The sequence below is a fragment of the Stenotrophomonas riyadhensis genome, assembly GCF_040256885.1.
In the GTDB taxonomy this organism is placed as follows: domain Bacteria; phylum Pseudomonadota; class Gammaproteobacteria; order Xanthomonadales; family Xanthomonadaceae; genus Stenotrophomonas; species Stenotrophomonas riyadhensis.
Genome location: NZ_CP155568.1, coordinates 2232305 through 2287423 on the forward strand (window position 1 = coordinate 2232305; position 55119 = coordinate 2287423).

Below are 55119 nucleotides of genomic sequence, written 5' to 3' on the forward strand. Positions count from 1 at the left end.
GCGGTACGACACAAGCGGTCGGCGGTGGCGCCGCAGCCTTCCTGGATGTGATCGAACGCCGCATCAAGCCGGAAGTCGAGCGTCGCGCACGCATCGATACGCAGCAGCAAGCGCTGTGGGGTCACTCGCTGGGCGGGTTGTTCGTGCTCAATGCGTTGTACACCCGTCCCGCCGCCTTCCAGTCCTATCTGGCCGCCAGTCCGTCGCTGTGGTGGAGCCAGGGCGCAGCCCTGGGTGATCCGGAGCAGCAGTTCGTGCAGAACGCGCATGGCCAGCCGGCAAAGCTCTGGCTGATGCTGGGCGGCGCCGAGCGTGTCGGTGATCGCGGCAAGCGCGACATGAACAATCCGCGCGTGGTCGCACACCTGCGCCGCATCGGTGGCGCAACCCCGGATGCGGCGATGCAGCTGTCCGAACGGTTGGCCAAGGTGCCGGGCATGCGCGTGCAGTACCGTGAGTTCGACGGCCTCGGCCACGGCCCGATGCTGCCGGCTTCGTTCCATGCCGCGCTGCATGAGCTGTACGGCGTCACTGACCGCAGCGCCAGCGATGGCGCGCCCAACGGTGGTGACAACGGCGCCGAATGAATCCCTTCGCACGCGATGCCGTGCGACCCCACTACCCAGGCGAGGCTGCCGACGTGCAGCGGCCCAGGCAACCGATGAATCCCGCGCCACGTGGCGCGGCCTACGTGTGCAAGGAGCCTTCCATGTCGTTCCGTCCGTCTTTCCGTCTCACTTCCCTCGCCGCCGGCCTGTTGCTGGCGGTGACCGCCACCGCGCAGCCGGTGTTCGATCAGCCGGCCAACGCCACCTTCAGGGGTGAGGTCGTCTCACGCGGTGAGAACGTGGTTCCCGGCAGCACTGCCGACGTGGTCGGTCGCGGTTTCGTGCCGGGCCAGAAAGTCAGCCTGTTGCGTGGCGACAGCGTGCTCAACACGCAGCCGCTGGTGGTCGATGCCGATGGCAACTTCAAGACCCAGCTGAGCATTCCGGCCGACGCGGTGCCGGGCACCCACCCGGTGGTGGTGCGCGCCAGCCAGCCGGCTGCAGCCACCGTGCTGAAGCTGCGCGTCTCGCCGCAACTGCCGCTGTCCGGCCAGGCGCAGTTCGCCACCCAGTCCAACAAGCTGGTGCCGGGCCTGTATCAGTCCGCCTACAGCGCCGCCAGCAACGCGGTATTCGTGACCTCGGCCGTGGGCCGCCCGCCGGTGACCCAGTCGCAGCTGCTGAAGCTGGACCCGAAGTCACTGAAGGTGACCAAGGCGATCACCCCGGCGCAGGTGCCGGGCAGCACCAATGGTGCGGTGTACGCGGTCTACGGCGTGGGCGTGGATGACACCAACGGCAATGTCTGGGTCACCAATACCCGCCAGAACTCCATCGCGGTCTACCGCCAGAAGGACCTGTCGCTGGTCCACCAGTTCCCGGTCGATGCCGTGCCGCACGCGCGCGACGTGGTGGTTGATGGCACCCACGGCAAGGTGTTCGCCTCGGCCACGGGCGAGGACCATCTGTCGGTGTTCGACGCCAAGACCCTCAAGGAGCTGCCGGCGGTGACGCTGGAGTCCGGCGTGGACGACGGCAAGTTCACCCCGATGAGCCTGGTGCTGGACGAGAAAGGCGGCAAGCTGTTCACCGTCAGCATCGGCACCCCGGAAGCGGCAGTGATCGACGTGGCCAGCGGCAAGGTCGAGAAGGTCATCGACCTGGGCAACTCGATCAGTGCCTCGGGCGTGGCCTTCGACGCAGCGCGCAACCGCCTGTACGTGGCCTCGCAAGGCACCGACAACCTGCTGATCGTCGACGTGGCTGCCGGCAAGGTGCTGCACGATGTGCCGGTCGGCGCCGGCGCGCTGAACGTCGCCTTCGATGATGCTTCCGGCCTGGCCTACGTCAGCAACCGTGGCGCTGGCACGGTCACCGTGGTGAACGGTGACGGCAAGGTGGTCGCCAACCTCGACGGCGGCACGCTGCCGAACCATGTCCGCGCCGACGGCAAGGGCAACGTGTTCGCGGTGAACAAGTCGCGCGGTGCTGAAGATCCGAAGGGTGACCGCATCACCCGCATCACCCCGAAGCAGTAAGTCACACGGCGGGGCGACGTGCGCGTCGCCCTGCCAGCAAGGAGAACGAGCATGAACATCGCTTCCCGTCTGCGCCTGTGCGCACTTCCGTTGGCTGTCTCGCTGGCACTGGCTGCCTGTGGCGGTTCATCGACGCCCTCGGACACCGGCCAGCCGGCTGGGCCTGCCGCCGCGACCGCGGCTGACGAAGTTGCACTGCCGGCTGGCTGGCAGCGCGTGGCCGGCACCGAGATGCCGGCCGTGCGCGACCAGAAGGCCGTGCTGCCGGCCAAGGTGCATTCCGATGACGGCGCCGACGTCGAGGTGGCCGATACCAGCCGCATCATCGCCGGTGGTGACGACGTGATCGCGGTGATCGAAGCGCTGGGATTGGACAAGCAGGTGTTCGCCGCGCCGACCAACACCACCACCCGGGCCGGCCTGGCCGCGCCGCACCAGTTCCTGTTCAACCGCACCACGGGCGTGGAAGGCGTGCTGAGCCTGAAGGGCTCGCTGTTCCTCGGCAACAGCCTGCGCCGCCATACCGAGCTGGCCAGGAAACTGCGCGAAGTGGGTGAACCGGCCGTGGTCATCGACGACCTGCAGCCAGCGCCGGACAAGGTGCGCAAGGTCGCCGCCGCACTAGGGCTGGCCGAGGCAGGGCAGGCGCTTGCCACGCAGGTGCAGCGTCAGCTCGACGAGGCTGCAACGATTGGCAAGGGCCTGGGCCATGCGCCACGACTGATCCACGTCTCGGCCACCGGCGCCGGTGGCGCACCGACCGTGGCCGGTGCTGACAGTGCGTCGGCGCAGCTGATCGCCCTGGCCGGCGGCGTCAACATCGGTACCGAAGCGGGAGTGAAGAACTACTCGCAGCTGAGCAATGAGGGCGTGGTCGCGGCGGCACCGGAGGTGATCCTGGTGACCGAGCATGACCTGCAGTTGTTCGGCGGCGCCGAGGGCCTGTGGAAGTCCTACCCGACGCTGAAGCAGACCCCGGCTGGGCAGGCCAACCGGGTCTGGGTGATGCCGGATGTGCAGCTGAAGTACACCAGTGTCGGCTCCGGTGCTGGCGCGCTGGCGCTGGCCAAGGCCCTGGCGGCGTTGCCGAAGGCATGAGTCCGGCGGATCGGCGGCGCCGTCGCGGGCGGACGATGTTGCTGGTGGCGTTGCTGGCACTGCTGGGGGCGGTGCTGGCCTCGTTCGCCGTGGGCCCGCTGCGGCTGCCGCCGCTGGAGGTGGTGCAGGCGCTGGGTGTGAAGCTGGGACTGCTTGATCCGCAGGCGGTCAGCAGTCGTGACCTGGCCGTGGTCTGGCAGCTGCGCATTCCGCGCGCCCTGTTGGGCGCAATGGTCGGTGCCTCGCTGGCGATGGCCGGTGCCAGCCTGCAGGGTCTGTTCGGCAACCCGCTGGCCGATCCCGGTATCGTCGGTGTCAGCCAGGGTGCTGCGCTGGGTGCGGTCGCTGCCATTGTTCTCGGCGCCGCGGGCGCTGCCGGCTGGCTGGTGCCGGTGGCGGCGTTCGCTGGCGGCGCGCTGGCAATCGGCCTGACCTACGCATTGGCCCGGCCCGGCAAGGGTACGGGCAACGCCACGCTGCTGCTGGTCGGCATCGCGATGGCCGCGTTCTGCTCAGCGTTGATCGGTTTCCTTACATATATCGCCAGCGAAAGCGAGCTGCAGTCGCTGGTGTTCTGGCAGATGGGCTCGCTGGCGCGCGCCAACTGGGCCGATGTAGCGGCCGTGGTGCCGTTGTTCGCCATCGGTGTGTTCGCGCTGCAGCGATTGGCTACGCCGTTGGATATGCTGGCGCTGGGCGAACGCCAGGCCCAGCACCTCGGGCTGGATGTGACCCGCACGCGTCGCCGCCTGGTGGCATTCAGTGCGCTGCTGGTGGGCGCTGCGGTGGCGTTTGCGGGTTCGATCAGTTTCGTTGGCCTGGTGGTGCCGCACGTGGCGCGCCTGCTGGTCGGCCCTGGTCATCGCTGGCTGCTGCCGTTGTCCGGGCTGCTCGGTGCGCTGCTGATCGTGGTGGCCGACACCGCCGCGCGCACATTGGATCCGCCGGCGGAGATTCCGCTGGGCCTGTTCTCGGCCGCACTGGGCGCACCGTTCTTCCTCTGGCTGGTGCTGCAGCAGCGCCGCAAGGCCGCGCCATGAGCGGGCTGTTGAAGCTGCACGAGGTGGTGGTGCGCCGCCAGCAGCGCGAGATCCTGCATGGCATCTCGCTGGCGTTCGAACCGGGTACGGTCACCGCGCTGGTGGGCCCGAATGGCGCGGGCAAGTCCACGTTGTTGGCGGTCGCCGCCGGTGACCTGCGCGTTGACGCGGGCGAAGTCAGTCTGCTGGGCCGGCCGCTGGCCAGCTACAAGGCCGGGCCGCTGGCGCGCGAGCGTGCGGTGATGCCGCAGGAGCATGGCGTGCGCTTTGCCTTCAGCGTGGAGGAAGTGGTGGCGATGGGGCGGCTGCCGCACCCCCCGGATCCAGCCGTGGACGACGCCCGGGTGGAAGCGGCAATCGATGCCGCTGAACTGCAGGCGCTGCGCCTGCGTGAGGTGCAGCAGCTGTCCGGGGGCGAGTCCGCACGGACCACGTTCGCGCGCGTGCTGGCGCAGGACACGCCGCTGCTGTTGCTCGATGAGCCGACCGCCGCGCTCGATCTGCGCCACCAGGAGCGTACGCTGCGCAGTGTGCGCGCCTGTGCCGAGGCCGGCGCGTGCGTGATCGTGGTGCTGCACGACCTCAATCTGGCCGCCGGTTATGCCGACCGCATCGTGCTGCTGGAGCAGGGCAGGGTGGCGGCCGATGGCACGCCGTTGCAGGTGCTGACCGAAGACAACCTGCAGCGGGTCTACCAGCAGGATGTGGTGGTGCTGGAGCATCCGCGGCGTGGGGTGCCGCTGGTGGTGGTCACGTGACCGTGTGAGGGCGTCGCGCTGGGCGCTTCTGACCGCGGCATCAGGCCCCTCAATGGCGCGGCGGCAGCGGATCCCGTATGCTCCGCCGGAACCAGGGGGCAAGCACGATGAAAGGGATTTCGTGGGTGGTCGCGGCAGCGCTCGCGACGGTGCTGGGTGGGTGCGCGACGCTGAAGGCACGACCGGATGTCCCACTGGCCGCGGACGAGGGCTACGTGGTGATGTCGGTGAACTGTGCCACCAGCAACATCAGGCTGATCACGATCTTTGCCAGCGGCACGCGGTCGACGTCGCCGTTGGCTGACCTGCGCGGTGAATTCGAGTTCGGCTGCAGGGCCGGTCTGGCCGCCGTCCGCGCCAAGGCCGGGCGACACTATGTCGGCTACCTGACCGAACACGGTTATGGATACGTCGGGGCGGTGCCCGAAGACGAAGCGCTGACTTTCGACGTGCGCGCAGGCGAAACGACCTACATCGGTGAAGTTGTGGTGTCTGGACTGTTCGACCGCCTGCACTCAAGGCCGACCTGGATCTCGGTACGCGATCGCGAAGCGGAGTCGTTACGGCTGTTGCAGCAGGCGCAGCCCTGGCTGCTGGAACGCCATCCCTTCCACACCCGGCTGGCGACACCAGCGCCGGGCGCGCCGAGCGCCGAAGTGCTCGCCGAGCAGTTCCGCAGCTGCACACCGGCGTGCGATAGCATCCTGGCCCTGCCGCTGTTCATCCGCTGAGCGGGAGGTTTCCAATGAAGTGGATCTGCATGCGCTGACTGATGGGTCGCGCCATCCGGACGCTGTATCATTCGGCGCCAGTTACATTCAATGGACTGATTCAATGTTGCCCTCCGCTTCAGGTGTTTCGCGGACGCTGCTGTTCGCATCGGCCTTTTTCTCTGCATTTGCCACCAATGCGGCGTCGACATCTCCAGTTTCGCTGACCCACGCGGCCGAGAACGCCTCGCTGATCGAGACCCGGCATTCCAGTAGCGACGGTGCCGCTGTGACGTCGATGAAGACGCAGTACTTCGCCAACGAGGAAATGTCGGTGAGCTGGGACGACCAGCAGGTGCTGGTGCTGTGCAGTGAAGCGGCGTACCTGCAGATTCCTGCCGCCAAGCTCAAGGCCGGAGCGTTGACCTCCGAGCAGCGGCAGATGATCGTCTATCAGGCACTGATGTCAGGCCTTGGGGTTGTCGCGGCCGTCGTCGGGCCGGCAGGCGAGGTGGTGGCCGTGGCTGATGACGGTAGCGAGACCCGCAGCGTTGGCGAAAGCAGGTGGGCGTATGGCGTCGAGCGCTACGACGTCATCACCCAGCGGCTCCCGGATGGTGCGCTTCGGGTACGAACCCGCAAGACGGAAACCGTGAATACCACGCCGCCGGCCGGTCCGGACGACATGTTCAGTACTGAGGACGACCAGGCGGCACGCCTGTCCGAGTTGGCGCCGGTGGGCAGCTGGACCGAGGTGGTTGTCCATGAGGGGCCGCGGCTGCCACATGCGGATCCGGCGATGTCGTTGAAGGGCTGGATCTCGATGGGTGACGACCAGGCTGCGACGGTGGGTGAGGCGCGCAAGCTGCACGAGTGCAAGTGAGCTGAGTCGGGGGTCAGATCCCTTTGCCTGTGGCAAAGGGATCCGACCCCGATGCCCGTCGGCCTCATCGTTCCATTGATGTGCGCAATATTCACTTGCGCGCCAGATTGGCAGGTCTAGAATGCGCCCCATGAACCGGATGCCGCTCCTGAAGTTTTTCACCCTGACCCGCGCAAGCGCGGAACGGGCGTGTCTGCCTGGAGCCCCACGAGGCCGTTGAAGCGGCCATCGCTGGACCTTCGACAGAGCGCCCTCCGGGGCGCTCTTTTCGTTTCCGCAATTCCATTTCCCGTAACCCGATGTACCGCAAGGAGAACGTGCCATGCACCAGATCGCCGAGACCGAACGCTAGCCGCGCACCCTGTCGCCAACCGGGGTGTGCGGCCCCCGAAGTTGGCTTTGCAGGAACCTTCCTCATGAACACCCAAGTCCTTTCCCGCCGTCGCAACCTTGGCATCATTGCCCACATCGACGCCGGCAAGACCACGTTGACCGAACGCCTGCTATGGAGAAGCGGCGAGATCCACCGCGTCGGCGAAGTGCACGATGGCAACGCGACCACTGATTTCTCGGCGATCGAACGCGAACGTGGCATCACCATCGGCGCTGCTGCCGTACAGGCGCAGTGGGCGCCGCGCGACCTGCCGCCGCATCGGCTGACCCTGATCGACACCCCGGGCCACATCGACTTCGCCATTGAAGTCGAGCGTTCGCTGCGCGTGCTTGACGGTGCCGTGGCCGTGTTCTCGGCCGTGGATGGCGTGCAGCCGCAGTCTGAGACGGTGTGGCGCCAGGCGCGCCGTCACCGCGTGCCGCTGATCGCCTTCGTCAACAAGATGGACCGCGTCGGCGCTTCGTTCGAGCGCGTGCTGGAGCAGCTGCAGGACAAGCTGCAGGCGCGGCCGTGGGCGCTGGGCGTGCCGCTGGGCAGCGAAAGCGACTTCGGCGGCTGGGTCGACCTGGTCGATGAGCGCGTACTGCACTGGCAGGACGGTGCTGCGACCGCGATCACGCCCTGGGACAACACGCTGCGCGCAACGTGGCAGTCGCGACGCGATGCGTTGGTCGAGGCCGTGGCCGACCACGACGAACTTCTGGCCGATGCCTGGCTGGAAGGTCGCGCGATCGACGCCGAACAGCTGCGCGCGGCGATCCGACGGGCGACGCTGGCCGGTGCGGGCGTGCCGGTACTGGCCGGTGCGGCCTTCAAGGACAAGGGCATCGAGACGCTGCTGGATGCGGTGGTCGATTACCTGCCGTCGCCGCTGGATCGCCCTGCCGTGACCGCCGAAAGCGAGAGCGGCGAGGTGGTGTTGCCGCCGGATCCGGACGGTCCGCTGGCCGGTCTGCTGTTCAAGATCACCCACCAGCAGCACGGTGCGCTGAGCTTCGTGCGGCTGTACTCGGGCACGTTGAAGGTCGGCGATGCCGTGGCCAGTTCGCAGCATCCGCAGGGGCGGCGTGTCAGCCGCCTGGTGCGGGTGCAGGCCGACCAGACCCACGACATCGAGCAGGCCGTGGCCGGCGATATCGTGGCGGTGCTGGGCTGGAAGGATGCGGTCAGCGGTGAAACGCTGAGTGGGCGTGCGCAGCCGTTGCGCCTGGAGAGCATCCAGGCCCAGATGCCGGTGCTGGCCTGGCGGTTGGAACCGGCGCGTGCGGCCGACCTGATCCGGATGGCGCAGGGTCTGGCCAGCCTGGCCCAGGAAGATCCGTCGTTCCGCGTCGAAACCGATCGCGACACGGCGGAGACCCTGGTCTGGGGCATGGGCGAGCTGCACCTGGAGGTGATGGTCGAGCGCCTGCGCAGCGAATGGAAGGTCGATGTGGGCGTGGGTGCGCCGCGCGTGGCCTACCAGGAGACGCCGATGCGCGCGATGAACGGCGTCGTCGGGCGACTGGTCAAGCAGACCGGTGGCCAGGGCCAGTTCGCGCACGTGGTGCTGGATGTGTCGCCGCGCGAGGACGACCAGGTCGTGTTCAACGACCGCATCGTCGGTGGCGTGGTGCCGCGCAGCTTCATCGCGGCGGTGGAGAAGGGCGTGCGTGCCGCGCTGTCGGAAGGTCCGCAGGGCCATCCGGTGGTCGGCATCGAGGTCAGTCTTGTCGATGGCCAGACCCATGCCAAGGACTCCTCGGAGATGGCGTTCCATCGCGCAGGCGCCGAGGCGATCAAGGCGGCGCTGGCCGAGGGTGGCACGCAGCTGCTGGAGCCGGTGATGGCGGTGACGGTGCATTCGCCGTCTGCGTCGGTGGGTGACGTGGTCGGCGACCTCAATCGACGCCACGGCCGTATTGCCCGCATCGAGGACCAGGACGGTCGTGCCGAGGTCAGTGGTTTCGCTCCGCTGGCGCAGCTGGTGGGTTACACCACCTCGCTGCGTTCGCTCAGCCAGGGGCGGGCCAGCAGTGAGGCGCACCTGCATGGTTACGAGCCGGTACGCGCTGCATGAAGAAGGTGAGGGGGCCCGTTCGCGGGCTCCCTTTTTTGTTGCCTGGAACGCGCATCCACGCAAGGCGTGGATGGATTCTTCGTGGCGTGCGGCTTTTTGCATTGCATCGCAACAAAACTGCAGAAAAAGCTGGATTAAAGTGATGCCTCACGATAAATTGCGCACCCCCCGTTGCTCGCCGCCGCCCGCACCCCTCTCATGCGTGATGACAAAGACCCCGGAACCCTGGAGCTGACCCTGCCGCGAAAGCGCGGTCGTCCGCCCAAATTCGGGTACGCAATGAGTGATGCGCAGCGCGCCGCGCGCTACCGCGCCCGCCGGGCCGGGCAGGCCAACCATGCCGATGTGCGCTCCTGCTCGGACATGGTGCTGCTGGACAAGATCCGCGCGGCGGTGAGCGCGCGCGACACCGAGTTGGCCGGGTTCCTGGTCCACGTCCTCTGGCAGCGCTACCCCCTGCAGTTGAAATAGGCCGTCGGTGGGGTGGCCGTTGTCATCGAGCTTGTTGATAATGCGGGATTCAGGTTGTTCCCGCTGGCGCGCCCGGGATGGCAGGCGCGCATGATCGAACGGTTCCCAAGATGACCACTACCAGCGACACCACCACCGAAGCGGCGCCGAGCAGCGCCCCCTTGTTCTACACCCGTCCGGTGCCGCTGCAGGCCGATGTGCACGCCGATCTGCGCATCCTGCCGGGTAGGCTCGAGTTTGCTGCCGGCAACAACGCCATCCCGCTGGTGCTCGGCGAGTTTTCGTTGGCGCTGCATCACTTCCCGATCCTGTTCGCTGGCCCGACCGCGGTGCCGATGGCTGCCGTGGGCGTGTCCGACCAGAACCTGTTCATCAAGGACGGCCTGTGGGAAGACGAGGCCTATATCCCGGCTTACCTGCGTCGTCACCCCTTCATCTTCATCGACACCGGCGCGGAGAACGACTTCCTGCTGGGCATCGACGAAGAGAGCGCGCGCGTGGTCAAGGGTGGTGACGAAGGCCAGCCGCTGTTCGTCGATGGCAAGGCCACCGACATGGTGCAGCAGGCGTTGGAGTTCTGCGGCCAGTACACCCGCGAGCACGAACAGACCCAGGCCTTCTCCAAGGCCCTGATTGACAACGGCCTGCTGGTCGAGCGCAACGCCACCGTCCGCACTCCGGATGGTCGCGAATTCAACCTCAACGGCTTCCAGGTCGTGGACGTGGAGAAGTTCGTGGCACTGCCGGAAGCGACCGTGATCGAGTGGCACCGCAGCGGCTGGCTGGCCCTGATCCACCAGCACCTGATGTCGCTGGGGCGTTTCAACGACCTGACCCGTCGCCAGGTCGAGCGTCTGGCGGCCTGATCAGTCAGGGGGCATGGCGTCCGCAATGCGGGAGCCATGCCAGTGCTGCAGCAGCTGCAGCAAGCGCCGCACATCGGCCCAGTCGGGTGCGGCGTCGTTTCCCAGCGCCCACAGGTCGGACGCGATTCCGGCCTGATCGGTTGCGCAACAGAATTGCAGCGTACCCTGCAGGCGATGTGCATGATGACGCAGCGCCGTGGCATCGTAGTCCTCTACGGCCTGCTCGATGCCCAGCAGCTCGCCGTTGATGTCGGCCAGGTAGGCCTGATCCAGCGGCACGACGGTGTCGACGGTCGTAGCCCCTGGCGCTGGCGGCAGCTCCAGTGCCTGCAGCAGTTGTCCGATCTGCAGGGGCTTGGCCAGGACTGCATGGAAGCCTGCGTTGCGGCAACGCGTCGCGTGCCTGCGTCCTGTCCGGGCTGACAGTGCAATCAGTCGCGGCGGTTCCCCGGGCTGGCTGCGCAGTTGCTGCGCCAGCGCGTAGCCATCCATGCCCTGCAGGCCGATGTCCACCAGCACGATCCGTCGCGGGGTCTGCGCCTGCTCGGCAAGGGCATCGTCAGCGTCGGCCAGGGCGCGGACCTCGGCCCCAAGGCGGCGCAGTTGTTCGGCGATGATCTGGCGATTCATCGCGTGATCTTCGACCAGCAACAGATCCAGGCCGGCAAGCGGAAGGCCGAGGAGTGTCTGTTCCGCTGGCGGCAAGTCGGATCTAGCAGCCTGCACCGGCAAGCGCAGGGTAAACCGGCTGCCGCGACCCGGCACACTGTGCAGTGTCAGCGTGCCACGCATGGCGTGGGCCAGTTCGCGGGCGATCGCCAGGCCCAATCCGCTGCCGCCGCGCACCTGCCCGTCCTTGCCTTGCTGGAACGGCTGGAACAATCGTGCAGCCTGGCGGGCATCGATGCCGATGCCGCTGTCGATCACATCGAGCAGCAGCTCCTGGGGATCGGCGACTGGCCTCAGTTGTATGCGCAGATCGATCCCGCCGATATCGGTGAACTTCACTGCGTTGGCCAGCAGGTTGTCGACAATCTGGCGCAGTCCCTCGGGGTCGAGAGCGACGGTGGATGCCTGGTCCGGCGTGCCTTCGAAGCGCAGTTCGAGTCCTTTCAGCAGTGCCTGTGGGCGGACTGCGTCCAACGATTGGCGGCAGAGCAGGAACACATCGCAGGCCTGTGCGCGGGGCGTGAATCCTCCTTCGGCCAAGCGCGCGAACTCCAGTGAGCGATTCAACATGCCGCGCAGCGCATGGCCTGCGGCTTTGGCGGCGGCAAGCAGTTCGCGTTGCGCCTTGGGCGCGGGCGATTGACTGAGCAGGTCGATCGAGGCCAGCACCACCTGGGCCGAATTGCGTATCTCGTGGCTGATCACACCCGCTGCGCGTGTCTGCTTGCGCCGCTCACGTCCGTGTTGCTGGTGCAGCGAAAGCCAGAACACGGGAAGGCCGGCCAGCAGTGCCAGCACTGCCAACAGCCAGATCGGGGGCGGCGTGCGCAGCCAGTCCAGCGCCTTTCCCACCGGAGCCGGCAGTATCTGCCAGGCCCAGAGCTGCAGCAGGCCGGCATGCTCTTCCAGTGTGATGTCCTGCAGGGCCTGGTCGATGCGCGCCAGCAGTTGCCGGTCCTCGCGGCGTACCAGCAGGCGCAGGTCGGTGGAGAGCCCGATCTCGAATGGCTGCACCTGCAGCTGGCCGGCGAAGTACTGCCGGATCATCGGTTGCAGAGTGGTCTCCACGCCTATCGCGACATCGGCCATGCCGGCCTCGACCGCGGCCAATGTGGCATGCCGGTCAGGCAGGTACAGCAGTGGAACCTGCGGATGATGGGCGGCCAGCCATCCGGCATAGGGCCCGCCGCTGACCACCGCAACCGTTCGGCCATCCAGTTGCGCGATGTCATGCGGCAAGCGCTCATCCGCGCGGCCGGCCAGCATGGTCCTGCCACCTCGGAAAGGGGCAGAGGCCACCAGATGGGGGCAGGACGGCGGCAGATGCCTGGCCGCCCCGACCACCAGTACCAGGTCGGCGTCGCCACGGCATACGGCGCTCACCGATGTGCCGGTGCTGGGATAGGGGTGCTCCTTGAACTGGAGTCCGGAATGCCGCGCCACGAGATCGGCGTAGCCGTGGGCGAGGGTGGGCAGCGGCGCCGTGCCCGCAAGGTCTGAGGGCAATGGGCGCAGCGAGGGTGCGGTGGCGACGCGGACCTCGCGACCGGGCAGCCATCGTTGTGACTGCGCGTCCTCGGCCGAAGCGGCCGGCAGCAGAAGCAGGGCCAGCAGCAGGAGGAGGGAGCCCTGCCGGCGAGGGTAGTCGCGCCGCGTCACGGGGCGTCCTGTGGGCGCCGCATGGCATAGATTTCGGCATCGTTGCGCAGCCCGAGCTTGCGCAGGACCGCGATCTTCTGCGTGCTGACGGTCTTGACGCTGCGGTGACGGTGCAGCGCGATCTCGGAGACGGTCAGGCCAGCCAGCAGCAGGTTCAGCACTTCGCGCTCGTTGCGGCTGAGCTCGCCGCAGTCTGCCGGAATGGTGCGGTCGGGTGGCAGACGCTCGAGCCCCTGCGACACACGGATGATCGCTTCGGACAGCATGGGCAGTGGCTCGGCCTTGCTGACGACACCGCCGATGCCGGCCTCCAGCAGGTGATGGAGATGGGTGGCGGGGGAGAGGGTGGCGAAGGCAAGCAGTGGCGTGCGTGGGAATGCGCTGCGCAGCAGGGGGATCAGCTCCGCGCTGCTGCGATCGTCGCGGGCCAGTGTCAGATCGATGATCGCGACATCCACCCGCGTCTTCTGCAGGGTCTGGATGAAGGCGTCACTGTGCCCGTGGCTGGCGATGATCCTGAAGCGGGCGTCCTGTGACAGGTGCAGGCCGGTGCCACGGCGGACGACTTCATGGTCGTCCAGGAGTGCCAGGCGCAGTCGGCGCGGTGCGGGATGTCCATTCATGCGCAGGGAGGTGATCGGCGCCGCAGGGGCGTGGCGATCATTCTGGCGCTGACGCCCCGCTGATCATTCAATCTGCAGGGTTTTTGCGATTATTCCTAAGAATCGATCATCAATGAAAATTGAACTGGGCAATATTCATTGATGAGGGCGATGGAAGAGCCGGTCAGGTCGGTGTTCCGCGCGGCTTGTGTGTGGCAGGTGCCATCAGGACGGTCAACAGCATGGTGTCGCCCTGTGTGCCGGCGTCGAGCCCGGTGGCCTCAAGCTCGTCGATCAATGCGTTGATGCGGGCGAGGCGCGCATCGTCGGCGCGGAAGGACAGGTGCCTGACCACGCAGTTGCGGTGCGGTCCTTCAAAGCGGGCGGCGGCATGGGTGGCGGCTGAGGCGAAGGCGCGCAGGGTGGCGGCGACGACGCGTGTCGCCACGCGAACGAGACTGCGCCGGCCGGACGGCGTGCGCACCGCGTCGCGAGAGGACAGCTGTGCCGACGCCGCCGCGTAGACCGCTTCAGGCCGGCGGCCGGTGTCGCGGTGCTCGGTGATGCGTACCAGGCCATGCTTCTCCAGGTGCGCCAGATGGTGGTAGAGCGCTGTGGCCGGGCGGCCCAGGCGCTCGGCAAGCTCGCGGATGCTCGCGGGACCCTCTGCGTCCAGGCGCTGCAGTATCGCCATCCGTGTGGGGGAGGCCATCGCCGCAAGCTGGGTGGGTGTCAGCTTGAGCGCTGCCGGGCTGGGGTGGCTTGCGGCGGGGGAGTTCATAATTCAAACTATAGTTCAAATTTGAATTATATGGGCTCGGAAATGCGCACGGCACGTATCTGGATTGCCCTGGGTGGCCTGCTGTTGGCAATGATGGGCAGCAGCAGGCCCGCTGTTGCCACGGAAGTGATACGTAGCGATGTTTCGGGCAGAGCGAAAGGCACACTGGATGCGGCCGTGATCCAAGGCATCGACAGTGGCGTCGGCCAGGTCATGCGTCGCTTCAATGTTCCCGGTGCGGCGGTGATGGTCCTCCAGGACGGGCGCCTGATCCACGCGAAGGCCTATGGCCAGCGCGATCTGGCGCGGGGGCTGGCGGTGCGTGCCGACACGCCCTTCGAGATCGGCTCGATCACCAAGCAGTTCACCGCCGCTGCGGTCGTGCAGCTGCAGGAGGCCGGCAGGCTCACGCTGGATGATCCACTCGCCAGGTACCTGCCAGACGCCCCGCATGCGCAGGAGGTGACCCTGCGCCAGCTGCTGTCCCATACCAGCGGCCTGCATGACTATTTCGACGGGCCCGAACCGGAGGTCGATGCCCTGGTGACGCAGCCGATTGCGTTTGATCGGCTGATCGCGCGTATCAGCGATCGCCCTCTCGATTTCGCGCCGGGCAGCCGCTGGTCGTACTCCAATACCGGATACATCCTGCTCGGCCGGGTCATCGAGGTGGTATCGGGCGAGCGTTACGTCGACTACGTGCGACGGCACCTGCTGGAGCCGCTGGGCATGCGGCATACCTTCACCCTGGCCGACACGGGGCGACTGCAAGGCATGGCGGTGGGGTATCGGCACGAGGCGGGCGTCCTGCGCCGATCACCTTACTTCCACCCGGACTGGAGCGGTGCTGCCGGCGCCCTGGTCAGTACGCTGGACGACCTCGCGTGCTGGGACCACGGCCTGAGCGAGGGTCGCGTGGTCAGCCAGGCCGGCTACCGTGAAATGATCACGCCGGTCCACACCGGTGAGGGTGGCAGCGCCGACTATGGGCTGGGGTTGTTCGTCAATGCGGTCTACGGCCAGGCCCGGATCGGCCATACCGGTGGTTCGCAGGGGTTCACCACCGCCGACGAATATTTTCCCGATCTTGGGCTGCGCATCATTGCCTTCACCAATCTTGGGGACAAGGCGCCGGAGGCCGGGATCACGCTGACCAATGCGGTCTTCAGTGCGCTTCATCCCGCCATCGTCGCTGCCTGGAGCCGGCCTGCGCCTGGCGAAGAGGCCGCAGTCACCGCGCGTGCGCGTGCGACGTTTGAACAATTGCAGGCCGGGCACGGCTATGCGGATTTCAGCGCGAACCTGCGTGCAAGGCTGGAGGCGGGGATGGGCGCCGGGCTATCGAAGGCGGTCGCGCCCTACGGGAAGCCGGCCACCCTGATCTTCAAAGGTACCCAGGCCAGCGAGAGGGGCACGATGTACCGCTACGTGGCAACCTTTGGGCCGGGCGTCTTCATGCCGTACATGATCCGCCCCGACGAAGAAGGCAAGGTTGCAGGGTTCGCGCTGGATTGACTGCCGGGAGCGGCTGCGTCCAGGGTGCGGGCCATTTCGCTGGTCGGCGCCCAGCCCAGATCGGCGTACAGCGGCCTTCCCTGTTCGGTGGCGTGCAGCACCGCATAGGTGACGCCGCGTTCGGCGAAAGCACGGTCGGCCCATGACATCAGCGTGCGGGCGATCCCACGCCGGCGATAGGCCGGCTCGACGTAGACGTTCAACACATAGCCACGGCTGTCCTGCTCCGGGTGGGCAGGGTGGGGCGGCCAGTCGATCAGCATCAGGCCGATGCCCGCGATGGGGCGCCCCTGGTCCGTGAGGGCAAATCCGAAATAGTCGCCGGAGGCCAGGCGCGGCGCGAGCCAGGCACGGAAAGGGCCGGCCATCTGCTCCAGCACGTCTGCTGGGCGGCCACTCTCGCGGAACATCGCCTCGCGGTGGGCGCAGATCAGATCCAGGTCATCGGTGAGCAGGGCCCGAATCCCAAAGCCATCACTGCCTGGCAGGTCTGTACTGTCGAAGTGCCCGTCCATCGTCCGCCTCATCCGTTTAAACCTTTCTGGCAACCCCTGCATCGTATCTGCATGGAGCATGACGGACGCAGGGGGATGCACCTTCCATGATGGGCTATTACCTGAAGCTGGCGCTGCACAACGCCAGGCGCAACACGATCATTACCGCACTGATGGTGCTGGCGGTTGCCGTGGGGATCGGCGCCAGCATGACCACGCTGACCGTCACCCACCTGCTTTCCGGGGATCCGCTGCCTGGCCGGAGTGATCGGATCTTCTATCCGCAGGTGGACGTCGATCCTGGATCGAAAGGACGCGAACCACACGACGTACTCGACTATCGGACCGCGCACGATCTCTGGTCATCGGGCCAGGCAGACCGGCAGACCATGGTGGTGGTCAATCCGGTGAAGCTCCGTTCGGACCTGGCCGGGACGGCGCCGCTGATGGGATCTTCGATCTCGACCACGGCGGACTTCTTCCCCATGTTCGAGGTGCCCTTCCAGTATGGCCGCGCCTGGACGGCTGACGATGACCAGCGTCGCGGCCGCGTCGCGGTCATCTCGGCCCGGTTGAACCAGCGCCTGTTCGGGGGCCGCGACAGTGTTGGCCAGACCCTTCGGGTCAAGGATACCCATGTGCAGGTGATCGGCGTGCTGGATCACTGGCGGCCCTCTCCCTTGTTCTACAAGATCAGGGGAGGGCGGTTCTCGGGTGGCGAGACGTCAAGTTTCTACGCCGCGGCCGATGACATCTATCTGCCGATGTCGACCAGCCTGGATATCAACGAGGGCGATTTCCAGCCCTTTACCTGCTGGGCAATGCCCGATAAGCCGGGTGTGCTGCAGAACTCGCCCTGCGTGGCGGTCGCGGTCTGGGTGGAGCTGGGCAGCCCGGAGAAGGTGGCCGGCTATCGTCGCTATCTGGCCAACTACGCCGGCGAACAGCAGCGTCTGGGGCGCATCCGGCACGCCGACAATACCCGGCTCCGCTCGTTGATGGCGTGGCTGGACTTCAACCAGGTAGTGCCGAGTGACGTGAAGGTACAGACGGTGCTGTCCTTTGCGTTCCTGATGGTCTGCCTGGCCAATGTGGTCGGGCTGCTGCTGGCGCGCTTCCTGCGCCACGGCGGAGAAATCGGCCTGCGGCGCGCGCTGGGTGCCAGCCGGCGTGCGGTGTTCATGCAATGCATGCTGGAAGCCGGGCTGATCGGTGTCGCCGGAGGGTTGGGCGGGCTGCTGCTGACCTTGCTGGGCCTGTGGGTGATCCGCACCCAGCCGTTTGCCTACGCGGACCTGATCCATCTGGACCCGGCCATGTTCATGGCCACCTTCGGTCTTTCCCTGCTGGCCAGCCTGGTGGCAGGCGCGATTCCCGCCTATCGCGCGAGTTCGATCCAGCCCGTGGCGCAGCTCAAGCTGCTGTAGAGGACACGATCATGCAAACCGGACTGATCATCGCAGCGCTGCGCAAGCACCGGCTGGCCACCCTGTTGATTGCATTGGAGATCGCGCTGGCCTGCGCCGTGCTGTGCAATGCCATCTTCATGCTCACCGAGAAGGGGCGTGCACTGAACCTGGACAGTGGCCTGGCCGAGTCGTCGCTGGGCATTGTGCAGCTCTCCGGATTCGACGCCGCGCAGGCCGCTGACCTCAATGCCCGTGTGACCGGTGCACTGCAGGCGATTCCGGGCGTAACGTCGGTCGGCATCATCAGCGCCGTTCCGTTCGGTGAGCCGGGTGTCCGCGCGGGTGTCCATACCGATGAGAGCGGCAACGTCTTCGGCGGGGTCCTCGATTTCTACCTGGGTGATGCGGTGGCGATCCAGGCGCTGGGCCTGGAGCTGTTGGCCGGGCGCTTGCCGGATGCCGCCGAGTACGCGCCGATCGGGCAGTACGTGCCCGCCAATGCGCCGATCCTGGTGACGCGGCAGCTGGCAGAGCGTTACTGGCCCGGTGAGCCGGCAGTGGGGCGCAGCCTGTGGTCGATGGACAGCCGTTTCACCGTTATCGGCGTGGTCGAGCACCTGGCTGTGTCACAGCCCGGTGGAGGGGAGGCGCTGGGCAATGATTGGTCCGTGCTGATGCCGGCCAAGCCAGGTCCGCAGTTGGCGGGGCGCTACCTGGTGCGGGCCGCGCCCGAAGCACTGCCGCGGGTCATGGCCGACGCACAGCGGGCGGTGGCAGCAGTGGCCCCCGACGTGGTATTCGACCAGGCCGCCAGCCGCACCGTCGCCGAGCTGCGCGCGGACTATTTCCACGGCGCCAGGTTGATGATGGCGCTGCTGGCGGGCGTGATCGTCGCGCTGCTGGGGGCCACCGCGCTGGGCATTGTCGGCCTGGCCAGCTACTGGGTAGAGCAGCGGCGCAGGCAGATCGGCATCCGCCGTGCACTGGGTGCGACCCGCCGCGACATCCTGCGCTACTTCCAGCTGGAGAACTTCCTGGTCGTGAGCCTGGGTGTCGTAGTTGGCGCGTTGCTGGCCTATGCATTCAACCTCGGTCTGATGCGGTTCTACGAACTGCCCCGGCTTCCACTGGCGTACCTGCCGATCAGTGCGCTGGCGCTGTGGCTGCTGGGGCAGGTGGCGGTCCTGGCACCTGCATTGAGGGCGTCCGCGATCATGCCCGTGCAGGCCATCCGGTCTGCCTGATTTCCGGTGCCGCATGCTCAGGGCGCTTGACGTGCCTGCGGGCGCGCCCCGCATGATGGGTGTCTCCCGCAGATGCTGCCGTTCTCCCTATGACTACCGCTTCCCTGCTTGATCCTGCCGCGTTCGATATGCCACGCGATGTGCTGTGGCTTTCCCATTGCAAGGACGGGCCGCTGCCGCGGGCATCCGCGGATGCGGTGCAGGCATTGATGGGGGTGCAGCTGCGGCCGTGGGAGTTGCGCTGGGAGGAGGACTTCCTGGATGTCCAGCGCAGGTTGCGGCATGCCGCTGCGACGCTGCTGGCCGCTGACGCTGCGGACATCAGCCTGATGACCTGCACCTCGTCCGGCCTGGAGGCCGTTGCGTTCGGTTACCCCTGGCAGGCCGGTGACGAGATCCTGATTCCGGCAGGCGAGTTCCCCAGCAACCGCCTGCCGTGGCTGGCGTTGTCCCGACGCGGCGTGCAGTGCCGGGAGATCGACCTGTGGCAGCCAGGCCAGCGCCCGACCGCACGGGATGCGCCGGAAGATCGGCTGATCGAAGCGATCACGCCGCGTACCCGGATGATCGCCGCCTCCTGGGTGCGCTTCCAGGATGGAATCAAACTGGATCTGCAGAAACTGGGAGCGGCGTGTCGCGGCGCGGGTGTCGATCTTGTGGTTGATGCGATCCAGGGTGCCGGCACGACAACGCTCGAACTGACGGGCGTGAGCGCGCTGGCGACCGGGGGCCACAAGGGCCTGCTGGGCCTGCAGGGGCAGGGCTTCCTTTGGACCGAGTCCGGGTTCCGCCAGAAGCTGGTTCCGCTGGGAACCTGGCTCTCCGGGCCCGAGGAGTTCTCGCAGACTTCGGACCCGGCGCCCGCGGCCGACCTCTGGGCCACGGACGGACGGCGGCTGGAAGCGGGCAGTCCTTCGATCCTGTCGTGCGAGGCACTTGCCTCATCACTGCAGCTGCTGCTGGACTGTGGCGGTGTGGCCGCCATCCAGGCGCATGTGGCATCGCTGCAGCGGCAGCTGCTCGAGCAATTGGCGCTGGGTGACGGGACGTGGCGTGCGGAAGCTGCGCGACTGATGGCGCTGCTCGAACAGGATCGTCTGGGCCCGACGCTCTGCTTCGCGCTTCCGGAGGAGCGGTTGGCGCGCCTGCTGGCGACAGCAGAGGCGCAGGGCATCCACAGCAGCGTCCGGTTGGGTTATCTGCGCGTCGCACTCCATTGCTGGCATGACGCCGAGGATGTCAGGCGCTGCGTGGCGTGGCTGCTGGGCACGCTCGACTGATCCGGAGCACGGACGTTCAATGCCCGGTTACGGTGCGATGCACCGCCTGCTGCAGCATGTCGAGATGGAACGGCTTGGCCACGAACGGCGCGCGGCGATGCCGCGCCGGAACGAGCTGGTCATAGACTGCTGAAACGAACAGATAGGGAATGCCGAGGTCGGCCAGGCGGTCGGCAACCGGAAACACCACGCCGTCACGCAGCTCCACATCCAGCACGGCGCCATCGAAGTGCTGGGTGTCGAGCAGTTCCATCGCGTCGAATACGCTGTAGGCGTGTGTCACCTGGCTCCCCCCGTCCTGTAGTGCCTGCTCCATCAAGGCGGCCAGGTCGAACTGATCCTCCACCAGCAACAGGTTGCAGGTGCGCGGATGGGATAAGGGATGCATGCCGGGAGGAGCCTGTCTTGCGGTGGGGTAACGCAGTGTGCGCAGCGGCGCATCAACGCCGTGGATGCACCGCGTCAGGTTGGCGCGAAATGCCGCCTGCGTTCACCGGTTTCCAGCGAAGACGTCATCGCACCGACTGCGGCACGCGCCGCAGCTTGCGGGTGTCATAGCCCATCGCCGCAATGCGCTGCACTGCCTGCTGGTAGTCGCTTTCCGAGACCTGTGGCGTACGTGCCATATACCAGACGTAGTCACGCTTGCTGCGCGCCACGATGGTCTGGCGGTAGTCTTCGTCGAGCCAGGCGATGATGTATTCGGCCTGGATCGGCCAGATGAACTGCATGCCCCAGACGGCGCCGTTTCCTTCCTTCTCCACCCGGCCGATCGGATGCATCGACTTCTGCGGGGCGTCGAAACTGCCCTTGCGATAGGTAAAGGTGGTCTGGATGCGCCCATCCGGTCGCAGCGCGTAACTTTCCACGGCGTCGAAGGCCTCGCGCTCGGGCCGTGAGGGAATGTGTGCGATCACATACCAGTCGCCCATGAAACGCGGCACGTCCACCGCGGATGGACGCGGCAAGGGGCGGGTGTCACTCGCGCTGCAGCCGGACCCGAACAGGCCGACCGCGAGCAGGGGAAGCAGCGAGAACATGCGCATGTGGCACCTCAACGGGGACGGAACAGGTAGTGGGCCACCAGCCACTGCTGGCCATCGTCGTAGCCGAACAGCTCGGCACAGGCCATCCAGAACATGCGCCAGCGCTGCCACCAGATCTTTGCGGCAGCCTGGCCATATGTGGCGACCAGGATGGGCATCACGTCCCCGCGCGCTGCATCCTGGTTGGCCAGCCAGTGATCTGCGGTGCGCTGGTAGTGGGTGCCATCCAGCAACCAGCGCTGCTGCAGCTGCAGGTCGCGCTGGAAGTGCAGCAGGGTGTCGGCAGCGGGCATCAGGCCGCCGGTGAAGAAGTGGCGGCCCATCCAGTTGTCACCGCCGCCGGTCTCGAACGGATACATCAGCGTGCGGTGGGCGAAGATGTGCACGAACAGCGCGCCGTCGGGCTTCAGCCACTGGCTGATCCGCGCCAGCAGGCGTTCGTAGTTGCGCACATGCTCGAACATTTCCACCGACACACAGCGGTCGAACCGTGCCGTCGGCAGTTCAAGTTCGTTGACGTCGCGGGTCAGTACCTCGACATTGCCCAGGCTGCGCGCCTGGCATTGCGCCATGATGTACTGGCGTTGGCTGTGCGAATTGGAAACGGCGGTGATATGCGCCTGCGGATAGCGTTCGGCCATCCACAACGTCAGTGAGCCCCAGCCACAGCCGAGTTCAAGAATCTGTTGGCCGTTTGCCAGGGCGGCACGCTGGCCGTACAGCTCTAGCATGGCTTCCTCGGCCTGGTCCAGGGTTTCCCGGCCGGTGGGGTAGTAGCAGCTGCTGTACTTCAGACGCTTGCCCAGGCAGGCCTGGAAGAAGGCTGCCGGCACTTCATAGTGCTGCCGGTTGGCCGCGTCGACATGCAGCGCCAGCGGGCTGTCGTCCAGCTCGGCGATGCGCTCGCGGAAGCGGGCCGACTGCCCCTCGATGCCGCCTTCGGACTCCTCATGCAGGCGTTGCGCACACAGGCGGCGGATGCCTGCCCGCAGCGCCGCATCGGGAACCAGGCCACGCTCGGCCCAGGCGATCAGCCCGGTCTCGGTCTCCTCAGCCAGGTTCTGTGACGGAATGGCGTTCATGTGGAATGGTCCTTGGAAGGGCGGGGAAACCAGGGGAAGAACATCGGTGTGCTGCGCTGGTAGGCGCGGTAGTCCTCGCCCCGGCTGCGCAGGGCCTGCTTTTCGGTGAACGGGATGCCGCTGAGGTAGCGCAGGAACACGTACATCAACAGCGGTCCGGCCCAGGCCAGCCACCACAGCGGCGAGCCCACCGCGAGCAAGACGTAGCTGAACCAGTGCAGCCATTCGAAGAAGTAGTTGGGGTGGCGGGAGTAGCGCCACAGCCCGTCGCGGCAGGTGCGACCCTTGTTCGCCGGATCCGCGCGGAACCGGGCCAGTTGATGGTCGGCCAGGCTCTCGCCACCGACACTCAGTAGCCAGACGAGTGCGGCGGCCACGACCCAAGGTGTCAGGTCGGCACGGGGATTGGCAGCCGCCGCGACGAAGGGCAGGGCGAACAGGACGATCAGCAGGGCCTGGGCCATGAAGAAGCCGAAGATCTTTCCCTGATGGCCGTGCCAGTGTTCGCGCAGATAGCGGTAGCGTCCGTCCTCGTCTTCGTGACGGACACGGTGCCAGAGATGCACGGCCAGGCGTCTGCCCCACAACCCGCCCAGCAGCCCCAGTGCAAGCCGTGGCATCAGCGCGCCAGCGCCCAGCAGTGCCAGCAGCAGCGCAGATGCGCCCACGCCCTTGGCCCAGAGCACGTCGACCACGCCGATGTTGCGGTGGCGGCGCTGCCAGGCCCAGCCCCAGCTCATCACCAGCACGGCATACAGCAGGACCCACAACAGATTGATCATGACGGTGCTCCGGCCAAGGGCGGCGGAATGGTGCTGGAGCCGCGACGAGCGGCCATGCACAGCAGCGAAAGCGCGATGCTCCAGCCCACACCCAGCACCAGCAGGCCCTGCCACAGTGGCGCAGTGAATCGAACCGCATCGAAACCGCGCGCTGCGGAGAGATACGCCAGCGGGGCCAGCAGCAGGCCGAACAGGGCTGGTAGGGCAGGGTGGCGCAGCAGGAAGCGCATCGAGGTGGTCAGCGTCATCGCAAACGCGGCCCACAACGCCATGATCCAGGGCGGCGGCGCCCAGCCCAGCGGGGCAGCAGCGTAGCGCACGGCGCCGCTGGCGGCGGCACTGGCGTCGACCAGCCACGCGCAGGTCATCGCCAACAGCATCAGCCGAAGATCCAGCCGCGGTTGCGGCGAGGTCAGCAGCTGGCTGCCGATGTAGAGCGATGCTGCCAGCAGCGCCGGCCATTGCAAGCCGCGCCCGGCGCCGGCCACGGCGCACAGCCAGACCAGCTGGTTGCCAAGCAGATTGGCCCAGAACCGGCGCATCTCAGCCGCCTTGACCCGATGCGCCAGCGGGACGATGCCCTGGGCGCGCCAGCAGCAGATGCGAAACGCCGATCGAACGCTCCAGGAAGCCGCCCTCGCAATAGGCCAGGTAGAACTCCCACATCCGGCAGAAGCGCGCGTCAAAGCCCTGCGCCTGCACGGCGGGCAGCTGGGCAAGGAAGCGTTGGCGCCAGGCGTGCAGGGTCAGCGCATAGGAGTGGCCGAAATCCTGCTGGGCGATCAGCTGCAGGTCAGTGGAGCGGGTCTTGGCGGCCATGATCGCGTTGATCGATGGAATGAAACTGCCGGGGAACACGTAGCGTTTGATGTAGTCGACGCTGCGCCGTGCCTGTTCGTAACGGTGATCTTCAATGGTGATCGCCTGCAGCAGGGCCACGCCATCCGGCTTCAGCAGTCGCTGCAGCGTGGCCATGTAGGTGTCCAGGTATTCCGCGCCGATGGCTTCGATCATCTCGATCGAGACCAGCTTGTCGTACTGACCCTGCAGGTCGCGATAGTCCTGCATCAGCAGCGTGACCTTGTCCTGCAGGCCGGCGATGCGGACGCGCTCGGTGGCCAGCGCATGCTGCTCGGCGGAGATGGTGGTGGTGGTGACGTGGCAGCCATAGTGCTGCGCCGCGTGCAGCGCAAAACCGCCCCAACCGGTACCGATCTCCACCACACGGTCGCCCGGCTTGAGTTGCAGTTGCTGGCAGATGCGGTCCAGCTTGCGGTGCGAGGCGGACTCCAGCGACTCGCCGTCTTCGGCGAACAGGGCCGAGGAGTACATCAGATCCGGCGACAGGAACAGGGCGAAGAAATCGTTGCCGAGGTCATAGTGCGCAGCGATGTTGCGGCGGCTGCCTTCACGGCTGTTGCGGCGCAGGCGGTTCCAGCCGCGCAGCAGCCACCCTCCCACGCGCGCCGGGCCGTGTTCCATGCTGTCGAGCAGATCGCGATTGCGTACCAGCAGGCGTATCAGGGCGACGAGGTCATCGCAGTGCCACTCGCCCTGGATATAGCTTTCACCTGCACCGACGCTGCCCTGTGCGGCCACCTTGCGATAGAACGCCGGGTCATCGATGGTGACGGTGACATGCAGTTCGCCGCGGGCATCGCCCAACCACACTTCGCCCAGCGCGTCGCGCACGCACAGGCGGCCGTCGCGCATCGGGGCCAGCTGGGCCAGCAGGCGGCGGCGCAGGAAGGCATCCAATGCGCCCGGGCGCGGCAGCGCGACCGAAGGAGTCATCGAGTTCATCGCGGTTTCTCGGCAAGGGTGGGGTGGTCGTGCACGGGATTGCGTTTCAGCCACAGCCGCAACGCGTGCCAGTGGATGGCGGCCACCACCTGGGTGGTCATCAGTGGATAGCAGGCCAGGACGCGTGCCAGCCCGCGGCCATCCAGGGCGTGCCGTTGCATGATCTGGCTGGCATCAAACTGGCGGACGCCGTCGCGCCAGACCTGCATGTGCACGCGCAGATCCTCATCAGGGCAGTTGAACCGGCAGTCGTAATGGCAATCCATGGGCATGAAGGGCGAGACATGGAAGCACTTGTCGAACCGCCAGCGCAGCGAGGTGCCTTCGTGCGTGGCCGTCGCGACTGGCAGCACGTAGGCATGCCGTTCCTTCCAGGGCGTGTTGGTGATCTCGGCGACGATGCAGTCCAGCGTGCTGCCATCGGCCCGATAGCAGTAGTAGAAGCTGACCGGGTTGAACACATGCCCGGCGAAGCGGAGATGGGTGAGCAGGCGGACGGGGCCGGTGGGCCGGTAGCCGAGGGTGGATGCAGCGTGGTCGCGCACTGCATCGGCCAGGGGTTGCGCGGGATCACCAAAGTAGTCGCTGCGGCGGAACTCGGCCAGGTTGCGGCGATTGATCGACCACAGCCAGCGCCCGGCGAACACGCTGTCGAGTTCATCCAGGTCGAGCAGCAGCTGTGCGATCGGATAGCGGAACGCATGCGGGTGCGGGAGGTGCCGGCGGTGCATCACCTGCCCGAAGTAGAGTGCACTGGCGCTCATGCGGCCACCTCGCCGGGAGCCGCCATGACGCGGTGCGGTTCGCAGGTGCGCAGCGCATCCACCACGCGGCGGGCGCTGAGGATGCCGTCCTCATGGAAGCCCCAGCCCCAATAGGCGCCCGCGAACCAGGTGTGGCGTCGGCCCTGCAGCTCGGCCCAGCGCTGTTGCGCGCGCACTGCGGCATGGTCGTGCACCGGGTGGGCGTAGCGCAGGGTGCGCAGCACCTTGCCGGGGTCGATCGCCGCGCTGCGGTTGAGCGTTACCACCAGGGGCGTGTTGCCGGGCAGGTCCTGCAGCAGGTTCATGCAGTAGCTGACCGTGCACGGCGCGGCAGGATCGCGGGGCACATGGGCGTTCCATGCCGCCCACGCCTTGCGGTTGCGCGGCAGTAATGACGCATCGGTGTGCAGCACCGCTTCATTGGTTTGATAGCGGATGGCGCCGAGCACGTCGCGCTCGATGGGGTCGGCGTCACGCAGCAGCGCCAGGGTCTGGTCGCTGTGGCAGGCCAGGATGACCTCATCGAAGCCTTCCACGCCGGCCGCGCTGTGCACGCGCGCGCCCCAGGGCATGCGCTCGATCGACTGCACCGGGCACTCCAGCCGCTCATGCACCCGCCAGCAGGCGCGCAGGGCATCGACATAGCGCGCCGATCCGCCGCTCACCACCCGCCACGGCGCACGCCCGGTCATCTGCAGCATCTGGTGGTTGGCCATGAACTGGGCCAGATAGCGCGCCGGGAAGTCCATCACCGTAGCCGTCGGGGACGACCACAACGCGGAGGCCATCGGCAGCAGGTGCTCGTCGATGAAGGCATCGCCGTAGCGCTGGCTGCGCAGGTACTGGCCCAGCGTTGGGCCCTCGTCTTCTGCCAGCAACAGGGGGGCATCGCGATAGAACCGGCGCAGGTCGGCCAGCATGCCCCAGAACCGCGGTGATACCAGGTTGCGGCGCTGGCAGAACAGGCCATCCAGCGAGGTCGCGTTGTACTCCACGCCGCTGCGCTCGCTGTGCATGGAAAAGCTCATTTTGGTCGGCTTCGACGCCACGCCCAGCTCGTCGAACAGCGCGCTCAGCAAGGGGTAGTGGAGCGGATTGAACACGATGAAGCCGGTGTCCACCGCCATGCGCTGGCCATCCACCTCCAGGTCATGGGTGTGGGTATGACCGCCCAGATAGTCGTTGGCCTCGTACAGCGTGACGTCGTGTTCGCCGTCCAGCCACCAGGCGCTGGCCAGTCCGGCAATGCCCGAGCCGATGATTGCGATGCGCATGTCAGTACCTCGCCTTGGCCAGCACCCACTCGGGAATGGGCTTGAGTCCTTTGACCAGCCCAAGCGCCGCCATCGCGCGCAGTCCATACCAGGTCAGGTCGACTTCCCACCAGCGGAAGCCCTGGCGGACGGTGCCCGGGAAGAAGTGGTGGTTGTTGTGCCAGCCTTCGCCGAAGGTGAGCAGCGCCAGCCAGAGGTTGTTGCGACTGTCATCGCGGGTCTCGAAACGGCGGCGGCCGAAGCGGTGCGCCAGCGAGTTGATGGTGACCGTGGCATGGAACAGCACGATGGTGGAGATGAAGAAGCCCCACACCAGCAGTTGCGGGCCGGAGGTGTGCAGGCCCGGTGTCCAGCGCTCCAACCCGGCGCCCAATGCATACAGCGCTGCGGCCAGCAGTACCGGCACGGCCGTATCGAAACGGTCCAGCCAGCGCAGTTCGGGGAAGCGTGCCAGGTCCGGTACCCGTGACAGATCGGTGGCAAAGGCCTCACGGGTCAGGAACCAACCCATGTGGCTGCGCCAGAAGCCGCCCTCGCGTGGCGAGTGCGGATCCAGCGGCTGGTCGGCATGCCGATGGTGATGGCGATGATGGGCGGCCCACCAAAGCGGCCCACGCTGCACGCTGGAGGCGCCGATGACAGCGAACACGAACTGCACCGTTCGCGATGCCTGGAAGGTCCGGTGCGAGAAATAGCGGTGGTAGAACGCGGTGATCGCGAACATACGCACTGCATACAATGCCGCAGCAACCACCACGGCCGTCCATGAGGCACCGACCCAGATCACCGCCAGGCAGGCGACATGCATCAGCGCGAACGGCACGGCTCGCACCCAGTCGATGCGCCCCGGCCGCTCGCCGGTGGCCTCTGCGGCGTTGCCGGTATCGAACCAGCGCTGCAGCGTGCGCAGCAGGCGCCAGCGTCGACGGGGAAGGGGCGCTACAGAGGCCATGGCGGATCTCGGCGGGTGTCGTGTCTTCCTTTACGCAGCAGGATGCGCAATGGATGCGCCACGGCGCAGTAAATTTCCACTTCACCTGGGCGTCACGACGCAACGCTCCACCAGGGGTTGCGCCCACGCCTGTTGCCAGTCGCCTGCCGTTCGCTCGGCTGGTGGCGAGCTGAAGCGCACGGTCACCGGCGGATAGCTGCCGCGGGTGTCGCGCAGGTTGCTGGTGCCGCGGAACTCCAGCAGGCGACGGTCGCCGTTGGCATAGACCAGTGACAGGCGCGGTGCGATGCCGCCGTACCAGGTGTCCAGGCTGACTTCGATTGCCTGGGCGTCGATGCCCTGCCAGCGAACCGGGCCGGTGCGTCGCACCTGCACCGGGAAGTAGCGCTGACGTGCCGGCACCAGGAACGGTAGCGTGATGCGCTCGCCCCGCAGCAGCGTCGGCCAGTGCAGGCGTACGGCAGCGTCGAATCCCGCATCGATGACCGCGTCCGGTGGCAGTTCAAGCCGGCGTCGACGCAGCAGGCTGGCGGCATCCTCCTTCCAGGCAATCGACACCGAGTCGCCAGCTGCGTCGACTTCGGCGGTCTGGCCGCTGCGGCGGTCCTGCAGCGAATAGCCCCGTGCCTGCGGGCGGGCGCTGGCTGGCAAGTGCTTGCGGGCGAAGGGCTGGCCATCCGGGCACTGGTACAGCACCCAGCGCTCGGCACCCTCCGTTGCTTCGCGCCGCCAGTGCACTTCACGGTAGAGGATGTCGCCCTGCGCGGAGGTGGCCACGCCTTCACTTCGCAGCCAGGGTGCCGCCAGCGCAGCATGGGGCAGGCACAGCAGCAGCCAGGCAGTGCGCATGGTGTTCATCCGGAAAGGGAGGGGCCCAGGTCATACGGCGGGGATGGCCGGTTGGATGCGCTACGTCGCCTGCATCCAATTGCGGCCTTCGCGCGTACAGGGGACAGACCTTCACCCGCCCGCCGCGAACGCAGATGTACCCTGACGCCGCCAGCACACTCCTCAACTTCGATACCGCACGCATCGTGTCCAGTTCCCAGCAGCCGAGCAGCGAGCCGACGAACTGGGCCGGTGACATGGACGGCGTGGCACGGCTTCGTGACCGCGACTGTTTCATGCGGATCTACGACTACTTCATGCCGCGGTTGTGCGTGTACCTGCGCGGGCTGGGCGTGCCCGACGCGGTGGCAGAGGAGCTGGCGCAGGAGAGCCTGTTGCGCCTGTGGCTGCGGGCCGCCGATTTCGACCCCGGGCAGGGGGCCTTGAGTACGTGGTTGTATCGCATCGCCCGCAACCTGCATATCGATCGCATACGGCGCGAACGCAGCTGGATGCAGGTGCAGGCCGCGGTGGAAGATGCGGCAACACTGGATGTGGTCGAGCGCAGCAGTGCCGAGCAGTTCGCCGATCAGGCGCGCCTGCGCCAGCGCATCAACGAGCTGCCTGCGGTGCAGGCGCGGCTGGTGCGGATGTCCTATTTCGAAGCCAAGAGCCACAGCGAAATCGCCGAGGCGTTGGGCATGCCGCTGGGGACGGTCAAATCACACCTGCGCCGAGCGTTCCTGCAACTGCAGGCGAAAGTGGGAGGTGCGCTGTGAATCCGCACCACCACCTGCACGAATCCACCCTGATGAGCTATGCCGCCGGGGCGCTGCCGGCGCCGTTGAGTATCGTGGCCGGTGCCCACCTGGAGCAGTGCCCGCATTGCCGTCAGCGCCTGCGCGACGCCGAGGCGATCGGTTCGGTGCTGCTGGAGCAGACCCAGCCGTCTGCAGCCGACACGCGCCGCGAACAGTTGCGCGAGGCGATGCTGATGCAGTTGGCCACGGAAACGCCGATGGCCGTGCCTGGGGCCACGCGGCCGGTGCCGAAGGAGCGGCCCGAGGCCAATCCGGATCATCTGCCTGCCTCGCTGCATCCGTATTTCGGCGCTTCGCTCAGCGGCCTGCGCTGGCGTTGGATGGCGCCGGGGGTGCATTGCATCCGTGCGGAGCAGATGCCGTCGCTGATCATGTTGAAGATCGCCCCCGGCAAGTGCCTGCCCATGCACAGCCATGGCCGCAGCGAGCTGACCCAGATTCTGCGCGGTTCCTACAACGACGCGCTGGGGCTGTTCGCGCCGGGTGACGTGGCGGATCTGGATGAGGATGTCGAGCATCAACCGGTCACCGCACCTGGCGTGCCGTGTATCTGTGTATCAGCGTTGGATGCGCCACTGGTGTTCAGTGGCTGGTTGGCGCGGAAGATCCAGCGCTTCGTGAAACTCTAGGCTGCGTGCAGCGATGGCTACAGGCGCGCTGCGGGTTCTGCTGACCGGTGCCACGGGGCTGGTGGGGCAGGGCGTGGCCCTGGCCTGCCAGCGCTCGCCCCGGGTTGCCGATCTGACTGCACTGGTCCGGCGCCCGGGCAGCCTCGACGGTAGCGGCAGCGAGCTGATCGTGCCGGACTTCCTGCGCATCCAGGAACGGCGGGATGATCTCTTGGGATTCGACGCCTGCTTCTACTGCGCGGGCGCTCCACCGGTCGGCACGGCCGAGGCCGAGTACCGACGGGTGACACTGGACACCACCTTGGCCGTCGCCCGCGCCTGGGCCACGGTGAACCCGCAGGGGTGTTTCCTGTATGTATCCGGCGCCGGTGCGGATGCGCGAAGCCGGTTGATGCCATTGCGGATCAAGGGCGAGGCAGAGCGGGCACTGCAGTCGCTGCCGGTCCGCACGGTCATGCTGCGTCCGGGTGGCGTTCGCCCCGTGCAGGGCAGCGGCACCCGTCATGGCCTGCTGAAGCCGCTGTACTGGGGTGGCGCACCCTTGATGAAACTGGCGGGTGTGATCGCGCCGTCACTGGTGACCAGCAACCTGGCACTGGGCCAGGCGATGATTGCGCTGGCCGGCATGGAGCATTCGCCGGCCACGGTGGAGTGCGCGGACATCAACCGGATCGCGACGGACGTGCGCGACCCGGTTGCCTGATCTCAGTGCGCCGCACCTTCCAGCGCGGTACGCACCGCCTGGGCCAGGTCGCTGCGGGTAAATGGCTTGGGCAGCAGCGCGGCCGCCCGGCCCTGACTGCCGACCGCGTCGTGATCGCGTGGATAGCCTGAGGTGAACAGGACCGCGACGTCGGGCCAGCGCTCCCGGACTTCCCGAACCAACTCCCAGCCCGACATGCCGGGCATCACCACGTCGGAGAACAGCAGGTCGACCGTAGTGTCCGGACGTTCCAGCAGCCGTAGCGCGGACGGGCCATCGTGCGCTTCCAGCACGCGATAGCCCAGCAGGCGCAGTGCATCAACGGTGTGCGCACGCACATCATCGTTGTCCTCGGCCACCAGGATGGTTTCCTCGCGTGGCGAGTAACCGGCCAGGCCGGTCGGTGGTGCGCTCGCCTCGCAGGGCAGGGCCAGTGCCGAACGCGGGAACATCATGGTGATGCTGGTGCCGCCGCCCTCCACCGAATCGATCAGTACATGGCCGCCGGACTGCTTGACGAAGCCATGCACCATCGACAGGCCCAGGCCGGTACCACGGCCAACCTGCTTGGTGGTGAAGAAGGGTTCGAACACGCGCGCGAGGGTGGCCGCGTCCATGCCGTGGCCATTGTCGCGAACCCGCAGCATCACGTACTCGCCAGGCGCTGCATCGGGGAACAAGGCGGCGTAGTCGTGGTCGAGATGGCTGTTGTCGACCTCGATCACCAGCCGGCCCCCGTGGGGCATGGCATCGCGGGCGTTGACGGCCAGGTTCAGTACCGATGCCTCCAGCTGGCTGACGTCGATCTCGACGCACCAGACGTCCTCGGCGGCGCGGATTTCCAGCTGTACCAGCTCACCCAGGGCGCGCTGCAGCATGTCATGCATGTCCAGCAGGCGGTCGTTGAGATTGGCTGCCTGGCTGTGCAGTGGCTGGCGCCGGGCAAATGCCAGCAGGCGCTGGGTCAGGCTGGCGGCACGGCCCACGCCTTTCAGAGCATTGTCCAGCGCACGACTGACCATGGCGCCCGGCTCGCCGGCCCGCTCGCTGAGCAGCATGGCGTGTTCAACGTTGCCGGAAATCACCGTCAGGATGTTGTTGAAATCGTGGGCGATGCCACCGGTGAGCTGGCCCACCGCTTCAATCTTCTGTGACTGGCGCAGCGCATGCTCGGCCTGCAGGCGTGCAGTCGTTTCCACCGCTTCGGAGACCACGGCGGTCACCGCGCCCTCGGCATCCAACAGCGGACGGAACGAGAAATCGTAGCTGCGGCGGCCGGTCGGCAGTTCCAGCTCCAGCGCATGCAACGAGCTGTGGCCCTTCGCGGCAGCGGCAATGGCCTGGTCCACGAGGATGCCGACGTCATCGCTGGTGGCAAACCACGGCGATTGCCCGTAGCGCTGGCCTACAACGTCGGGCTTGTCGGCCAACACGGCAGCCAACGAGGCGACATTGGCGTCGACCACGCGGCCATCCAGGTCCAGCAGCACCTGATGCTGGAAGCTGGATTCGAAGATGGCCTGCAAGCGTCGTTTGCTGGCCCGGAGTTCGGTGGTACGCGCCTGCACCTGCCGTTCGAGCAGCTGGTTATCTTCGCGCAGGGCCAGCTCCGCCTGCTTCAGCCCGGAGACGTCGCTGCCCAGGCAGATGTAGCCGACCACAGCGCCGTCGGCGCCTCGCTCCGGCACGCAGTCCATCTGCACGAAACGTGATTCGCCGCTGCGGTGGGCCAGCTCCACCTGGAAGCGGGTGCGCTCGCCCTGCAGCACCCGTTCGATGCTGGGCAGCGCCTGCTCAAACGCGGAGACTCCGCTGACATCGCGCGCCGTACGGCCCAGCAGTTCGGCCAGGCTGACGCCGTGCCAGTCCAGGAAGGCCTTGTTGGCGAAGCGGTAGCGATGCTCCTTGTCGAGCTGGGCAATCAGTGCCGGGACGGCATCGGTCACCTGCTGCAGCTGGGCCTGGCTGTCATTCAGGGCGGCCTGCGCGTGGGCCAGCTGGGTACGCTCGTTCGCCTCCTGGCGGGCGCGGCGGATCGCATCCGGCAGGCGCTGCAGGCGCTGCTTGACCACGTAGTCGCGTGCGCCACGGGTCAGCGCCTGCACCGCCAGCTCCTCGGTCAGCGTGCCGGAAACGAAGATGAAGGGCGTCTGCGGAATCCGCTCGCGCGCCAGCGCCAGCGCGGCGTCGCCGTCGAATCCGGGCAGCACATGATCGGCCAGGATGACATCGAAGGCGCGATTCTCGATTGCCTCGATGAAGGCATTGCGGGTCCACAGGCGCTCAGCCTCGAAGTCGAGGCCGGCCCGGTGCAATTGTGCGGTGATCAACTCCGCATCAAGCGCACTGTCCTCCAGCATGAGGATGCGCAGGCGCTCGTTGCGGCGCGATCCATCACGCATTGTGCTGCCCCGAGCCGTTGGGGCGATGCGGTGGTGGCTGGTTGGTGATGCCCCAGAACATGCCCAGGCCCTGGATCGCGTCGAAGAATTCCTTGAAATCGACTGGCTTGACCACGAACGCATTGACGCCCAGTTCGTAACTGCGCACCAGATCCTGCTCTTCGCGGGAGGAGGTCAGCATCACCACCGGCGTGCTGCTCAGGTTCGAATCGCCACGCACCTGCTCCAGCACCTCCAGGCCGTTCACCTTGGGCAGCTTCAGGTCCAGCAGCACCACCACCGGGCCGCCGTGGTTGGCGCCGGCGAATTTGCCTTCGCAGCGCAGGTAATCCAGCGCTTCGGCGCCGTCACGTACATGGATGACATCGTTCAGCAACTGGCAACGCGCAAGTGCGGCCAGCGTCAGCTCTGCATCCTTGGGGCTGTCCTCTACCAGGAGGATCGGCCGCAGGTCCCTCATGGGTGATCTCCTGTGGAACGGGGTAAAGTGAAATGGATCGTGGCGCCCTTGCCGGGTTCGCCCTCGGCCCAGGTCCTGCCGCCATGGCGGCCGACGATACGGCGCACATTGGCCAGGCCGATGCCGGTGCCTTCGAATTCCTCGACGTGATGCAGGCGCTGGAACACGCCGAACAGCTTGTCGACATAACGCATGTCGAAACCGCAGCCGTTGTCGCGCACGAAGAAGTGGTCCTCCTCATCGAGGCGCTCATGGCCGATCTCGATCACCGCCTGCTCGCGCTCACGGGTGAATTTGACCGCGTTGGCCAGCAGGTTCTGCCAGACCAGGCGCATCATCGTCGGGTCGGCCTGCACCTCCGGCAGCGGCGCCAGCGTCCACTGTACGTCGCGTCCGGCGTAGTCCAGTGCCAGGCTCCTGCGGACATCCTCGGCCAGTGCCGCCATGTCCAGCCGCACCCGGCCAAGCGTGGAACGGCCCATCTGCGAGAAGCTCAGCAGGTCGTCCACCAGCGTTCCGGCAGATTTGGCCGATTCCACGATCGTATCCAGGAAGCGGCGCTCGGTATCGTTGAGGCGTTCGCCGGCCGAGCTGCCCAGCAGCTCCGAGTAACCGACGATGTGGCGGAAGGGCGCACGCAGGTCGTGGCTGACCGAATAGGAAAACGCTTCAAGCTCCTTGTTGCTGCGGACCAGCTGCTCGTTGAGCTCGGCCATTTCCTCGGCCTTGCGCAGCACGATGTCGACGATGGCGGTGCGCATCTCGTGGGCGGCATCACGGTCGGCATCGTTCCACGGCAGGCTGCGCTGCTGCACGGTTTCCTTCCAGGCCTCGAAGGAGCTGCGCGGCGACAGTGCCACGTCGAGTGCCGCGGTCTTGCGCGGATCGCCGCCCCAGCGCACGGTACGCACCACTTCAGGGCGGAACCACATCAGGTAGCTGTCATGCAGCTGCGAAATGGACACCGCCAGTACGCCGCTGGCCACGTCGGACAGGCGCGCGCCTGGCGCCCAGTCGGCTGCCAGATGGTCACTGCAGTACGTTTCCTGCCCGGCCTGCTGTGCCGCCAGCCAATCGGCCAGGGCCAGCACGTCGGTTGCGGGCGGGCACTGGCCCACACGCATGCAGTCGCCCTTGTGCACGATGGCGGCGCCTGCTGCGCCGGTCAGCGACAGCAGGCTGGCTTCGTCGTGGCGCAGCGCAGCCATGAAATCCTCGTCGCCGGCCATGCGTGCCAGCAGCTTGACCAGCACCGAGCGGCGCGCCACGCGCTCTTCGATGGCGCGTGCACGCTCCTTCAGCGCGATCTGCAGCGACAGGATCTGGCCCATGAATTCGCAGGCAGTGCGCACGTGATAGGGCAGGCGGCGCGGCTGAACCGTGTGGCAGGACACCAGACCCCACAGCTGGCCCTCATGCACCAGTGACACCGACATCGACGCGCCGGTGCCCATGTTGCGCATGTACTGCAGGTGCACGGGCGAAACGCTGCGCAGCACGGCCAGGCTCAGGTCGGTGGCCGGCGCGTCGCGGTGCGCCTCGCTGCGCATCAGTGGGGCAGGGGTGTAGTTGTTGTCCGCGATCAGTCGCACCCGGTTGCGCCGATACAGCTCGCGGGCCTGGGCCGGAATGTCCGATTCGGGGAAGCGCAGGTCCAGGTAGGACGGCAACAGGCCGTTGCCATCCTCAGCGACCACGATGCCGTTCCAGCCGGCGTCGAACTGGTAGACCAGGGTGCGGTCGAAGCCGGTCAGCCGGCGCATGTGCGCGGCCGCCAACTGGCACAGATCTTCCACGGTGGTAGCCGATTCGATGCCGGTCATCAGTTCGCGGATCGACGGATACAACTCTTCCAGCGAGCCCGGCTGGCCGGGAACCGGTGCCTCCAGCTCGACCAGCAGATCGGTGGCGGAGCGGTGCACCAGCAATTGATGGCGGCCGTGGCCATCCAGGTGCACGGCGCCGACATGTGCGCTGCTGCCCACCGCGGCCTGCTGGAACAGCGCCTGGAAGGGCGCCAGTACGCCGCCCAGTACCTCGCTGACATGCTGCATCAAGGGTTCGCCGAACTGCTGCAGCAGCCCTTGCTGGCTGATGGCACGCTCACGCACCCGCAGTGACTGCGGCTCCACTACCAGAAGCACACCGTATGGCTGGATGGCACCGGGCGTATGAATCGGCTCACGCGCACAACGGGACTGGGCGGTGTCGTGCGTGGACTCGGCAGAAGGCATCAAAGGCGGGACTCATGATTCGTGGATGGCTGGAATGGCCCAGCGTTGCATCCGGCATGCATGGATGGTGAAGCAAAATCGTGCATTCGCATACCAGCACGTGCGCGTGAAGAACGTTTCATTCAAACCTGAATTCTTCATCTGAGCATTCCAACAGCACTTGCATGTTTCGCGAAAGGTACATGTGCGCTGCACGCGCGCTCGACACCGACTTGCCTAGGGTGAATGCACATTCCTGAGTGACCACGCCACGTGAACCTGCAGACCTTGCCTTCAACGCCATACCGCATGCTTGCCGACAGCTGCCAGTTTGAGCTGCTGGATGTGGATGCCCTGCAGGATCCGGCCAGTGGGCGCCTGCTCCACCTGTACTCGCTGGTTGCGCGCTGCCTGTGCTGCGAAACGGTGTTCAAGGCGGAAGAGGGGCAGGGACTGGTCAGCCACACCGCCGCGCGCGTGGTGCGATGCCCCACGGGTTGTGGCCAGCAGGCGTTCAAGCCGGCGTTGCTGCGTGCATGGCAGCCGCAGTGCGTCGCACAGGCCTGAGAGCACTGATACGGGGTCACAGCAACCCGGGATTGGTGCGCCACACCGCGAAGTTCAGCGCGGATGCGAACGATATCCAGGCCAGGTAAGGCAGCAGCATCACCGCCGCACCACGATGGATGCGGGCGAAGGCAACGATCGTTGCGCACACCAGCGTGATCAGTACCAGGATGTCGACGAAGGCCAGCGCGCCCAGCTTCCAGCCGAAGAACAGCCAGCTCCATAGCGCATTGACGGCCAACTGCAGCAGATAGAGCGTGAGCGCCGGTTGTGCACCTCGCCAGCGGCGCTCACGCCAGACCAGCCATGCAGCAACAGCCATCATCGCGTAGAGCAGGCTCCATACCGGGCCAAACACGCTGGCAGGCGGTGCCCAGGCGGGAAGGGCGAGAGTGGCGTAGAAGCTGGCGGCGGATGTCGATGCCCATGCGCCGACTGCCGCCGCCGCAAAAGTGACCACACCCCATCCCAGAAGACCCATAACCTGTGAACGCCGCTTCATTCCGTGCCGCTCCATCCTGCGTTTACCCGCTCATACGAACGGAAGCGGCAAATGGATGCAGCCCGGGGCGATCAGTCTGAAGAACCCGCGGCGCTTCCACCTTCGGCAGCCGGCAACAGCGAAGGGCGCTGATCGAACCATTCCCGCGCCTTGGCCAGATGCCACTGGCGCTGATCCCCATCAAGTTCGATGCCGGCGCCCAGCAGCCCCCAGCGCAGATAGAGATCGCCACGCTTGCGCTGCTCCAGCAGATCCAGCCGCGCACGTACCGACAGGCGATCATTCTCGGCCTGCAGTCCGTCGATCAGCAGACGACCCGGGCGCCAGCGCAACGTGGCCTGTGCATCGACCTGGCCGGAATCCAGCAGGGACAGCGTCCAGCGCGGATAGTCGGTGCGCTTGGCGAACACGGCCAGCAAGGGGCGTGCATCGCTCAGGGTCAGATCGGTGATAGCGTCCACCTGGAACGGAGACTGCGCGTCGATGCGGCCCCGCTTGAACACGGCGCGGCCTTTCCACGCGCTGCTGGAATCGGTGCCCGCCACCTGCACATTGCGCAGCTCCACGGTGGTGCCGGACAGATCGAAATGGCGCTGGTTGAAGTCCCCACGGCGAAGCGTCGCTTTCACGTCGACATCGCCGCCCATGTCCAGGCCCGCCACCTGGGCGCTGGCATTGCGACCCAGCAGCCGCGCGGTGCCATGGCCGACGCGGCCATCGGTGTCGAGCGTGGCGTCGCCGCTGAGGCTGCCGGTGCCACGCAGCAGGCGCACCTGTTGAGAGCCAAGGTAGCGGTTGTAGGCAGCCAGGTCCGGGATGGTCGCTTGGCTGAAGCGCAGCCGCGCACGAACGCCCTTGCGCAGTTCCTGCAGGCGGCCGTCGCCGGTGAGGTCCACGGCCAGGTCGCGCCCGTCGAACAGGCGCACATCCTTCGCATCGCTTGGGCGAGCGGTGAAGCGGGGCAGCCGGATCGCCAGCTGTGCCTGAGTGGGGGTGCCGGCCTTCAGCTCGCCATGCGCACTGGCCGTGCCGGCCAGGCGCACGCCAGCGACCTCGGCCACGGCGGCAGCCGAAGGAATGTCCACGGTGCTGCCTTCGATCAGCTCACCATTGCGCAGGCGTAGGTCGGCCTTCAGCGTGCCGCCGCCATCCAGCTGCAGCCATGGTTTGCGCACGAACAGGGCAGGGATCCAGTTGAGCGAGGTGAAGGTCCATTCGCCGCGCACCGCGCCGGAGCTGCGCTCCAGCAGCTGGGAAGGGTGCTGGAAGGGAATCTCGCGCCCGGTGATGTGCAGGTCGGCATCGATGCCAGCGGCCGAATCCGGGCGTGGCGGCAGGCGTGCCTGCAGGCGCAGGTCGTTGGCCACATTGAGCTGCAGGGCCAGCACACCGCGATTGGGTGCGCCATCGCCAAGGAAGAGCGGCACCTGCCAGTGCGCGTGGTCACCGGGTTGCAGCTGGCCGTCGATCATATGAACGGCCAGTTGCAGGCGGCCGGGCACGGGCGCGCTGGAGATCTTTGGCGTTGTGGCGTCCGTATCCATGCGCAGGCCCTGGCTGCGCGCGTCCAAATCAAGTTGCGCGTGCAGCAGCTTCAACTTGGCCAGGCCGGGCGCCTGATCGCGATAGTGGCGCGGATAGCTGAAGCGCGCAGTCAGATTCATGTCGCCCAGCAGCTGCACGCCGTCATAGCTGGTATCTGCTTTGCTGAACGAGACCTCGGAATCGAACAGTTCCGATGGGCCGCCGCGCAGCTGCTTGAGGAACCCGACCGTGCCCTGGCCCTTGCCGATGATCAGCAGCTTGCCGAGCCGGGCACTGCGAATGCTGTCGCTGTCGATGGCGTCGAAACGCAGGGTCCAGCCCTGGTCGCTACGCGGCGGTGACGGAATGGCGTCCTCGACGCGACTGATCTCGGCCGACACGCCAGTGGCCTGCAATCGGGGAACCCGCACTTCGCGGCGAAACAAGGGCAGCACGGCCAAGCGAGCGCTGGCACGCTCGGCGTGCAGTACGTAGACGGTATGGTTGACGTGACCGCGCATATGTACGTTCCACGCGATCACATGTCCGGGCAGCAGCGTGATGGCCGGGCCGGTGGTCATCACGAACTTGTGCGGCTTGCGGTTGGTGACCTGGTCGAACAGCGGGGTGTTGAGGAAGATGTTGCCGGCCAGCAGGTAGAGAACGTACACGACAAGCAGAATGCGCACCGTGAGGCGCGCATGACGAGGCCATTGAGGGTAGCGAACGGAAATCAGCGACTTCAACCTTCATCACATGGGGAGCCAGCGCACTATTGCGAAGTGTTGGGTTGCACCGTGTGAACGCGGGCGTGGAGACGGTCTGAAGCCGGCGACCTGGAGCAATTAGGTGGCACTTGGAATAAGTGCAATGCTTTTTTCCGGGATTATCAACCCAATAGCGGCGGCCTACGCTTTGCCTGCCGAATCCAATCCCCTGGAGAACTGAAATGAGCACCCAACAGACCGTCAGTTTCAAGAACCGTAGCTGGGATGTCGCCGCCACCCTGCGCTTTCCGGAAGGCTTCGACCCTGCCAGCAAGTACGCCGCCATCGTCTGCGCGCACCCGATCAGCAGCTGCAAGGAGCAGACGTCGGGCGCCATCTACGGTGAGGCACTGACCGCCGCTGGTTTCATCACTCTCGCTTTTGACGCCTCCACCCAAGGCGCCAGCGGTGGTGAGCCCCGCTTCATGGAAGATCCCGCTACCCGTGTGGAGGACTTCCGCTGTGCCATGGATTACCTGATGACGCTGCCGTACATCGATGAAGACCGTGTTGGCGTGCTGGGCGTCTGCGGCGGCGGTGGCTATGCGGTGAGTGCGGCCACTACCGACCACCGATTCAAGGCAGTCGGCACGGTGGTGGCTGCCAACTATGGCCGGCTGATGCGTGAGGGTGACATGTCGCCGGATGCTGCGTTGAAGACGTTGGAAGCACTGGGCAAGCAGCGCACTGCCGAGGCACGGGGTGCTGAGCCGTTGATCGTGGGCTACATTCCCGGCTCTGAAGCGGAGCGCGAAGCCGCCGGAGTCAACGACATCGACATCGTCGAGGCGGTGCAGTACTACTGCACGCCGCGTGGCCAGCAGCCAGGCTCGCCGAACAAGCTGCGCTTCACCAGCACCGGCGCCGCCCTGAGCTGGGATGCCTTTGCGTTCACCGAGCATCTGCTGACTCAGCCGCTGCACATCGTCATCGGCGGTGTGCCCGGTGGTTTCGGTTCGTATCGTGACGGCCTGGAGCTGTACACAAGGGCGCGTTCGGCGCAGAAGAGCATCCAGATCGTGGCCGGCGCCAGTCACTACGAGCTGTATGACCAGCCAGCAGCCACCACCCAGGCGCTGCAGCAGCTGATTCCGTTCTACCGGATGCATCTTGGCGCTTGATGCAACAAGACCAGCCAGAGCAGCGTACGTCCCGCCGGCCCATTTCAGGCTGGCGGGACGTTTGCTTTACAGCTGGATTTGCACCGTAGCGGCGCCCTCGAACGCGGTATCGATACCGCGCTCACGCCACCTGGCCAGATCGGCCTGGCGGTTGGCCAGGGTGGTCTCCCAGATCGAATAGGCATCCGCACCCAGCATCAGCCGCACCGGCGGATCATTGCTGGCTACAACGTCCAGCATGCGCTGTGCGGCCTTTGCCGGGTCACCCATCTGCTGCCCGGAGGATGATTCCAGGTAGGTTTCGAATGGCTCCACAACCGGCCGATAGGCATCGATGCGGTGTGCTGGCCGCATGTTGGCATCACCGGCGAACTCGGTGCGGAACGCGCCCGGCTCCACCAGCGTCACCCGGATGCCGAGCGGCTTTGCTTCGATCGCCAGTGCTTCGGTCCAGCCTTCGATGGCGAACTTCGCTGCACAGTAGGGGCCGGCCGCGTTCATTGCCACCAGCCCGGCAATGCTGCTGACAGTGAGAATGTGGCCAGCGCCCTGCTTCCGCATCTGCGGCAACACGGCGCGACTCATTTCGGCAGCAGCGAAGAAGTTCAGTTCCATCTGCTCGCGCAGCTGTTCCAGGCTGAATTCCTCGCAGGCGCCCACCACACCGCGGCCAGCCACATTGGCCAGCACATCGATGCGCCCGAAGCGTTCGATGGCGTCGGCCACGGCACGTGCACGGCCATCGGCATCGTTCACGTCAAGCGCCAGCGGCAGGACGTGGTCCTCATGGCCTGCGGCGATCGCGCGAAGTCGGTCCAGCCGCCGCGCGGTAAGGATGGCGCGGTCACCCCGGGCAATGACCGCTTCGGAAAGGGCCTTGCCCAGACCGGATGACGCACCGGTGATGAACCAGACACGTGGTTGTTGTGTATTCATTGGAGAATCCTGCGGAATGTTGTGCAACACGCGATCAGATGATGGTCAATCCACCGTCGACCACCAGTTCGGCACCGATGACGTAGGACGCGTCATCGCTGGCCAGGAACAGCGCGGCCTTGGCGATTTCCTCCGAAGTGCCGACGCGACCGATCGGAATGCCCTTGAGCAGGCTTTCCAGGAGTTGCGGATCCTCGGTGAAATGGGTCGCCATCGGCGTGTCGATCAGCCCCGGGTAGATGCCGTTGACACGGATGCCGCGGCGGGCGAAATCGACGGCGGCGGCCTTGGTCAGGTGACGGCTGCCGCCCTTGGAGGCGCTGTAGCCCGGCGGCACGTCGGGGAAGACGATGATGCCGGCGGCGGACGAGATGTTGATGATCGCGCCACTGTGCTGCAGTTCCATCTGCGGCGTGACCGCCTTGATGCCATGGAACTGGCTGGTCAGGTTGACGTCGATGACGTGGCTGAAGTCCTCGGCCGTGGCGTTGTCCCAGCGGCCGTCGCGCGGCCCCGGCGTGCCGGCGTTGTTGACCAGGATATCGATGCGGCCATGGCGCCCGATCGTGGTGGCGGCCACCTCGGCCCATTGTTCGGGCCGGGTCACATCCAGGAACGCCGATGTTGCACGATGGCCCTGGGCGGTGAGGTCCTGCACCAGTGCGTCAAGGTTCTGTTTGCGGTCGGGGGTGCCGGTAGCAACAACGACGGCGCCTTCGCTGGCGAAGACCCGGGCGATGACCGCACCCATGCCGGTGCCGCTGCCGGCGCCGGTGATGATGGCGACTTTGTCCTGCAGGCGTTTCATGGGCAATTCCTGTGTCTGATCGGGAGCGGGGCGGTGATGTGCCGCCATGGAATGCACGATAGGCCCGGGGTTCTGTACGATCCATGCCGTGGCGTTCGCCTGACTTCTTCGAGCGTACGGAAATGAGCGCGGATCCGCTGTCCGATGTGTTGTCACTGCTGCAGCCAAGCAGCCAGTTCTTTGCCGGATTCGATGCCGCCGGCGACTGGGCATTCGATTTCCCGGCGCACGAAGGCATCAAGTTCACGGCGGTCATGGGGGGCGGCTGCTGGGGCCGCGTCGAAGGTGAGAACGCGCCGTTCCACTTCGAAGCCGGCGACTGCTTCCTGCTCAACAGCCGCTGCCGGTTCGTGCTCGCTTCGGATCCCGAAGTGGCCATCGCCAGCGGCGAGCCCATCATCGAAGCGGCGGCGCGGCAGGGCGTTGTCACTCACAACGGGGGAGGAGAGACCTTCCTCATCAGCGGCCGATTCGCGTTTCCCGGGCGGCATGCCGCCGTGCTGTTCGATGCGCTGCCACCCCTGATCCATGTGCCACGTGCTTCGGGGCAAGCAGGCGTGCTGCGCTGGGCGCTGGATCAATGGGCCAATGAACTGCACGCGCCGCAGCCGGGCGCAGGGTTGATGTCCACCCATCTGGCCCATCTCATGCTGGTACAGGTGCTGCGCCTGCACCTGGCTACCCCGGGCCGGGTGCCGAAGGGCTGGTTCCTGGCCTTGACCGACAGCCACATCAGCCTCGCCCTCGGGGCGATGCACGCGGCTCCGGCCCAGTCCTGGACGCTGGAGTCACTGGCGCGTATCGCCGGGGTTTCGCGCACGGTGTTCGCGCAACGCTTCAAGGCACTGGTCGGGCACACGGCAATGGACTATCTGTCACGCTGGCGGATGCTGCTTGCAGCGGACCGGCTGTCCCATGGAGCCGATGCCGTGTCCAGCATTGCCTTTGCCGTGGGCTACGAATCGGAAAGTGCGTTCAGTACTGCGTTCAAGCGCATCATGGGGCAGGCGCCCGCGCAGTATCGCAGGCAGGCCGCTTCGCCCAGGTGAGCGGCATCAGGTCGTGCGCTGGCGAGGCCTGGCCGGTGCACGCCGGGTGGCGGCACGTGCTGCACTCGTTGCGCTGCGCTTCCTGCTGTCTTCCAGGTTGTCACGCAACGCTTGCAGCAACAGTGTGAACACCGGCGAAGCCAAGCGCCGGTTCGGGTAGTAGAGGTGATACCCCTCATAAGTCTTGCGCCACTCGGTCAGCGCCTCGACCAGCTCTCCTGACGCCAGCCAGTTCTGCACGTAATGCAGTGGAAGATAGGTAAGGCCGACGCCCTGCAAAGCTGCATCGCGCATGGCCGAAATACTGTTGACCACCACCTGGCCTTCGGACTTCACCCGGTGGTCGCGGCCGGCGCGAGTGAATGTCCAGGCATAGATCTCGCCATGGGTGGGCAGGCGCAGGTTCACACACTGGTGCTCCACCAGCTGCTGCGGCTGTTGGGGTGCCGGGTGGCGGGCGAAGTAGGCCGGTGATGCCACCACCACCATCGGTATCGGCAGGCTGATCGGCACTGCGATCATGTCCTTGGCAACCAGGCCGCCGCGACGCACGCCGGCATCGAAGCGCCCGCTGACGATGTCGGTCAACCCGTAGTCGGTGGTGATTTCCACACGGATGTCGGGGTAGTCCGGTACCAGCCGGGCGATGGCGGGCATCAATACAGCGTGCACGGCGTATTCGTCTGCGGTCAGGCGCAGGGTGCCGGCGGGCTTGTCGCGCAGTTCACCGATGCGGGCCAACCCGGCTTCCAGTTCGTTCATGGCCGGGCCGATGAGTCCGAGCAGGCGCTCGCCGGCCTCGGTCAGGGCCACGCTGCGGGTGGTGCGAGCGAACAGGCGCAGCCCCAGGCGGGTTTCCAGCCCGCGGATGATCTGGCTGAGCGAAGACTGGGTGATGCCCAGCCGGATCGCGGCGCGGGTGAAGCTTGCCTCTTCGGCAACCATCAGAAAGGCCGAGAGATCCTTGAGGTGACTGCCTGCCATTGGGTGGTCCTGCTTATAAGTCCATTACGATTTTTGCGGATTATCACCGCGCCATGCCAGCCCTATCGTAGCTGTCATTCCACACAACGTGGACAGCAACCTGTGAGGACGGCAATGAAAGCAGTGCAATTCCCCAATGGCAACATCACCATGGCCGGCCAGCTGCATGTGCCGGAGCACGCCGCACTGTCGGCCCGTCATCCGGCCATCGTGGTCGTTCACCCGGCCGGTGGCGTGAAGGAGCAGACCGCAACGGTGCATGCGGCCAGCCTGGTCAAGCAGGGCTTCGTGGTGTTGACCTTCGATGCCTCCTGCCAGGGCAACAGCACCGGCGCGCCGCGCGGCAATGAGAACCCGTATGCGCGCGTGGCCGATATCAGCGCGGCGATTGACCTGCTGCTCACGCTGCCGATCGTCGACGCCGATCGGATGGGTGTGCTCGGCATCTGTGCCGGTGGCGGCTATGCGGCACACGCCACGATGAACGATCGCCGCATCCGCGCGGTGGGCACCATCAGTGCCGTCAATTACGGCCAGATGTTCCGCCAGGGTTGGGACGGCGGCGCCGATCCCCGGAATTCAGTCGCGCTGCTTGATGCCGCAGCGCAGGCTCGCAGCCGTCAGGCCGAGGGCGGACCGCTCCAGTACCAGGATGCGCTTCCAGCCAACCGCGAAGCGGCCACACACCCGGACTTTGCCGAGGCCTTCGACTACTACCGCACACCGCGTGGCCAGCATCCGAACGCCACTGGGCTGTTCCCGCTGCAGAACCTGGCCGAACTGGTGGGCTACGACGCCTTCAACAACGCGGAACTGTTCCTCACCCAACCGTTGCTGGCGATCGCCGGCAGCGAGGCCGGCACCCGCTGGATGAGCGAGGAGCTGCACCGGCGCGCGGCCAGCACCGACAAGCACCTGCTGATCCTGGCCGGTGGTACCCACGTGGCGCTGTACGACCAGCCCGAATTCGTGACGCGTGCGGGCGCGGCACTGGGCGAGTTCTACCACCAGGCGCTGGTGGCGCGCTGAGCACGCCAGTACGGCGTTTCGTTGAATTACTCAAGGATCTGCAGATGAAAACCCAGGCCTACGCGGCGCTGTCGGCAACCACGCCAATGGTGCCGCACACCATCGAACGTCGTGAACTGCGTGACGACGATGTCGCTATCGAAATCCTCTACAGCGGCGTCTGCCATTCGGATCTGCACATGGTCCGCAACGACTGGGGCAGGGCGATCTATCCGGTCGTGCCCGGCCACGAGATCATCGGTCGTGTGGTGGCCACCGGCGCGTCTGCGCATCGCTTCAAGGCCGGTGATGCAGTGGCTGTCGGTACCTTCGTCGACAGCTGCGAGCACTGCGATCAGTGCCACAAGGGCGAAGAGCACATGTGCCGCGAGGTGCTGACCGAGACCTACAACGGCCTGGACCGCGTGACGGGCCAGCCGACCCTGGGTGGCTATGCGCGGCACATTGTGGTGAAGGAGGCTTTCGTGCTGCGCGTGCCCGAAGGATTGGACCTGTCTCGAGCCGCACCGCTGCTGTGTGCCGGCATCACCACTTATTCGCCGCTGCGCACCTGGAACGTTGGCCCCGGCAGCCGGGTGGCCGTGGTTGGCCTGGGCGGGCTGGGCCACATGGCGGTCAAGCTGGCGATCGGACTGGGCGCACACGTCACCGTCATCAGCCGCTCGCGCGCCAAGCAGGCCGACGCGCTTGCTCTGGGTGCAGAGGCACTCCTGCCGACCGACGATGCGCAGGCATTGGCGGCTGCCGCTTCCAGCTTCGACCTGATCGTCGATACCGTACCGACCAAGCACGACATCAACCCGTACATTCCGCTGCTGGATATCGACGGCACGCTGGTGGTCGTCGGGCAACTGGGCGATCTGCAGGAGCCGTTCACCGTGCCCATGATCATGGGCCGCCGCCGCGTAGCAGGCTCGATGATCGGCGGAATCCGCGAGACCCAGGAAATGCTGGACTTCTGTGCGCGACAACAGATCCTGCCGGACTGCGAGCTGATCCGCATGGACCAGATCAACGAGGCCTTTGATCGGCTTGAGCGGGCCGACGTGCGTTATCGCTTCGTCATCGACATGTCCACGTTGGCCTGAAGGCCTGCGGTAGAGCGGACGAGGAGTACAGCATGCGCACGGCATTGATCATTGGTGGTTCGCTGGCGGGATTGTCAGCGGCCCTGGCACTGGCCAACGTCGGCGTGGCCTCCACCGTGCTCGAGCGAGCACCGGCGCGTGGGCGCGCTGGTGTGGCCATCCGCGCCGGCGGCACTGCCTTGCGGATGGCATTCACTGTACCGGCGAGCCAGCAGGTGGTGGATGCATTGGGCGGTGATGCCATCGAACAGGCCGTGCTGCCGCATGCGTGGTGGGACGTCTACAGTGCGCTCCGCCAGGCGGCCTGCGTCGAGCCCGGCATCACGCTGGTGGATGGCGAGGCGGTGGTCACCGTTGGTGAGCGGGTTGACGCGGCATGGGCCCGTAGCGCAGAAGGGCGGGAGTGGACGGCCGACCTGCTGATCGGGGCCGATGGCCATCGGAGCGTGGTTCGACGGTGCGTCGCCCCGGAGCAGCCCGAGGCCTCCTACGCAGGCTATCTGGCGTGGCTGGGGCAACTCGACGTGCCACCCCGGAACGCGCGTGCGCTGAGCGGTGTCGAGTTCCATTCGGCCGGCCACGATGTGCTGGCCATCTACCCGTTGCTGGAGGCTGCACACGCCACCCCGCGATGCGTGGGTTGGGCGTGGTTCGAAGCGCGCAGCACCCGGCTGTTGCAGGCCCTCGGTGCGGTCTGCGAGGACCGGGTGCGGTTCACGCCGAGGGCGGACGCAGTGCCCGCAGACGCCCGTATTGCGTTGGCCAATCGTGCGCGGGTGCAGTGGCCTGCACCGTGGGGCAAGGCACTTTCGCGGGCGATCCGCCAGGCGGGCGCGCTGCCGATGCCCATCTCCGAGTACGTCCCCACGCAGGTCGCGCGCGGGCGCCTGGCCCTGGTGGGGGACGCTGCGCATGCGCAATCGCCGATGACCGGCGCGGGATTCGCTGAGTCCATGCTCGATGCCCTGCACGTGTCACGGGCGTTACGCCTGGAACCCGACGTGGTGGACGCCCTGGTGCTCTACCAGCAACGGCGCCTGCCCCACATGCGCGAGCAGGTGCTGCAGGGCCAGGTCTTCGGGCGCTCCTTCCGCGACGCCACTTCGCCGGGTGCGGCGCGCCAGCGCTGGGCCTGACTTCATTCCGATCCGAGACAGAAACATGTTCAGTCACGTAACCCTTGGCAGCAACGATCTTGTGCGGTCCCGTCGCTTCTACGACGCCGTAATGGGAGTACTCGGCGCCCGCCCGGCACTCAGCCTCAACTTCAATTCCGAGCGCATCCTCTACCAGCACGCAGGTAGCCTGCTGGTGCTGGCCACGCCGCTGAACGGCGAAGCTGCCTCGGCGGCCAATGGCGGCACCATCGGCCTGCTCATGGCCAACCCGGCACAGGTGGATGCCTTCCATGCCGCGGCGCTGGCCAACGGTGGAACCTCGTGCGAGGAACCGCCCGGTGTGCGCGAGACTCCGGCGGGCTCGCTGTATCTGGCCTACCTGCGTGACCCGGACGGCAACAAGCTGTGCGCGTTCCATACGCTGGCCGATTCCGCTCCCACGCTTGACACTGCGGGGGCGTCGTCGTGATGAGCCCTCAGCGCCCCCTGAACTCCGGCTTCGACCGGACGAGTACCGCAGCCGATGTGGCGCGGGGCATCGACCTGCGCGGCAAGCGGGTCATCATCACCGGCGGCCACGGTGGCCTCGGCCTGGAAACCACCCGGGCCCTGGCCAGCGCCGGCGCAGACGTGCTGGTACTTGCGCGCAACCCGACGGCGGCCCGGGCCACGCTGGCCGATGTGCCCGGGGTGGAGGTGGACATGCTTGATCTGGCGGACCAGGCCAGCGTGCGTGCCTGTGCCGAGCGCTTCGTCGCCAGCGGACGCAGGGCGGATATCGTGATCTGCAATGCCGCGGTCATGGCCAACGATGAATCGCGCGTGGGCAACGGTTGGGAATCGCAGTTCGGCACCAACCACCTGGGTCATTTTGCATTGGTCAATCTGCTGTGGCCGGCCATTGCGCGAGGTGCCCGCATCGTTTCGCTGTCCTCGATGGGACATCACTATTCGCCCATGCGCTGGACGGACCTGCAGTTCGAAACGGGGTACGACAAGTGGCTGGCCTATGGGCAGTCCAAGACCGCCATCGCGCTGTTCGCGCTGCACCTGGATGTGCTCGGTTGCACCGCTGGCGTGCGTTCCTACTCGGTCCATCCGGGCAAGATCCACACGGCGCTGCAGCGCCACATGGCACTGGAAGAAATGCAGGCATTGGGTTGGCTTGATGCAGAGGGCCGGTTGATCGACCCCAGTTTCAAGACGTCCGCTCAAGGTGCGGCGACCACGGTGTGGGCGGCCACATCGTCGCTGCTGGATGGCATCGGTGGGGTATACTGCGAGGACTGCGACGTCGCATGGGAGGAAGACCTTCCCGTCCCGAGCGAAGGGGGTGTTCGCCCGTATGCGGTGGACGCCGCGCAGGCAGAACGCCTGTGGCGGCTGTCGGCCGAGCTGACCGGTATCAATGCTTTTGCTGGCGTGACGTCAGGCGCGGAGTGATGTCGCAGGCACGCGCTCCCTTGGCCGAACGGCTGCGCCCGGTATCGCTTGCCGGCGTTGTCGGGCAGTCCCATCTGCTGGCGGATGGACAGCCGCTGCAGCGGGCACTGGAAGCAGGCCTGCCACGTTCGATCATCCTGTGGGGGCCGCCGGGGTGTGGCAAGACCAGTATCGCGCAACTGCTACTGGGGGCATCGGGGCATCGCCACACATCGCTGCCTGCAGCGGTGATGGCGCCCTCCGAACTGGGCCGGGCGCTGGCCGTGGCCAGCCACCAGGCAGGCCGCGGCCACCTGCTGTTCGTCGACGAGGTTCATCGTCTGGACCGTGCCACGCAGGATGTGCTGGTACGTCATCTGCAGGGCAACGACGCCCGCTTGCTTGCTGCCACCACCGAGAATCCGTCGTTCCAGTTGCGACCGTCACTGCTTCAGCGATGCGACGTTCATGTACTGCAGCCGCTGCAGCCGATCCACATCATCGGACAACTGCGGCGTGCTCTGGTGGATGGGATGCAGGGGCTGGCCCACTGCGATCTGAAGATCGACGACGACGTTCTGGGCGCCATCGCCGTTCGCGCTGATGGAGATCTGCGCAGGGCGCTGAATGCTCTGGAGATCCTGGCGGATCTGGCGCCCGCGGATGGTCGGATCCCACATTCGTTGCTCGATGACGCGCTGCCCCGCCAGGTGCGCCGCTTCGACAAGCAGGGTGAATTGTTCTACGACCAGATATCCGCGGCGTTCAAGTCGGTGCGCAGCACGAATCCCGACGCGGCCCTGTACTGGATCTGCCGGATGCTGGATGGAGGCTGTGATCCACGGTACCTGGCACGCAACCTGAGCAAGATGGCCATCGAGGACATCGGCCTGTCCGACCCGAGAGCGCAGACCAGGGCCTTGGAGGCCTGGAAGGTACTGGAGCGATTCGGCGACGAACTGGGCGCGGTCGCACTGGCCAACACGGCCCTGTACCTGGGGGCCACCCACAAATCCAACGCCACGGTGATGGCATGGCTGAACGCGCGCTCGCGCAGCGGGTCACCTGCGGACGCTGGCTGAGTGATCGCGGTCAGACACGCATGGCCTGAGCGTTGCTCGCGGCGCTTAATGATCTGAACACGACGCTTGCGGCCATGGCATGGAATCCAACGCCAGCCGCAGCTGTTTCAACCCGCGCACGATGTGCGCCTCAACAAGGTGAATGTGAGATGCAACTTGGTATCCAGAACAAGGTCGCCGTGGTTACCGGTGCGACCCAGGGCATCGGTTATGCCATCGCCAGCACGTTGCTGGCGGAGGGCGCTACGGTGGTGGTGAATGGCCGCAGGAGCGACCAGGTGGACCAGGCTGTTGCGCGGCTGAAGGCCGAGCACGGCGACGCAGCACCGGTGCAGGGCGTGGTTGCGGACCTGGCCAGCGCGGCGGGTTGCAACGTGCTGCTGGCACAGGTGCCAGCGTGCGACATCCTGGTCAACAATGCCGCTGTCTTCGAAACCGCAGACTTCTTCGAGATTGCCGATGACACGTGGGACACCTACTGGGCGGTGAACATCATGGCTGGCATGCGCCTTGCGCGTTCGTACCTGCCGGCCATGGCAGGCAAGGCCTGGGGCAGGGTGGTCTTCATCGGCTCGGAGTGCGGCATCAGCACGCCTCCCGACATGTTGCACTACGCAACCACCAAGACCGCACTGCTGGGTCTCTCGCGTGGCATGGCCAAGCGCATGGCCGGTACTGGCGTGACCGTCAACGCGGTGTTGCCGGGGCCGACCCTGAGCGAAGGTGTGGAGGCGATGTTGCAGGATGAGATCCGCCGGACCGGCAAGAGCATCGAGGAGCAGGGTGCGGCGCTGGTGAAGGCCATGCGGCCTTCGTCGATCACCGAGCGCTTCCAGACTGCGCAGGAAGTGGCCAGCCTGGTGGCCTACACCTGCTCAAGCCTCGCATCCGGCACTACCGGCGCCGCGCTGCGTGCGGATGGTGGCGTGGCTGACACGCCATTCTGATGCGCCTGGCTGCCGTCGTCAGTCCGCATCGATACTGGTGCGGACCTGGCGGCGATAGCGGCCCGGTGCGACGTCCATCACCCGGGTAAAGGCTGCGATGAAGGAGAATTCGGAGCTGTAGCCCACGTCTGCCGCGATGCGTGCCAGCGTCTGCTGGGTGCTGCGCAGGCGGGAGGCGGCCAACAGCATGCGCCAGTTGGTCAGGTACTCGATGGGCGAAACGCCCATCAGCTGCTTGAAGCGGCCGGCGTAGACCGTGCGTGACATGGCCGCGATGCTGGCAAGATCATCCAGCCGCCAGGTACGGGCCGGCTGGCCGTGCATCGCGCGGATGCTGTCGGCGATACGCGGGTCGGTCATGGCCTGCATCCAGCCGGGCGGCAGGGCAGGGTGCTCGGAGGACAGGAACAGGCGGAGCATCTCCACCAGCATCAGATGGGCAAGGTGCTCGACCACCAGCGCAGCCCCCGGGCGTGGCTGTACCAGTTCTTCGGCAAGGCGGGCCAGCGCACGGCGCAGCAGGATGGCCTCGCTGTCGCCATGTGACACCTGCACGATACCGGGCAAGGGGTCGAGGACGCGCACCGCATCGGTATCGGCGAAGCGGAAGCTGCCGCTGACGATCAGATGGTCGCCGCCGCCGTGCAGCGTCCTGCGGCCAGTGGCTTCGAGGTCGAGTACCGAGGCTGCATCAACAGGGGCGAGTTGAGGGTCGCTGCACAGGACATACGAGCCGGCTTTGCTGAGCAGGAAGCAGTCACCTTGCTGCAGGTGCTGCAGCTGTTGGCCGCCCTCGGCGGAGATCCAGCATTCCCCGCGCTCGATGGCACAGAACTTGATGCCCTGCCGGTTGGGAAAACGCAGTGACCATGGGCCCGCCACATCCAGCGCTGCGGTGCGCGTATGGGTGGGGCGGAGCAGGGTTAGTACTTCAGACAGAGGATCCATGCACCAGAACGGCAACAGAAGGGCCGCACATAGCGTACCGCGCCAACCCCGTCTCCGGCGCGAAGCGGGCGGACGATTGCACATCAACCACGAACGGTGGCGAATGGTACCGCCCATGCTCCGTTCCTAGAATTTCCGGCTGGACGTGCCGGTCGCCGGCCTGCGTCCCGATCCATCTTTCCTCCTCGGCGGCATGGCGCTTGCCGCCCTGCGCCTTCCGGGCCCTTCCTCGTGAACCCACTTCCAGAATCGCGGTGGCCGGCATGAATGCGGCGGCCACCCTGTTGTTCGCATTGAAGCTCTATGTGGCCTGCATGCTGGCGTTCGTCGCCTCCGTGCACCTCGGGCTGGAGCAGAATTACTGGGCCAGCGTGACCTGCGTCGCGTTGGCCAATCCAATCTCGGCCAATGTCCGCTCCAAAGCGCTGTACCGTCTACTGGGCACCCTCGGTGCCGGCGTGACTGCGCTGGCCATCGGCGGCCTGTTCGGCATTCTTTCCTTCCCAGTGGTGCTGGCCAGTGGTGTGGTTGCCACGCTGGGCTTCACCGTGGCGGCGGCCAACCGCACCCCACGGGCATATGCGCTGCAGTTGTTTGCCGTCACGTTGTGCCTGATCGCCGTGGGCAACGTGGAACACCCGGGGCGCCTGTTCGACATCGCGCTGCTGCGCGTCACCGAGATCTGCATCGGCATCGCCGCGATCACCCTGGTGGACGGCCTGGCGCCAACCGCATTGGGCCCTTCGGTGAGAACCCGACTGCGCCGCTGGCTACCAGAGGTCAGGCAGTGGCTGGACGACGCGGTCGCTGGCAACGTGGCTACGGACGTGGCTGCGCAGCATCGGCTCAAGGCCGTGGCCGACCTTTCGGCGCTCTCGTTGGTGGCCGAGCAGCTGCGTTTCGACAGCACGGTAAGCAATCGCCAGCACCGGCTGCTGTTTGCGCTGCAGCGGCGGCTGGCGCGTCTTGTGCCCTTGATCGGAGCGTTGGAAGCGACGACCGCGGGCAGCTCGCGCCTGCATGACCCGGCCTGGCGCGCGCGCATCGTGGCAACACGCCAGCGCGACCTGGCCCGTGCACAGCAGGCATGGACCGATATCCAGGTGCTGGATGATGCCCTGGAGAAGGGTGACCCGCTGCCGCCGCATCTGGAGCGCAGCCTGGCCACGAGCCAGCCACTGCCGCTCGCGCCGGATCATCATCACGCACTCCGCATCGGCGGTGGCTGCGCCCTCGCGTATGCGCTGATCTGCCTGCTGTGGTGGGCGACCGGCTGGGCACAGGGGCCGAACATGCTGATCATGGGCACCGTGACGCTGGCCTTCTTCGGCATCTTCGATGGTGCCAATCTGGCTGCGATGAAGTTCGGTCGCTTCGCCGCGTTGTCGGTCGCGTTGTCGGTGGTACTGGGATACCTGCTTCTGCCCATGGCCCAGAGCTTCACTGGATTCGCACTTGCGTGTGCACTGGTGATCCTGCCATTGGCGGTGTGGAGCATCGAGGAGCCGCTGGCGATCCTGCTGCTGGCGCTGACACTCAGTAATGCAGGTCTGGCCAGTCACTACCAGCCCCAGGACTTCGGCACCTTCCTGGACATGGCCGCGGGAACCCTGATCGGCATCTTCATCGGCTTCTTCTGCCTGCTGCTGGTCAAGCGCATGGGCGCCGAAGCGGCCTCGAAGCGATTGCAGGAGGACGGGCGGCAGGACCTGGCGACGCTGAGCCGGACCGCGGATCGCGACGTGGAGGACGCCTTCCTTGAGCGCGATCTCGATCGCATCGGGCAGCTTGGCGCCCGTGCCACAGGCGCGAATGCGGTGGCGGCAGCGCACCTGTTTCGGCAGCTTCGCCTCGGCCACAGCCTGGTGCACCTGCAACGTGCCACCCACTATGTGACAGGGATCGAACGCGACTTGCTGGATGCGCTGATGCGTCGACTCCACCGTGAACTGGCGGGCGCAGCGTCGCCCGGAATGCTGGGCGATCACCTCGACCGGGTGCTGCGACGCGACATCCTGCTGGGCAGCCCGGAAGGCGACGCACTGACCGATGCACTGGTTCACCTGCGCCTGGCCCTGGAGCCGGTGCCGGCGCAGAACGGAGAGGCAGCATGATCGGAGAGCTCGACCTGGCTGGACTGTTTGTCTCGCCGTTGCTGCCGTGCCTGCTGATCGGATTCGTGCTGCGCATTGCATTGTCGCGCGTGCTGGATCGGATTGGCGCCTATCGGCTGCTCGGCAATCGCCCTCTGTTCGACCTGTCGCTGCTGGTGATGCTCGTCGGCGCGCTCATGGTTCTCTTTCCGCTTGTCTGGCGCACATCGTCATGAAGAATCTGCAACCCCTGCTGCTTGCCGTTGCCCGGCAAGCCCTTACCCTCATGTTCAGTGCCATTGCTGCGTTCGTGGCCTGGCACATCTACAGCTACTACATCAGTGCGCCACAGACCCGTGACGGCAAGATCCGCGCCGACGTGGTGGCATTGGCCACCGAGGTCTCCGGCCGCGTCTCTGAAGTACATGTGAGAGACAACCAGCAGGTGCAGCGTGGGCAGGTCCTGTTCGTGCTGGACCGTGACCGCCTGGCCAATGCCCTGGAACGGGCGGACGCCGCGGTGGCACTGGCTGCGGAGCGATCCCGCTCTGCGCGCCGTGAGGCTTCGCGCTACGGTGGATTGGTCGGCGTAGCATCCGACCAGGACATCGCTGCCCGCCGCACGCAGGCTGAAGAGGCAGCGGCCAGTCATCGCCAGGCCATCGCTGAGCGGGACCTGGCGCGCTTGAATCTTGAAAGCGCTACCGTGCGTTCGCCGGTGAACGGCACCATCAGCAATTTCTCGTTGCGCCCCGGCACCTACGCCAGCGCAGGCCAGCCGTTGGTGAGCATCGTCGACAGCGAGAGCTATCACGTCGCAGGCTACTTCGAGGAGACCAAATTGCCACGCATCCATCCAGGTGCACCGGTCCAGGTTCATGTGATGGGTGAGGCCGCCACGCTGCGTGGCCACGTGGCCGGCCTGGCACCGGGCATCGATGACCGTGAGCGTGTGACTGCAAATGGCACCCTGCTGGCGAACGTCAATCCGACGTTCACCTGGATCCGGCTGGCCCAGCGCATTCCAGTGCGGGTCGAACTGGATGAAATCCCTGAAGGGATGGCGATGATCGCGGGGCGCACCGCCACGGTGACCCTGATCGAAGACGATTCGCAGGGGAGGACCCCATGATGCGCGCCGTTCCCTATGGGCATGTTGTCCGGCGGGTACTGCCGATGTGCATCGTGCTGGCCATCAGCGCGTGCCGTACCGTAGGGCCGGACTACCGGCCTCCGGTACCGCCGGCTGCAGGCCTTGGGTTTGCATCGATCGAACCCGTACAGGGAGCGCCGGCGGCCGTCAGCAATGCTCCGTTACCAGAACGATGGTGGCGGCTGTACGACGACCCCGCGCTCG

General features: G+C 66.4%; 54 protein-coding genes and 1 pseudogene (2 of these 55 only partly in view). 32 read left to right on the top strand and 23 right to left on the bottom strand.

Annotated elements, in window-relative coordinates; translation table 11 throughout:
* The 10 genes from SriyCCGPB3_RS10515 to SriyCCGPB3_RS10560 all read left to right on the top strand — a co-directional run.
* On the top strand, positions 1-587 hold the 3' portion of the coding sequence (locus tag SriyCCGPB3_RS10515; protein WP_164161855.1) for an alpha/beta hydrolase. It extends 442 nt beyond the left edge of the window; only the last 587 of its 1029 coding nucleotides appear in the window; its start codon lies beyond the left edge, outside the window; it ends in the stop codon at positions 585-587.
* 122 nt (positions 588-709) lie between these two features.
* Positions 710-2086 carry a YncE family protein gene (locus SriyCCGPB3_RS10520; RefSeq protein ID WP_180859222.1) on the top strand — a complete coding sequence of 459 codons (1377 nt, stop codon included), beginning with the start codon at positions 710-712 and terminating at the stop codon, positions 2084-2086.
* Between the two features lie 51 nt (positions 2087-2137).
* Complete coding sequence (locus SriyCCGPB3_RS10525; RefSeq protein WP_350260269.1) at positions 2138-3184, top strand: heme/hemin ABC transporter substrate-binding protein; 1047 nt, start codon at positions 2138-2140, stop codon at positions 3182-3184.
* Entirely contained in the window at positions 3181-4224 is a 1044-nt protein-coding gene (locus tag SriyCCGPB3_RS10530) for a FecCD family ABC transporter permease (protein WP_110712264.1), read from the top strand. Before SriyCCGPB3_RS10525 ends, SriyCCGPB3_RS10530 begins: the two co-directional genes overlap by 4 nt.
* The gene (locus tag SriyCCGPB3_RS10535) at positions 4221-4982 is read left to right on the top strand and encodes a heme ABC transporter ATP-binding protein (protein ID WP_164161851.1); all 762 of its coding nucleotides are present in this window, start codon (positions 4221-4223) and stop codon (positions 4980-4982) included. The genes SriyCCGPB3_RS10530 and SriyCCGPB3_RS10535 overlap by 4 nt, the downstream gene beginning before the upstream one ends.
* Before the next feature lie 107 nt (positions 4983-5089).
* Positions 5090-5713 (top strand): hypothetical protein, encoded by a 624-nt coding sequence (locus SriyCCGPB3_RS10540; protein ID WP_164161850.1) that lies wholly within the window; start codon positions 5090-5092, stop codon positions 5711-5713.
* Between the two features lie 103 nt (positions 5714-5816).
* A complete protein-coding gene (locus SriyCCGPB3_RS10545) occupies positions 5817-6575 on the top strand; it encodes a hypothetical protein (protein ID WP_350260270.1) in 759 nt (252 codons plus the stop codon).
* Between the two features lie 416 nt (positions 6576-6991).
* Positions 6992-9028 carry an elongation factor G gene (gene fusA, locus SriyCCGPB3_RS10550; RefSeq protein ID WP_110712268.1) on the top strand — a complete coding sequence of 679 codons (2037 nt, stop codon included), beginning with the start codon at positions 6992-6994 and terminating at the stop codon, positions 9026-9028.
* A gap of 198 nt (positions 9029-9226) precedes the next feature.
* Positions 9227-9499 (top strand): hypothetical protein, encoded by a 273-nt coding sequence (locus tag SriyCCGPB3_RS10555; protein WP_005409616.1) that lies wholly within the window; start codon positions 9227-9229, stop codon positions 9497-9499.
* A gap of 110 nt (positions 9500-9609) precedes the next feature.
* The gene (locus SriyCCGPB3_RS10560; RefSeq protein WP_071227413.1) at positions 9610-10365 is read left to right on the top strand and encodes a SapC family protein; all 756 of its coding nucleotides are present in this window, start codon (positions 9610-9612) and stop codon (positions 10363-10365) included.
* Here SriyCCGPB3_RS10560 and SriyCCGPB3_RS10565 read toward each other — a convergent pair whose 3' ends face one another.
* From SriyCCGPB3_RS10565 to SriyCCGPB3_RS10575, 3 genes are all read right to left on the bottom strand, one after another.
* Positions 10366-12693, bottom strand: a complete 2328-nt coding sequence (locus tag SriyCCGPB3_RS10565; RefSeq protein ID WP_350260271.1) for an ATP-binding protein — start codon at positions 12691-12693, stop codon at positions 10366-10368.
* Positions 12690-13316, bottom strand: a complete 627-nt coding sequence (locus tag SriyCCGPB3_RS10570; RefSeq protein WP_350260272.1) for a response regulator transcription factor — start codon at positions 13314-13316, stop codon at positions 12690-12692. The genes SriyCCGPB3_RS10565 and SriyCCGPB3_RS10570 overlap by 4 nt, the downstream gene beginning before the upstream one ends.
* Before the next feature lie 163 nt (positions 13317-13479).
* Positions 13480-14076: an ArsR/SmtB family transcription factor gene (locus SriyCCGPB3_RS10575; RefSeq protein ID WP_350260273.1), complete on the bottom strand. Its 597-nt coding sequence runs from the start codon at positions 14074-14076 to the stop codon at positions 13480-13482.
* A gap of 42 nt (positions 14077-14118) precedes the next feature.
* Between SriyCCGPB3_RS10575 and SriyCCGPB3_RS10580 the strand changes: the two genes are divergently transcribed.
* Positions 14119-15591: a serine hydrolase domain-containing protein gene (locus SriyCCGPB3_RS10580; protein ID WP_350260274.1), complete on the top strand. Its 1473-nt coding sequence runs from the start codon at positions 14119-14121 to the stop codon at positions 15589-15591.
* Here SriyCCGPB3_RS10580 and SriyCCGPB3_RS10585 read toward each other — a convergent pair.
* The gene (locus SriyCCGPB3_RS10585) at positions 15501-16106 is read right to left on the bottom strand and encodes a GNAT family N-acetyltransferase (protein ID WP_350260275.1); all 606 of its coding nucleotides are present in this window, start codon (positions 16104-16106) and stop codon (positions 15501-15503) included. The genes SriyCCGPB3_RS10580 and SriyCCGPB3_RS10585 overlap by 91 nt on opposite strands.
* Before the next feature lie 86 nt (positions 16107-16192).
* Here SriyCCGPB3_RS10585 and SriyCCGPB3_RS10590 point away from each other — a divergent pair, with 86 nt between their 5' ends.
* The 4 genes and pseudogenes from SriyCCGPB3_RS10590 to SriyCCGPB3_RS10600 all read left to right on the top strand — a co-directional run bounded on the left by SriyCCGPB3_RS10590 (position 16193) and on the right by SriyCCGPB3_RS10600 (position 20018).
* On the top strand, positions 16193-17512 hold the full coding sequence (locus SriyCCGPB3_RS10590; protein ID WP_350260276.1) for an ABC transporter permease: 1320 nt from the start codon (positions 16193-16195) through the stop codon (positions 17510-17512).
* A 119-nt stretch (positions 17513-17631) separates the two neighbouring features.
* Positions 17632-18258, top strand: a pseudogene (locus SriyCCGPB3_RS21570) (ABC transporter permease); the annotation flags it as partial.
* A 102-nt stretch (positions 18259-18360) separates the two neighbouring features.
* Positions 18361-18738 carry an ABC transporter permease gene (locus tag SriyCCGPB3_RS21575; RefSeq protein ID WP_429001117.1) on the top strand — a complete coding sequence of 126 codons (378 nt, stop codon included), beginning with the start codon at positions 18361-18363 and terminating at the stop codon, positions 18736-18738.
* A gap of 140 nt (positions 18739-18878) precedes the next feature.
* Entirely contained in the window at positions 18879-20018 is a 1140-nt protein-coding gene (locus SriyCCGPB3_RS10600) for an aminotransferase class V-fold PLP-dependent enzyme (protein WP_350260278.1), read from the top strand.
* Positions 20019-20034: 16 nt separating this feature from the next.
* On the opposite strand, the gene SriyCCGPB3_RS10605 is transcribed toward SriyCCGPB3_RS10600, so the two are convergent.
* From SriyCCGPB3_RS10605 to SriyCCGPB3_RS10650, 10 genes are all read right to left on the bottom strand, one after another.
* Positions 20035-20406: a response regulator gene (locus SriyCCGPB3_RS10605; RefSeq protein ID WP_180846603.1), complete on the bottom strand. Its 372-nt coding sequence runs from the start codon at positions 20404-20406 to the stop codon at positions 20035-20037.
* A 124-nt stretch (positions 20407-20530) separates the two neighbouring features.
* Positions 20531-21064 carry a lipocalin family protein gene (locus tag SriyCCGPB3_RS10610; RefSeq protein WP_110712278.1) on the bottom strand — a complete coding sequence of 178 codons (534 nt, stop codon included), beginning with the start codon at positions 21062-21064 and terminating at the stop codon, positions 20531-20533.
* Positions 21065-21072: 8 nt separating this feature from the next.
* Positions 21073-22146: an SAM-dependent methyltransferase gene (locus SriyCCGPB3_RS10615; protein WP_350260279.1), complete on the bottom strand. Its 1074-nt coding sequence runs from the start codon at positions 22144-22146 to the stop codon at positions 21073-21075.
* Entirely contained in the window at positions 22143-22928 is a 786-nt protein-coding gene (locus tag SriyCCGPB3_RS10620; RefSeq protein WP_350260280.1) for a DUF1295 domain-containing protein, read from the bottom strand. Before SriyCCGPB3_RS10620 ends, SriyCCGPB3_RS10615 begins: the two co-directional genes overlap by 4 nt.
* Positions 22925-23470 (bottom strand): DUF2878 domain-containing protein, encoded by a 546-nt coding sequence (locus tag SriyCCGPB3_RS10625; protein WP_350260281.1) that lies wholly within the window; start codon positions 23468-23470, stop codon positions 22925-22927. Before SriyCCGPB3_RS10625 ends, SriyCCGPB3_RS10620 begins: the two co-directional genes overlap by 4 nt.
* Before the next feature lies 1 nt (position 23471).
* A complete protein-coding gene (locus tag SriyCCGPB3_RS10630; RefSeq protein WP_350260282.1) occupies positions 23472-24731 on the bottom strand; it encodes a cyclopropane-fatty-acyl-phospholipid synthase family protein in 1260 nt (419 codons plus the stop codon).
* Complete coding sequence (locus SriyCCGPB3_RS10635; RefSeq protein WP_164160536.1) at positions 24728-25495, bottom strand: DUF1365 domain-containing protein; 768 nt, start codon at positions 25493-25495, stop codon at positions 24728-24730. Before SriyCCGPB3_RS10635 ends, SriyCCGPB3_RS10630 begins: the two co-directional genes overlap by 4 nt.
* Positions 25492-26769, bottom strand: coding sequence for an NAD(P)/FAD-dependent oxidoreductase (locus tag SriyCCGPB3_RS10640; protein ID WP_350260283.1), 1278 nt, complete (start codon positions 26767-26769; stop codon positions 25492-25494). The genes SriyCCGPB3_RS10635 and SriyCCGPB3_RS10640 overlap by 4 nt, the downstream gene beginning before the upstream one ends.
* A 1-nt stretch (position 26770) precedes the next feature.
* Positions 26771-27721, bottom strand: coding sequence for an acyl-CoA desaturase (locus tag SriyCCGPB3_RS10645; RefSeq protein ID WP_350260284.1), 951 nt, complete (start codon positions 27719-27721; stop codon positions 26771-26773).
* Between the two features lie 81 nt (positions 27722-27802).
* Positions 27803-28570, bottom strand: a complete 768-nt coding sequence (locus tag SriyCCGPB3_RS10650; RefSeq protein WP_110712286.1) for a hypothetical protein — start codon at positions 28568-28570, stop codon at positions 27803-27805.
* Between the two features lie 134 nt (positions 28571-28704).
* Between SriyCCGPB3_RS10650 and SriyCCGPB3_RS10655 the strand changes: the two genes are divergently transcribed.
* From SriyCCGPB3_RS10655 to SriyCCGPB3_RS10665, 3 genes are read left to right on the top strand one after another with little or no spacing between them, the layout of a single operon-like run.
* Positions 28705-29328, top strand: coding sequence for a sigma-70 family RNA polymerase sigma factor (locus SriyCCGPB3_RS10655; protein WP_248860510.1), 624 nt, complete (start codon positions 28705-28707; stop codon positions 29326-29328).
* Positions 29325-29999 carry a ChrR family anti-sigma-E factor gene (locus tag SriyCCGPB3_RS10660; protein ID WP_324187288.1) on the top strand — a complete coding sequence of 225 codons (675 nt, stop codon included), beginning with the start codon at positions 29325-29327 and terminating at the stop codon, positions 29997-29999. Before SriyCCGPB3_RS10655 ends, SriyCCGPB3_RS10660 begins: the two co-directional genes overlap by 4 nt.
* Positions 30000-30012: 13 nt before the next feature.
* Positions 30013-30702 (top strand): oxidoreductase, encoded by a 690-nt coding sequence (locus SriyCCGPB3_RS10665; RefSeq protein WP_350260285.1) that lies wholly within the window; start codon positions 30013-30015, stop codon positions 30700-30702.
* A gap of 2 nt (positions 30703-30704) precedes the next feature.
* On the opposite strand, the gene SriyCCGPB3_RS10670 is transcribed toward SriyCCGPB3_RS10665, so the two are convergent.
* Genes SriyCCGPB3_RS10670 through SriyCCGPB3_RS10680 form a run of 3 tightly spaced genes read right to left on the bottom strand, consistent with a single transcriptional unit; the run spans position 30705 to position 35798 of the window.
* On the bottom strand, positions 30705-33104 hold the full coding sequence (locus SriyCCGPB3_RS10670) for a response regulator (RefSeq protein ID WP_350260286.1): 2400 nt from the start codon (positions 33102-33104) through the stop codon (positions 30705-30707).
* Positions 33097-33564, bottom strand: a complete 468-nt coding sequence (locus SriyCCGPB3_RS10675) for a response regulator (protein WP_110712290.1) — start codon at positions 33562-33564, stop codon at positions 33097-33099. The genes SriyCCGPB3_RS10670 and SriyCCGPB3_RS10675 overlap by 8 nt, the downstream gene beginning before the upstream one ends.
* Complete coding sequence (locus SriyCCGPB3_RS10680; protein ID WP_350260287.1) at positions 33561-35798, bottom strand: ATP-binding protein; 2238 nt, start codon at positions 35796-35798, stop codon at positions 33561-33563. Before SriyCCGPB3_RS10680 ends, SriyCCGPB3_RS10675 begins: the two co-directional genes overlap by 4 nt.
* A gap of 252 nt (positions 35799-36050) precedes the next feature.
* On the opposite strand from SriyCCGPB3_RS10680, the gene SriyCCGPB3_RS10685 reads away from it, so the two are divergent.
* Entirely contained in the window at positions 36051-36344 is a 294-nt protein-coding gene (locus SriyCCGPB3_RS10685) for a hypothetical protein (protein WP_110712292.1), read from the top strand.
* 16 nt (positions 36345-36360) lie between these two features.
* On the opposite strand, the gene SriyCCGPB3_RS10690 is transcribed toward SriyCCGPB3_RS10685, so the two are convergent.
* Positions 36361-36846 (bottom strand): TspO/MBR family protein, encoded by a 486-nt coding sequence (locus SriyCCGPB3_RS10690; protein WP_350260371.1) that lies wholly within the window; start codon positions 36844-36846, stop codon positions 36361-36363.
* 71 nt (positions 36847-36917) lie between these two features.
* Positions 36918-39107: a hypothetical protein gene (locus SriyCCGPB3_RS10695; protein WP_350260372.1), complete on the bottom strand. Its 2190-nt coding sequence runs from the start codon at positions 39105-39107 to the stop codon at positions 36918-36920.
* A gap of 212 nt (positions 39108-39319) precedes the next feature.
* Here SriyCCGPB3_RS10695 and SriyCCGPB3_RS10700 point away from each other — a divergent pair, with 212 nt between their 5' ends.
* The gene (locus SriyCCGPB3_RS10700; protein ID WP_350260288.1) at positions 39320-40258 is read left to right on the top strand and encodes an alpha/beta hydrolase; all 939 of its coding nucleotides are present in this window, start codon (positions 39320-39322) and stop codon (positions 40256-40258) included.
* Positions 40259-40324: 66 nt separating this feature from the next.
* On the opposite strand, the gene SriyCCGPB3_RS10705 is transcribed toward SriyCCGPB3_RS10700, so the two are convergent.
* Both SriyCCGPB3_RS10705 and SriyCCGPB3_RS10710 read right to left on the bottom strand, forming a co-directional pair.
* Positions 40325-41194, bottom strand: a complete 870-nt coding sequence (locus tag SriyCCGPB3_RS10705; RefSeq protein ID WP_180846617.1) for an oxidoreductase — start codon at positions 41192-41194, stop codon at positions 40325-40327.
* 34 nt (positions 41195-41228) lie between these two features.
* Positions 41229-42002 (bottom strand): SDR family NAD(P)-dependent oxidoreductase, encoded by a 774-nt coding sequence (locus SriyCCGPB3_RS10710; protein ID WP_164160518.1) that lies wholly within the window; start codon positions 42000-42002, stop codon positions 41229-41231.
* Positions 42003-42085: 83 nt separating this feature from the next.
* Here SriyCCGPB3_RS10710 and SriyCCGPB3_RS10715 point away from each other — a divergent pair, with 83 nt between their 5' ends.
* Positions 42086-43051 carry an AraC family transcriptional regulator gene (locus SriyCCGPB3_RS10715; RefSeq protein WP_350260289.1) on the top strand — a complete coding sequence of 322 codons (966 nt, stop codon included), beginning with the start codon at positions 42086-42088 and terminating at the stop codon, positions 43049-43051.
* A gap of 6 nt (positions 43052-43057) precedes the next feature.
* On the opposite strand, the gene SriyCCGPB3_RS10720 is transcribed toward SriyCCGPB3_RS10715, so the two are convergent.
* Positions 43058-44035, bottom strand: a complete 978-nt coding sequence (locus SriyCCGPB3_RS10720; RefSeq protein ID WP_350260290.1) for a LysR family transcriptional regulator — start codon at positions 44033-44035, stop codon at positions 43058-43060.
* A gap of 114 nt (positions 44036-44149) precedes the next feature.
* Here SriyCCGPB3_RS10720 and SriyCCGPB3_RS10725 point away from each other — a divergent pair, with 114 nt between their 5' ends.
* The 7 genes from SriyCCGPB3_RS10725 to SriyCCGPB3_RS10755 all read left to right on the top strand — a co-directional run bounded on the left by SriyCCGPB3_RS10725 (position 44150) and on the right by SriyCCGPB3_RS10755 (position 50721).
* Positions 44150-45064: an alpha/beta hydrolase gene (locus tag SriyCCGPB3_RS10725; RefSeq protein ID WP_110712297.1), complete on the top strand. Its 915-nt coding sequence runs from the start codon at positions 44150-44152 to the stop codon at positions 45062-45064.
* A 44-nt stretch (positions 45065-45108) separates the two neighbouring features.
* Positions 45109-46152, top strand: a complete 1044-nt coding sequence (locus SriyCCGPB3_RS10730) for an NAD(P)-dependent alcohol dehydrogenase (protein ID WP_071227395.1) — start codon at positions 45109-45111, stop codon at positions 46150-46152.
* Positions 46153-46184: 32 nt separating this feature from the next.
* Positions 46185-47288: an FAD-dependent monooxygenase gene (locus tag SriyCCGPB3_RS10735; RefSeq protein WP_350260291.1), complete on the top strand. Its 1104-nt coding sequence runs from the start codon at positions 46185-46187 to the stop codon at positions 47286-47288.
* Positions 47289-47313: 25 nt separating this feature from the next.
* Positions 47314-47739, top strand: a complete 426-nt coding sequence (locus SriyCCGPB3_RS10740) for a VOC family protein (RefSeq protein ID WP_180854405.1) — start codon at positions 47314-47316, stop codon at positions 47737-47739.
* Positions 47739-48713 (top strand): SDR family NAD(P)-dependent oxidoreductase, encoded by a 975-nt coding sequence (locus tag SriyCCGPB3_RS10745; protein WP_350260292.1) that lies wholly within the window; start codon positions 47739-47741, stop codon positions 48711-48713. The genes SriyCCGPB3_RS10740 and SriyCCGPB3_RS10745 overlap by 1 nt, the downstream gene beginning before the upstream one ends.
* Positions 48713-49774 carry an AAA family ATPase gene (locus tag SriyCCGPB3_RS10750; protein ID WP_350260293.1) on the top strand — a complete coding sequence of 354 codons (1062 nt, stop codon included), beginning with the start codon at positions 48713-48715 and terminating at the stop codon, positions 49772-49774. The genes SriyCCGPB3_RS10745 and SriyCCGPB3_RS10750 overlap by 1 nt, the downstream gene beginning before the upstream one ends.
* Positions 49775-49923: 149 nt before the next feature.
* Positions 49924-50721, top strand: coding sequence for an SDR family NAD(P)-dependent oxidoreductase (locus tag SriyCCGPB3_RS10755; RefSeq protein WP_180854402.1), 798 nt, complete (start codon positions 49924-49926; stop codon positions 50719-50721).
* 18 nt (positions 50722-50739) lie between these two features.
* Here the strand turns inward: SriyCCGPB3_RS10755 and SriyCCGPB3_RS10760 are convergent, their stop codons facing one another.
* On the bottom strand, positions 50740-51669 hold the full coding sequence (locus SriyCCGPB3_RS10760; protein ID WP_350260294.1) for an AraC family transcriptional regulator: 930 nt from the start codon (positions 51667-51669) through the stop codon (positions 50740-50742).
* Between SriyCCGPB3_RS10760 and SriyCCGPB3_RS10765 the strand changes: the two genes are divergently transcribed.
* The 4 genes in view from SriyCCGPB3_RS10765 to SriyCCGPB3_RS10780 are tightly spaced (each overlapping or abutting the next) and all read left to right on the top strand, a layout consistent with a single transcriptional unit that may run on beyond the window.
* Complete coding sequence (locus SriyCCGPB3_RS10765) at positions 51591-53783, top strand: FUSC family protein (protein WP_350260295.1); 2193 nt, start codon at positions 51591-51593, stop codon at positions 53781-53783. The genes SriyCCGPB3_RS10760 and SriyCCGPB3_RS10765 overlap by 79 nt on opposite strands.
* Positions 53780-53998 (top strand): DUF1656 domain-containing protein, encoded by a 219-nt coding sequence (locus SriyCCGPB3_RS10770; RefSeq protein ID WP_097049098.1) that lies wholly within the window; start codon positions 53780-53782, stop codon positions 53996-53998. The genes SriyCCGPB3_RS10765 and SriyCCGPB3_RS10770 overlap by 4 nt, the downstream gene beginning before the upstream one ends.
* Complete coding sequence (locus SriyCCGPB3_RS10775; protein WP_110712305.1) at positions 53995-54894, top strand: efflux RND transporter periplasmic adaptor subunit; 900 nt, start codon at positions 53995-53997, stop codon at positions 54892-54894. Before SriyCCGPB3_RS10770 ends, SriyCCGPB3_RS10775 begins: the two co-directional genes overlap by 4 nt.
* A protein-coding gene (locus tag SriyCCGPB3_RS10780) for an efflux transporter outer membrane subunit (protein WP_350260296.1) crosses the window boundary here: on the top strand, positions 54894-55119 show its 5' portion. The gene runs 1211 nt beyond the window's last position; the window shows 226 of its 1437 coding nt (coding positions 1-226); it begins with the start codon at positions 54894-54896; its stop codon lies off the right edge, out of view. The genes SriyCCGPB3_RS10775 and SriyCCGPB3_RS10780 overlap by 1 nt, the downstream gene beginning before the upstream one ends.

Coding starts and splice junctions, on each gene's coding strand:
- SriyCCGPB3_RS10520 (WP_180859222.1), top strand. CDS start 710: ATGTCGTTCCGTCCGTCTTTCCGTCTCACTTCCCTCGCCGCCGGCCTG.
- SriyCCGPB3_RS10525 (WP_350260269.1), top strand. CDS start 2,138: ATGAACATCGCTTCCCGTCTGCGCCTGTGCGCACTTCCGTTGGCTGTC.
- SriyCCGPB3_RS10530 (WP_110712264.1), top strand. CDS start 3,181: ATGAGTCCGGCGGATCGGCGGCGCCGTCGCGGGCGGACGATGTTGCTG.
- SriyCCGPB3_RS10535 (WP_164161851.1), top strand. CDS start 4,221: ATGAGCGGGCTGTTGAAGCTGCACGAGGTGGTGGTGCGCCGCCAGCAG.
- SriyCCGPB3_RS10540 (WP_164161850.1), top strand. CDS start 5,090: ATGAAAGGGATTTCGTGGGTGGTCGCGGCAGCGCTCGCGACGGTGCTG.
- SriyCCGPB3_RS10545 (WP_350260270.1), top strand. CDS start 5,817: ATGTTGCCCTCCGCTTCAGGTGTTTCGCGGACGCTGCTGTTCGCATCG.
- fusA (WP_110712268.1), top strand. CDS start 6,992: ATGAACACCCAAGTCCTTTCCCGCCGTCGCAACCTTGGCATCATTGCC.
- SriyCCGPB3_RS10555 (WP_005409616.1), top strand. CDS start 9,227: ATGCGTGATGACAAAGACCCCGGAACCCTGGAGCTGACCCTGCCGCGA.
- SriyCCGPB3_RS10560 (WP_071227413.1), top strand. CDS start 9,610: ATGACCACTACCAGCGACACCACCACCGAAGCGGCGCCGAGCAGCGCC.
- SriyCCGPB3_RS10570 (WP_350260272.1), bottom strand. CDS start 13,316: ATGAATGGACATCCCGCACCGCGCCGACTGCGCCTGGCACTCCTGGAC.
- SriyCCGPB3_RS10575 (WP_350260273.1), bottom strand. CDS start 14,076: ATGAACTCCCCCGCCGCAAGCCACCCCAGCCCGGCAGCGCTCAAGCTG.
- SriyCCGPB3_RS10580 (WP_350260274.1), top strand. CDS start 14,119: ATGCGCACGGCACGTATCTGGATTGCCCTGGGTGGCCTGCTGTTGGCA.
- SriyCCGPB3_RS10585 (WP_350260275.1), bottom strand. CDS start 16,106: ATGGACGGGCACTTCGACAGTACAGACCTGCCAGGCAGTGATGGCTTT.
- SriyCCGPB3_RS10590 (WP_350260276.1), top strand. CDS start 16,193: ATGATGGGCTATTACCTGAAGCTGGCGCTGCACAACGCCAGGCGCAAC.
- SriyCCGPB3_RS21575 (WP_429001117.1), top strand. CDS start 18,361: ATGGCGCTGCTGGCGGGCGTGATCGTCGCGCTGCTGGGGGCCACCGCG.
- SriyCCGPB3_RS10605 (WP_180846603.1), bottom strand. CDS start 20,406: ATGCATCCCTTATCCCATCCGCGCACCTGCAACCTGTTGCTGGTGGAG.
- SriyCCGPB3_RS10610 (WP_110712278.1), bottom strand. CDS start 21,064: ATGCGCATGTTCTCGCTGCTTCCCCTGCTCGCGGTCGGCCTGTTCGGG.
- SriyCCGPB3_RS10615 (WP_350260279.1), bottom strand. CDS start 22,146: ATGAACGCCATTCCGTCACAGAACCTGGCTGAGGAGACCGAGACCGGG.
- SriyCCGPB3_RS10620 (WP_350260280.1), bottom strand. CDS start 22,928: ATGATCAATCTGTTGTGGGTCCTGCTGTATGCCGTGCTGGTGATGAGC.
- SriyCCGPB3_RS10625 (WP_350260281.1), bottom strand. CDS start 23,470: ATGCGCCGGTTCTGGGCCAATCTGCTTGGCAACCAGCTGGTCTGGCTG.
- SriyCCGPB3_RS10630 (WP_350260282.1), bottom strand. CDS start 24,731: ATGAACTCGATGACTCCTTCGGTCGCGCTGCCGCGCCCGGGCGCATTG.
- SriyCCGPB3_RS10635 (WP_164160536.1), bottom strand. CDS start 25,495: ATGAGCGCCAGTGCACTCTACTTCGGGCAGGTGATGCACCGCCGGCAC.
- SriyCCGPB3_RS10640 (WP_350260283.1), bottom strand. CDS start 26,769: ATGCGCATCGCAATCATCGGCTCGGGCATTGCCGGACTGGCCAGCGCC.
- SriyCCGPB3_RS10645 (WP_350260284.1), bottom strand. CDS start 27,721: ATGGCCTCTGTAGCGCCCCTTCCCCGTCGACGCTGGCGCCTGCTGCGC.
- SriyCCGPB3_RS10650 (WP_110712286.1), bottom strand. CDS start 28,570: ATGCGCACTGCCTGGCTGCTGCTGTGCCTGCCCCATGCTGCGCTGGCG.
- SriyCCGPB3_RS10655 (WP_248860510.1), top strand. CDS start 28,705: ATGTACCCTGACGCCGCCAGCACACTCCTCAACTTCGATACCGCACGC.
- SriyCCGPB3_RS10665 (WP_350260285.1), top strand. CDS start 30,013: ATGGCTACAGGCGCGCTGCGGGTTCTGCTGACCGGTGCCACGGGGCTG.
- SriyCCGPB3_RS10670 (WP_350260286.1), bottom strand. CDS start 33,104: ATGCGTGATGGATCGCGCCGCAACGAGCGCCTGCGCATCCTCATGCTG.
- SriyCCGPB3_RS10675 (WP_110712290.1), bottom strand. CDS start 33,564: ATGAGGGACCTGCGGCCGATCCTCCTGGTAGAGGACAGCCCCAAGGAT.
- SriyCCGPB3_RS10680 (WP_350260287.1), bottom strand. CDS start 35,798: ATGCCTTCTGCCGAGTCCACGCACGACACCGCCCAGTCCCGTTGTGCG.
- SriyCCGPB3_RS10690 (WP_350260371.1), bottom strand. CDS start 36,846: ATGAAGCGGCGTTCACAGGTTATGGGTCTTCTGGGATGGGGTGTGGTC.
- SriyCCGPB3_RS10700 (WP_350260288.1), top strand. CDS start 39,320: ATGAGCACCCAACAGACCGTCAGTTTCAAGAACCGTAGCTGGGATGTC.
- SriyCCGPB3_RS10705 (WP_180846617.1), bottom strand. CDS start 41,194: ATGAATACACAACAACCACGTGTCTGGTTCATCACCGGTGCGTCATCC.
- SriyCCGPB3_RS10710 (WP_164160518.1), bottom strand. CDS start 42,002: ATGAAACGCCTGCAGGACAAAGTCGCCATCATCACCGGCGCCGGCAGC.
- SriyCCGPB3_RS10715 (WP_350260289.1), top strand. CDS start 42,086: ATGCCGTGGCGTTCGCCTGACTTCTTCGAGCGTACGGAAATGAGCGCG.
- SriyCCGPB3_RS10720 (WP_350260290.1), bottom strand. CDS start 44,035: ATGGCAGGCAGTCACCTCAAGGATCTCTCGGCCTTTCTGATGGTTGCC.
- SriyCCGPB3_RS10725 (WP_110712297.1), top strand. CDS start 44,150: ATGAAAGCAGTGCAATTCCCCAATGGCAACATCACCATGGCCGGCCAG.
- SriyCCGPB3_RS10730 (WP_071227395.1), top strand. CDS start 45,109: ATGAAAACCCAGGCCTACGCGGCGCTGTCGGCAACCACGCCAATGGTG.
- SriyCCGPB3_RS10735 (WP_350260291.1), top strand. CDS start 46,185: ATGCGCACGGCATTGATCATTGGTGGTTCGCTGGCGGGATTGTCAGCG.
- SriyCCGPB3_RS10740 (WP_180854405.1), top strand. CDS start 47,314: ATGTTCAGTCACGTAACCCTTGGCAGCAACGATCTTGTGCGGTCCCGT.
- SriyCCGPB3_RS10745 (WP_350260292.1), top strand. CDS start 47,739: ATGAGCCCTCAGCGCCCCCTGAACTCCGGCTTCGACCGGACGAGTACC.
- SriyCCGPB3_RS10750 (WP_350260293.1), top strand. CDS start 48,713: ATGTCGCAGGCACGCGCTCCCTTGGCCGAACGGCTGCGCCCGGTATCG.
- SriyCCGPB3_RS10755 (WP_180854402.1), top strand. CDS start 49,924: ATGCAACTTGGTATCCAGAACAAGGTCGCCGTGGTTACCGGTGCGACC.
- SriyCCGPB3_RS10765 (WP_350260295.1), top strand. CDS start 51,591: ATGGGCCCGCCACATCCAGCGCTGCGGTGCGCGTATGGGTGGGGCGGA.
- SriyCCGPB3_RS10760 (WP_350260294.1), bottom strand. CDS start 51,669: ATGGATCCTCTGTCTGAAGTACTAACCCTGCTCCGCCCCACCCATACG.
- SriyCCGPB3_RS10770 (WP_097049098.1), top strand. CDS start 53,780: ATGATCGGAGAGCTCGACCTGGCTGGACTGTTTGTCTCGCCGTTGCTG.
- SriyCCGPB3_RS10775 (WP_110712305.1), top strand. CDS start 53,995: ATGAAGAATCTGCAACCCCTGCTGCTTGCCGTTGCCCGGCAAGCCCTT.